The following is a 57,671-nucleotide window of genomic DNA, read 5'->3' as shown; positions in this document are numbered from 1 at the left end:
ATATTTTTGGTATGACATAGAAAGCGGTGGCCGATGCACCTCCTAAAAGAAGAATCAAAATAAAAATGATCCAAAAAAGTTTCTTGCCTTTTTTCATTTTCTTTTTTTCTTTTTTATCCTTTTTGTTTAATAAAGCTGTTGCACCATTATCTTTCGTCGTCTTGGCGGACTCCCCGTCATCTGTATTGTCACCCGCTAATCCGCTGCCAACGATCGGTATTATTTTTGTATTCTCACCATCATTATCATCATCTTCATCAACCGGCAAGATTAATCTTGGTTCATGCCGTCTTGATGGATCCAAGGCTGTATCTAAATCATTATAAAAAGCATTGATATTGTCATAGCGATACTCAGGATTCTTAGACATTGATTTAATGACAATGTTTTCAAGACTTTGAGGCAGATCCTGACGAAATTCTGATGGAAATGGAACTGGTTCATTTAGGTGCTTAAGAGCAACCGTTACAGGTGAGGAACCCGGAAAAGGCAATCTTCCTGTTAACAGTTCGAACATGACAATCCCCAAAGCATAGATATCCGATTTTATCGTAGCTTTACCGCCCTTAGCCTGTTCCGGCGACAAATAATGTGCAGAACCAAGTATCGCATTAGTATAGGTGATGGTAGCGGAAGTCACAGCCAGCGCAATGCCAAAATCAGTCACTTTAACATTGTCATGGTGGTCGATCAGGATATTATGAGGTTTAATATCCCTATGAACAATTCCCCGCTCGTGAGCATGTCCAATCGCCAAAGCAATTTGTTTTAGAATATAGACAGTATCCTCAAAAGGAACAGGTTCAGTGTCCTGGATAAACTTCTTGAGTGTCACACCGTCGACGTATTCCATCACAATAAAATAACAGTCATCTTCCTCACCGATATCATAAATGCTCACAATATTCGGATGCGAAAGGCTGGCCACGGATTCCGCTTCTCTTCTAAAGCGCCGGATAAAATCGTCGTCGTTAGAAAATTCACTCCGCAGGATCTTTACTGCAACTAGCCGATCTAATATCAAATCTTGTGCCTTATAAACAATCGCCATCCCTCCATCACCAAGACGGGAGAGAATCTGATATCTTCCGCTTATTCGTTTGCCAATCATGAGTCATCACCATCGGTATTTTCGATAATCGTCACCGTGATATTATCATCACCGCCGGCTGCATTCGCTTTTTCAATCATCAATGATGCCTGCTCGTCTAACGTCTGACCGCTGCTAAGGATGCTATTAAGCTCCTCATCAGATAATTTATTGGATAAACCGTCTGAACATAAAAGGATTTTTGCGCCTCTAGCCCATTTGATGGTTTTTGTATCAACCTCAATGTCTTGCTCAGTCCCCAAAGCTCTCATTATCACATGTTTTTGGGGATGCAGCTCGGCATCTTCTTTAGATAATTGGCCTGATTTTACAAACTCATTAACGAGCGTATGATCCTCCGTTACTTGCAGGAAATCGCCTTCTGCCGGCAAAAAGTAGATGCGGCTGTCACCAACGTGGCCGATAACAAATACATCCTTTTGACATATAGCAGCCACAATGGTAGTGCCCATACCGCGGCATTCTTCATTTTGGTTTGAGTGATTAAAAAGATGCTTATTTGCTGCCAAAATCACATCGTTCAGCCATTTGCCATCATCATTTTGTTCTTGCAATCCCTCAACGTCTTCCCATTTTTCCTGAATAAATTTTATGGCCATTTGACTGGCAACATCACCCGCGCGATGGCCGCCCATCCCATCAGCGACCACGGCAAGCAATCTTCGCGAGTGAGGGAACACGCCCCCGCTGTCTTCATTATGGAACCTAACCTTGCCTTTATCCGTTTTAAAAACAGATTTCATTTAGTCACCTCCATGACATTAAACAGACAGCTTTGTCAGCTATTTTCTTCTAATGCATGAAATAAAAAAGCCATCTGTTTCAAATTGGTACGGGAGTATTTGCAGCATCGCTTCAGCTTCCCAAAGACCTTCCGCCATCACACGGTCCGGAACATGGTTTTGTACAGCTGGGTCTAATTCAAATTCCGGATGGTTTTTCAAAAAGTCAAGAACAACCGTCTGATTTTCATTTCGTTCAATTGTACATGTGCTGTATATCAATTTTCCGCCTGACTTAAGAAGAGGAGCAGTCTGGCTCAGGATAGCCATTTGAACATTGGCGATATTGCGGACATCCTCCTCCGTCTTCTCCCATTTAATTTCGGGCTTACGGCGAATAACACCAAACCCTGTACAAGGGGCATCAACTAATATACGGTCAAACGTTGCTTCTCCAAAGACCGTTACAGCATGTCTTGCGTCGAGTGCACGGGTTTCCACAATGGCCGCGCCAATACGATTCACCTGCTGATCGATCAGACCTGTTTTATGTGTATGTAAATCTAACGCGTGAATTGTCCCTTCATTATTCATTAATTCGGCTAGATGTGTCGTTTTCCCTCCAGGCCCGGCGCAAGCATCCAAAACCTTCATACCAGGCTCCGGTGCAAGAGCAGGAGCGACAAGCATTGAGCTTTCATCTTGAATAGTAAAATAACCTTCCTGATAGGCTGTGGTGCGCGCGGCATTACCGCTTAAAATAACAGCAGCATCAGGCGATACGCTTCCGGGCTTAGCTTCAATGCCCTCTTTTCTAAGCCGATCAATCAAACTGTTAACATCTGTTTTTAATCGGTTCACCCTAATCGTAGCTTGCGGCGGTTGATTGTTTGCCTCACAGATTTGACCCGCTGCCTTCTCACCAAAGTGTTCGGTCCATCTCTTAATTAGCCATTGAGGATGGCTATATTGATAGGCTAATCTTTCATCTTTAGGCTGAATGGCCGATAAATCCGGGAGACCTTGTCTCAGCATCTGACGAAGGACGCCGTTTACAAAGCCTGCTACGCCCTTATGACCCCTTTTTGATGCGATTTTAACCGCTTCATTAACCATAGCATGATCAGGTATTCTCGTCAGAAAAGCCTTTTGATAGATCGATAAATAAAGCAGCTGTCTAACCCATGGTTCTATTTTACGGTTCGGCTTTATGTATGTTTGCAAATAATAGTTCAAAGTCATTTTTCGCTGAATGACACCATATACAAGCTGAGTCAAAAGCGCCTTATCCTTTTGGTTCAACTCCGAATGCTCTAGAGCTTCATTTAGAACGAGCTGACTGTATGCATGCTGCTTTTCTATTTTTAACAGTATATCAAGCGCCGTCTCCCTTGCGGTTCGCTTCATAATGGGTTACCCAACTTTTCTCCAGTTTCAATGCCGCCGCCCAGCAAAAACTGTGCAGCTGACATTCTCTTTTTGCCTGCCGGCTGGCATTCAGTGACTTTAACTGCAGTTCCATTCCCTGTTGCGATAACAAAGCCATCCTTTTCTATATAGATCACCGTGCCAGGATCAGCCAGTTTTTTTACTTTCACTTTTTCCGTCCGCCATAACTTCATCACTTTGCCCCCAAAAACTGTAAAGGCTCCGGGAAAAGGATTGAGCCCCCGTATTTGGTTATATATGTCTTCACCGGTTTTATCCCAATGAATTTCCTCATTTTTGCGCTGAATGGTCGGTGCATAAGTTGCTTCATCATCATTTTGAGGCGTCGCCGTTATTTGACCCTTTTCTATCGCCGGCAGTGTTTCAGATAGTAATTCTGCCCCCGCTAGGCTTAATTTGTCATGAAGACTGCCAACTGTATCGTCCTCTGAAATCGGGACTTTAACCTGAGTCAGCATATCCCCCGCATCCAGAGCCTTCACCATATACATGATGGTAATGCCGCTCACATCTTCCCCATCAATAATGGCTTGATGGATTGGAGCACCGCCGCGATATTTGGGAAGCAGTGAGGCATGGACATTAATACAGCCAAGTTTTGGCACTTTCAAGAGTGATTCGGGTAAAATCTGTCCGTAGGCTGCGGTAACAATTAGATCCGGATGATATGAAAGGATGTCCTCAACAACCTCAGGCAAACGGACCTTTTCCGGCTGCAAAACCGGCAAATCATACTTTAACGCTAACTCTTTTACAGGCGGCGCTGTGAGCTGTTTTTTTCTGCCCTTTGGACGATCCGGCTGAGTCACAACCGCCTGCACAGCATGCCCATCGTCAATGAGCCGCTGCAAAATTGCTACCGAAAAATCGGGTGTTCCCATAAAAACAACATTCATCTAATCATCCTCTATAGGGGGAGAGCCCCGTTTTTTACATTAAAATAAAAGGGTTAACATCTATTGAAATGTGCAGATTATCCTTTGTAAAAGCTTCTTGATAATGCGATTGGATTTTATTCAATACGTTAAGCAGGTTTGGTTCATTTTTATATTTTATCATGCACTGGTAACGATATCTATCCTTGATCCTGGGAATCGGCGGAGCGACAGGGCCAAGAATTTGTGCTGTTTGCGTCAGTGATTGTTTCAAAACATTGGTAATACTTTCAGTGACATCGACGACTTTTGGAAACTCAGTGTGTGATACTGTAACTAATGCCAAAAAATAATATGGTGGGTATCGGTGTGACTGCCTTTCTCTCATTTCCTGATTATAAAATCCGTTATAGTCATGGTTCCCGGCATGGACAATGGCGTAATGGTCAGGTGTATAGCTCTGGACAACAACTTCACCTTTCTTCTCATGGCGTCCGGCTCTGCCGCTGACTTGGGTAAGAAGCTGAAATGTTTTTTCCGATGCACGAAAATCCGGCAGGTGCAGCATTGTATCGGCAGCAAGTACTCCGACTAGCGTTACATTTGGAAAATCCAGACCCTTCGCAATCATTTGTGTGCCTAGTAAAATATCAGCCTTCCCATCACCGAATGCTTTTAAAAGCTTTTCATGACTTCCTTTCCTCCTGGTCGTGTCAACATCCATTCGCAGGACTCGAGCTTCGGGGATCATGCGGGTTAGGGCCTCTTCGACTTTTTGCGTCCCTGACCCGAAATAGCGGATATGCTCACTTTGACATGACGGGCAGCTATTCGGAAGTGATTCCTGATACCCGCAATAATGGCATTTAAGCTCAGCATGGCGCCTATGATAAGTAAGGGAAATGTCACAATGCGGGCATTGAATGACATGGCCGCAATCCCGGCACATAACAAAAGTGGAATAGCCTCTCCGATTTAAAAACAAGACACTTTGCTCACTCTTATCTAGCCTGTCAAGGAGTTTATCATGCAGGACCTTTGAAAACATTGAGCGGTTGCCGTTCCTTATTTCTTCACGCATATCAATCATCATAACTTCAGGCATGGATTGATTATTAATGCGTTTTGCAAGCGAAGCCAACCGGTAAACCCCCTTTTGGGCACGGGCAAATGATTCCAATGCCGGTGTAGCGCTCCCAAGCACAACAGGGCAATTGTGAAATGTCCCGCGGAAAATAGCGACATCCCTTGCATGGTATCTTGGATTCTCTTCTTGCTTATAACTTGTTTCATGTTCTTCATCAATGATAATAATGCCTAGATTTTTAAATGGCGCGAACACAGCAGATCTCGCACCGACAACGACCCTGACTTTCCCGGTATGGATCTTTCGCCATTCATCATATTTTTCACCCTTGTTAAGACCGCTGTGCATAACAGCGACTTCGGAGCCAAACCGGCCTTTAAAGCGGTGGACCATTTGCGGGGTAAGGGCGATTTCCGGAACGAGAACAATTGCCTCTTTCCCCATATTTATAACCTTTTCTATCGCTTGAAGATAAATTTCAGTTTTCCCGCTCCCGGTTACCCCGTGACACAAATAGACGTGATGATGCCCAGATGCAATATCTTCCTCAATAGGCTTAAGCACTTCTTCCTGTTCGTCTGTTAATGTCAGGGCTGAAGTGGGTTTGATATCAGACCTTGCATAGGCATCCCTGAATTGTTCAACTTCTTGCTCAATTAAATAGCCCTTGTCAACCAACCCCTTTACCGATGGCCTGCTGACACCTAATTCCTTTAACAGTTCTGACAGGACAGCGGGTTCATTCTGGCTTCTATTAAGAAAAAAACGAAGAACCTTTTTTTGTTTTTCAGCCCGCTTGTCCATGTCTTCTAACGCTTTGTGCAAGTTAATATAATCGGCAGGGGAGATCATCTTAACACGCTTTTCCTTCCGTTTGTCCTCAACCTTCTGTTCAACCGAAAGCCAACCCTTTTTTATCCCATTTTGAAGGTCCTTCAAATATGAAGGCTGGTTCTTGACAATTGACTCCCATTCAACGGGTTTTTGCTGTTTGGTCATAAAATCATAAACCCCTGGATAATTTTCTTGAAGGGCTTTGTCATCCGCGACCGAAATATATTTCTTATAATTCGCTTTCATCACAGCGGGCAGCATGGCCAAGTAAGCCGATACGGTAAAACAAAGGGCTGTTTCAGAAAGCCAAGAGCCGAGCTCCAGCAATTCATCTGTTAATACCGGTGTATGGTCAACCACGGATTCAATCGGCTTTATTTTTTTCAATTCTGAGTGCTGTTCTTTCCCCACAACAAAGCCGAGCAGCTTCCTGGGACCGAATGGTACAACGACACGCATCCCCGGTTCAACCACCGGCTCCAAGTCATCCGGAATAAGGTAATCAAATGGCCTATCCGTCTGACTGACAGGCACATCGACGATAACTTTAGCAATCATTGCTTAGCTCTCTTTTCAAACATAGAGGCAAGAGAGGAACAGAGCTGTCTTGCAACATCCTCCTTGGACATGAGTTCAAAGTCCTTTTCCGTGCCGTTCGGAAAAAAGAATGTCACATGGTTTGTATCTGAATCAAACCCTGAGTGATCCTCAAGGATATTATTAGCTACGATCAAATCCAGCCTTTTCTTTTCGAGCTTCTTTTTTGCATACTCGTCAATATTTTCAGATTCCGCTGCAAAACCAATGAGAATTTGGTCTTGCTTCTTCGATCCTAATTCAGCTAAAATATCGGGATTACGGACCATTTTAACAATCATTTCGCTATCAGCCTTTTTAATTTTATGATCATTAATAACCTTAGGGCGATAATCCGCAACAGCCGCTGATTTAATAACGGCATCGACATTATCAAATCGATTCATCACCTGTTCGTACATCTCGTTTGCTGAAATAACATTCACAAGTTCAACCCCTTCAGGTGGTTTAAGGCTTGTCGGTCCTGACACGAGAATAACCTCCGCACCTGCAGCGTGTGCTGCCCTCGCAACAGCATAGCCCATTTTACCTGATGAATAGTTGGTAAAATAACGGACCGGATCCACACCTTCCCTTGTTGGACCAGCGGTAACGAGAACACATTTTCCTTTAAGCGGTTGCATGTCATCATCCGTGAAAAACAATTTTAATGCAGCAAAGATATCTTCAGGCTCACTTAGCCTCCCCTTGCCTACCCAGCCGCAAGCAAGCGGACCGGACCCTGGTTCGATGATGCGATATCCCATGTCCCGTAAAGTCAGGAGGTTCTTTTGAACGGATGGATGATGATACATATTAACGTTCATTGCCGGGGCGACCCATACGGGTGCTTTGGATGCCAAAACAGTTGTCGTAACAATGTCATTGGCGAGCCCGTTTGCCATTTTTCCTATTGTGTTTGCTGTAGCAGGCGCAACAAGAATTAAATCGGCTTTATCAGCTAAGTCAATATGGGCAATTTGTTCAGGGTCCTTCTCGGTAAATAGATCATCATGGACCGGCCTTCTCGATAAGGCTTGAAATGTTGACGGTCCAACAAATTGTTTGGCAGACGAAGTCATGACAACATCGATCATGCAGCCTGCTTTTTTTAATAGACTTGTTAATGTTGCCGCCTTATAAGCTGCAATCCCTCCTGTTACGCAAAGAACAATTTTTTTTCCTTTTAGCATCGATACCTCTCCTTTAAAAAAACAACAACCTTAAGTCAGGTTGTTGTATGTTGGGATCCTATTTGGATTTTAGCAAACCTTCATTAATTTCCTCTAAGGCTTTGCCTACAAATTTATTTGATTTCGTTCTGGCCAAAAGCAATTCGCTTTTCTCTTGAAGCGCTCTTGCCCGCTTTGCTGAAAGTGTCACCAAAGTATATTTTGAATCAATACGTTCCAATAGTTTGTCAATAGATGGATATAGCATCATTATTTATCAACCTCCGAAAGCTTTTTATATTTTTCAATAATGCGTTCACGTTTGCAGTGCTCTGCGGTCACAATCGATTCGATCCTTTCGCATGCTGCATGCACTTCATCATTTTCAACAACGTAATCATAATGCTTCATCAAGTCAATTTCACTTTTGGCTACAGTCAGACGATTTTGGATCAATTCAGCTGTTTCCGTTCCTCTTCCTGTTATCCGTTTTTTCAACTCTTGTAGACTTGGCGGCGCCAGAAATATAAAAATGCCTTCTGGAAAACGTTCCTTTACTTGAAAAAATCCCTGCACTTCAATTTCTAAAATGACATCTTTGCCTTCATCAAGTGTCTGGCGAACGTAGTCAATAGGCGTCCCATAGTAATTCCCGACGTATTCTGCCCATTCCAGCAGTTTCTTTTCACGAATCATGTGTTGAAATTCATCTCTGGATTTAAAATAATAATGGATACCGTCTATTTCACCTTCTCTAGGTGCCCTGGTAGTAACAGAAATAGAATATTGCAAATTTGTGCCGCTTTGGCGGAGCGCCTTGCATACCGTCCCTTTTCCAACCCCGGAAGGTCCAGATAAAACAATTAATAATCCTTTTTCTTTAAAAGTCATATAAAATATCCTCCACTACTTAGCCTTCATCAGCGATGTCGTCATTTTGGATCAGTCTTTGTGATACCGTCTCAGGCTGGACAGAAGAAAGAATCACATGATCACTATCCATGACAATCACCGCCCTTGTCCGGCGGCCATAAGTCGCATCAACCAATTTGTTTTGATCCCGTGCCACTTTAATTAAGCGTTTAATCGGTTGGGATTCCGGACTGACAATAGAAATAATTCGGTGTGCTGATGCGATGTTCCCAAAGCCAATGTTTATTAATTTTATCATAAATCTCCTGACCCCCAATATTATAAATCAATTATTCCACATTTTGAACTTGCTCTCTAATTTTTTCCAGTTCACTCTTGATATCGACGACAAACCGGCTGATTAAAACATCATTTCCTTTAGAACCAATAGTATTCACTTCCCTATTCATCTCTTGGATCAGGAAATCGAATTTCCGGCCTTTTGGTTCATGTGCATCCAACAGCTCTGCAAACTGTTTTGTATGACTTGTCAGCCTGGTTAATTCCTCATCAATATTCGACTTGTCTGCAAACACAGCGGCTTCGGTCAACAATCTCTGCTCATCAATATCGGCGTGCCCTTGCAAAAATTCCAAGACATGCTTTTCTAATCTTTCCATGTAGTTTTTCTTTACAGAGGGGGCGTAGTCGCGAAGCTCCAAAACCATTTTTTGCAGCGTATCGTTGCGCTCAGACAAATCATTATATATATGTTCGCCTTCCCGCTTTCGCATGCCGGTTAAATCCTTAACGGCCCGATCGGCAGCCTTTATAATTAACGGTTCAAGATCACCTGCATCGAGAGGTGTTTCACTTGTTAAAAATAAATCCGGCAACTGCAACAGATCGGATATGCCAATCTCATTTTGAATAGGATACCGCTCAAATATCTGCTGGCATTCTCTTATGTATTGTTCTAGGATCGGCCAATTTGTTTCGACTTTAGGCGATGTCAATGATTCACCATCGACAGTAAGATAGAAATAAAGTTTCCCGCGCTTTATGGATGATTTGATGATTTGCTTTATTTTATCCTCTAGATAGAACAATTGTCTAGGGATATTGAGGGAAATGTCAAGATAACGATGATTGACTGATTTGACCTCCACACTAACACGATGTCTCTGATTTTCAGAAATCGCTCTTCCGTAGCCAGTCATACTATACAACATCCGATCACTTCCATGCTTTATAATTTTATATAATTTTTCGGAACCTAACAAGGTTATGAAGAAATGAACTTCCCATCAGGACATGCTATACTTATTATAAGTGCTCGGGCCGGTGAAAACCAGTATTTCGGGCATTCCCATAGTAGAGAAAGAGAGGGATCAACCATGGTATACGACGGCATTGTTACCCGAGCGGTCACAAAAAGTCTGCAAATCCTTCCCGGTGGCAGGCTATCGAAAATCTATCAGCCCCACCCGTCAGAATTACTTTTTCATGTTCGGGCCCATGGAAGTAATTATAAATTATTGCTTTCAACAAATGCCCAGTTTGCACGCTACCATTTAACGAAGGCGACATATGATAATCCAAAAGAGCCATCAATGTTTTGTATGCTCCTTAGAAAGCATTTGGAAGGGAGTATCATCGACAGTCTTGAGCAAGTTGGCTGCGAAAGAATCGTCCATCTTGATTTTCGAGCGAAAAATGAATTTGGTGATTTAACTTATAAGAGACTTATTATTGAATTGATGGGAAGACATAGCAATATTATTTTAACAGATAGAGAAAGCGGGCGCATCGTCGACAGCATCAAACATCTATCACCCTCAATGAACAGCTATCGGACAGTTATGCCCGGTTTGGATTATATCTCCCCCCCTCATCAGGATAAGCTGAATCCATTGGAGGCGACACCAGAAGATCTGCTGCGGGTGCTTGACTTTAACGCCGGACGCCTTGAAAACCAAATTGTCCAAGCTGTCAGCGGCTTTTCTCCTCAATTGGCAAAGGAAATGCTGCATCAAGCCGGTCTTCCACACCGTGATGCGGTTGCGGAAGCTTTTGCGAACATTCAAGAAAAACTCAATACTAATAAGTATCAGCCTGCTATTATTTATTCGCCAAATGGCAAGGATCAGTTTCATGTTATCGAGATGTCACACCTTAAGGGAAATCATGACATATATCAAGATGTGAACAAAATGCTTGAACATTATTACGCCACAAAAGCGGAGTCTGACCTTGTCAAGCAGAAAGCCAATGATTTGCACAAATTCATTTCTAATGAAAAGAAGAAGAATCATACAAAGCTCAAGAAATTAAATCGAACGCTAAAGGAAGCTGAAGAATCGGCGACTTTTCAGCTTTACGGCGAACTGTTGACCGCAAATATGCACCTTATGAAAAAAGGTGATGAAAAGATTGAAGCTGTCAACTATTATGATGAAAATCAGGAGAAGATAACGATTGCTCTTAATCCAAATAAAACACCTTCTGAAAATGCCCAATTCTATTATAAAAAATATAATAAAGCCAAAACAGCCAAAAAAGTTGTGGAACAACAAATAAATATGACTGAACAGGAAATCGATTACTTCGACAGGCTGATGCAGCAAATTGAATCAGCATCCCTTAAAGATGTGGAAGAAATTCGCGATGAGCTTGAGGAAGGCGGATACCTAAAAAAGAGAAAAAAGAAACAAAGCAAAAATCACAAACAGAAACCGCATCTTGAACATTATTATTCTTCAAACGGCACACTTATTCTTGTTGGAAAGAATAATAAACAGAATGATTATTTAACTACGAAAGAAGCCAAAACAGACGAAACCTGGCTGCATACAAAGGATATTCCCGGTTCGCATGTTGTGATCCGCACGAAGGATGTCACGGAGAATACCCTGCTTGAGGCTGCTAATCTCGCTGCATACTTCAGCAAGTCCAAAATGTCCAGCAGTGTCCCTGTTGACTATACACTGATTAAGCATGTGAAGAAACCGAACGGCGCGAAACCGGGCTATGTCATCTATGATCATCAAAAAACAATCTATGTTACACCAGATGAACAGCTGGTCTTGAAGCTAAAAGATAATGCCAATGACTCTTAAGAAAACCATCCACTCCTCAAAATTGAGGTATGGATGGTTTTTCTTCAGGCGTTTGTGTGAAGCAGCCAATCCTCTTTTTCTGGGGCCTGATACCACATTTTCAATTGTTTTAATTGTTGCTCTGATACTATTTCCTTATTAACCGCAAGATCAATCAAGTGTTCAAAATCGGTAAGAGTATGCCAGGGGACACCTGCATCATCAAAATTTTTGGCAGCAGCAGGTAGCTGATACGTGAAAATAGCGGCGGCGCCCAAAACCTCTGCCCCCTCTTCCTTCAACACTTCAGCCGCATTCAACACACTGCCGCCGGTAGAAATTAAATCTTCTATAACAACTACCTTTTGCCCCGGTTGAATCAAACCCTCAATCTGCTTTTTCTTCCCGTGTGATTTCGCTGATCCCCGAACATAGACCATCGGCAGGCCAAGCGCTTCACTGATCCATGCCGCATGGGGAATCCCTGCTGTCGCCGTTCCTGCTATCACTTCTGCTTCGGGATAGTATTCTTTTATTAAGTCTACAAACCCTTTTATGATATCCTTTCTAACCTCAGGGTAAGAAAGCGTTAAACGGTTATCACAATAGACCGGTGATTTCATGCCCGATGACCATGTAAAAGGGGATTCAGGGCTTAAGACGACCGCATCAATATTCAAAAGATGCTCCGCAATGTGTTTATTGTTGTTCATTTAGATAGTCCTCCATTCGGTTAATACCTTTTCATAAGCGAACCTTGGATCCTGTGCTTTGATGATGCTTCGGCCGACAACGATGTAATCGCATCCCAGTTCTTTGGCTTTACCAGGCGTAGCCACTCGTTTTTGGTCGTTAACTGAATCACTGGCCAGTCTGATCCCCGGTGTCACAGTCAAAAAATCCGGTGAGGTACCGTTCTTGACCAACTTGGCTTCCCAAGGAGAGCAAACAACACCGTCAAGCCCGGAAGCATAAGCGGTCTGCCCATAAGATCCAATCACATCATTAAGGGGCTTATCAATAAGAACTTCATTTTCAAGCATCGCTTGATCCGTACTGGTTAATTGTGTGACAGCTAGGCAAATAGGCCTCTTATTGTTGGAAGTGCCTTCTTCAAGTCCTTCCAATGCCGCCTTCATCATTTCTGAGCCGCCGGCTGCATGGACATTAACCATATCGACATTGAGCTTCGCGAGCCCCCTCATGGCCTTCTTAACAGTCGTTGGAATATCGTGCAGTTTCAGATCAAGAAAGACTTTGTGATCGTTAGACTTCAGCTCTTTAACAAGATCAAGACCTTCCTGATAGAACAGCTCCATGCCAACTTTGACATACAAAGGCTCACTAGGGTTAATTTTATCCAATAGAGTCCGCATCTCTTCCTTGGAAGCTACGTCTAACGCGATGATGATGTCTTTTGACATGCTCCCCAGCTCCTTCCTTTTAATTCATCGATATGACTGACATTCATTTTTTCAAGAAGAGCAGGGAGATCTTCGATGATTTTTGGACAGACAAGCGGGTCAACAAAATTAGCTGTGCCAACAGCGACTGCGCTTGCTCCAGCTAGGAAAAATTCTATCACATCTTCGGCATCCTGAATCCCTCCCATGCCGATGATCGGAATCGTGACATGCTGGCTGACTTCATATACCATTCGGATCGCAACCGGCTTGATAGCTGGCCCGCTCAAACCGCCCATCTTATTTGCGAGGACAGGTGCTTGCGTCTTAAGGTCAATACGCATGCCCATTAAAGTGTTAATCATAGAGAGGCCATCCGCACCTGCCTCCTCAACCGCTTTTGCCATTCCAACAATATCACTCACATTAGGTGAGAGCTTGACATAAACCGGAACGGTAGAAACAGCTTTAACCTTTTCTGTAAGCTCTGCTGCGATTTCAGGAACAGTGCCGAATGTGATGCCGCCTTCCTTGACATTAGGGCATGAAATATTCAATTCCAAAGCCCCGACGTTTGGGACTTTAGAAAGCTGTTCTGCCGTATAAACATAGTCATTGGTTTCCTTGCCGGCAATATTCGCTAGAATGGGTGTATCAAAGCTCTCTAACCATTTAAGTTCTTCGTTAATGATTTTTTCGACCCCGGGATTTTGCAAACCGATCGCATTCAGCATCCCCCCCGGTGTCTCGGCTACCCTAGGGGTTGGGTTCCCGAAGCGGGTTTCCTTGGTCGCGGCTTTAATCGCTATTGCTCCTAGACAATTCAGATCATAAAGCTCGCCGTATTCCTTTCCAAAAGCGAAGCAGCCTGAAGCCGGCATCACAGGGTTTTTCATATTCAGTCCCGGAAGCGCTATATTTAACATGACAGAATCACCTCTCCCGCTTTAAAGACTGGTCCATCACTGCACACCTTGCGATATCCTTTTTCATCATTTGGATCAACCGTTTGGCATGTACAGGCAAAGCAAGCGCCAATCGCACAGCCCATTCTCTGTTCCAAGGATAAATAAAGGGGCTTATTGGAATAATTAGCCTCCAATGCTTTTAGCATTGGCACAGGGCCGCAAGCATACATAATATCATAGGTGATGTCATGTTCTTCGATAACATTAGTCACAAACCCTTTTTGTCCTGCTGATCCGTCAACAGTTGCGAGCCTTGTGGGGCCAAGCTCGGAAAACTCTTTTTCATAAAAACTCACCTGCTTATTTGCAAAGCCAAGCACATGAATGACGTTCACGCCGTTTTTCTTCAATTGTCTAGATAAATAGTAAAGGGGAGGGACACCGACACCGCCCCCAACTAAAACAGCGGTGCCACCCGGTTTGCAGCTCTCTATAGGAAAACCGTTGCCCAAAGGGCCCAAAACATTCAGCTCTTCGCCTTGACGGCATTCGGCCAAACGTTTTGTCCCTTTCCCTTCTGCACGAAAAATCATTGTAAGCTCGCGACTTTCACGATTGACATCACAAATGCTAATTGGCCGTCTCAGCAGCGTATCGATTGAATGGGCGGCCTGGACATGGACAAACTGTCCGGGTTCCTTTACCCTAGAGGCTAAATCACCGCACACCTTCAGCTCGAAAATATCCTCAGCAACTTCTTTTATATCGGTGACTTCCATTCTATCAATCAGCATCTATACATTCACCACTTTGCGTTTTGTAAACTTAGGCATGCTAGTAGCCGTAAATGAAAGAGATTCCAGCACACCGAGAAGTGCTTCAGCTGTATCCAATGATGTTAAGCAGACGACACCATTCTCAACAGATTCCCTGCGAATTCTAAAACCATCCCTTGCAGGCTGCTTCCCTTTTGTTAATGTGTTGACAACGAATTGAGCATCCCCGCGGCGAATAACTTCAAGAAGACTAGGCTCTTCCTTCCCGATTTTGTTTACTATCGTGACCGGAATACCGTGTGACTGGACAAACCGTGCCGTCCCTTCTGTTGCAAGAATGTTGTATCCGATATCTGAAAACCTTCGGATCATTGGCAGCGACTCTTCTTTGTCTTTATCAGCAACAGTGAAAAGTACCGACCCATGCGTCGGGATCGTCATTCCGCTGGCAAGCAGGCCTTTATACAATGCTTTTTCCAATGTTACATCCCTGCCCATGACTTCACCCGTAGATTTCATTTCCGGTCCTAATGTAATGTCTACACTTCTCAACTTAGCGAAGGAGAATACCGGAACTTTGACAAAGACATCCTTCGGTTCCGGATGTGCCCCTGTCCCATAGCCTAGTGATGCAAGCGACTCTCCCAGGATCACTTTCGTTGCCAGGTTAGCCATCGGAGCACCGGTTATTTTACTTAGGAAAGGGACTGTCCGGCTTGACCTTGGGTTAACTTCTAATACATATACCTCGCCCTGGTGAATGACAAATTGGATGTTTAATAAACCTATGATTTTTAAGCCTTTAGCGAGTTTCACTGTGGTTTCCCTAATTTTCCCCTTAATATCCTCCGAAAGATTTTGCGGCGGATAGACAGCAATCGAGTCACCTGAGTGCACCCCGGCGCGTTCAATATGCTCCATAATGCCCGGTATATAGACATCTGTGCCATCTGAAACAGCATCGACCTCGATTTCAGTACCCGTTAAATAACGGTCAATCAAGACAGGATGCTGCGGATTGACCTTCACAGCGCTTGACATATAATGCTCGAGCTCTTCCTTATGGTAAACAATTTCCATCGCTCGCCCGCCTAGGACATATGAAGGCCGGACAAGGACCGGATAACCAATTTGTTCGGCAATATGAAGCGCCTTTTCTTCCGAAAATGCCGTTTTGCCCATTGGCTGAGCAATCTCAAGCTCATTTAACAGCTGTTCAAATTTATCACGGTTCTCCGCCTGATCCATTGACTCAAGTGACGTGCCAAGGATGTTAACGCCTCTTTCCTGTAGTTCGGATGCAAGGTTGATGGCTGTTTGCCCGCCGAATTGGACGATAACACCCATCGGTTTCTCTAGGTCGATTACATGCATAACATCCTCAACGGTGAGGGGCTCAACATAGAGTTTGTCAGAAATACTGAAATCCGTTGATACCGTCTCAGGGTTGTTATTAATTATAATCGCTTCGTAGCCTCGTTCCTTAATACCCCAGACTGTATGAACCGTTGCATAATCGAATTCAATGCCTTGTCCGATTCGAATCGGCCCTGAACCGAGCACCAGAACGCTTTCTTTATCCGTTACAGCTGATTCATTTTCCTCTTCATATGTGCTGTAATAGTATGGTGTTTCCGATTCAAATTCTGCAGCACAAGTGTCAACCATTTTGTAGACAGGCTTTAGTGACAAGCCTTTTCGCAAGTCATAGATCTCTCTTTCAGGTTTTCCCCATAGTTCGCCAATAATATGGTCACTAAAGCCTAACTGTTTGGCTTCAGCAAGTACCTCAGGCGCCATGATGTTTTGGGTAAGCTTACTCTCCATCTTGACAATGTTGTCTATTTTATAAAGGAAGAACCGGTCAATGGCCGTCCACTCCCAAATTTGTTCGATAGTATACCCTCGGCGCATCAATTCAGTTATGAACGCCATTCTGCGGTCATCCGCCTCTTTAATTCCTTGAATCAATTGCTGATCCGATTCGTCTTTGATACCGTCATGAGTGAGATGCATGACGCCGGTTTCGAGGGACCGGACCGCTTTTAGAAGCGATTCTTCAAAAGTACGGCCTAATGCCAGAACTTCACCTGTTGCTTTCATTTGGGTGCCAAGTTTCCTATTGGCTGCATCGAATTTATCAAACGGCCACCGCGGAATCTTTGTCACGACATAATCTAATGTTGGTTCGAAACTGGCATATGTGGTGCCTGTTACTGCGTTTTTAATTTCATCTAAATGATAACCGGCCGCAATTTTAGCCGCTACTTTTGCAATCGGGTACCCTGTTGCCTTAGAAGCAAGAGCTGATGAGCGGCTGACCCGTGGATTGACTTCAATAATATAATAATGATTGCTGTTAGGATCCAAAGCCAGCTGGACATTACAGCCCCCTTCAATTTTTAGTGCCCGTACAATGCGTAATGACACACTGCGCAGACGCTGCAGATCCCGGTCGCTGAGGGTCTGGCATGGGGCTGTAACAATGGAATCTCCCGTATGAATACCGACAGGATCGAAGTTTTCCATGTGACAAACCGCAATCGCGCCGTCATTTCCATCACGCATAACTTCAAACTCAATTTCTTTAAAGCCGGCAATGCTTTTTTCAACTAATACCTGATTGACGGGGCTTTGCTTTATGCCATTAGCAGCAATGTCATTAAGCTCTTGTTCATTATTTGCAATTCCGCCTCCAGTGCCGCCGAGTGTATAGGCAGGGCGAATAATGACTGGATAGCCAATCCTCGTTGCAAAACCTTTTGCATCTTCAAGAGTGGTAACAATTTCACTCTCTGGTACCGGCTCGCCCATTTCATACATCAGTTCTCTAAATTGGTCGCGGTCCTCCGCCTGTTCAATCGATGCAAGTTTAGTACCTAGAAGTTGAATCCCGTACTCATCAAGAATCCCCGAACGATGGAGCTCTGTTGCCATGTTCAAGCCTGTTTGCCCACCGAGTGTTGCCAGTATGCCGTCTGGGCGTTCCTTACGAATAATTTTGCTTACAAAGGATAATGTCAGTGGTTCAATGTATACCCTATCTGCCATATCCGCATCCGTCATAATCGTTGCCGGATTCGAGTTTATTAATATAACTTCAAATCCTTCTTCCTTCAGTGCTTGACAAGCTTGTGTTCCTGAATAATCAAATTCCGCCGCTTGACCAATGACAATCGGCCCTGATCCAATCACTAATATTTTCTTGATGTCCTCGCGTTTAGGCATATTGAACCCCCGCTTTCTTGAATGCTTTGATTTCATTTTTAAATTGATCAAATAAGCCCGCACTGTCTTCAGGTCCAGGTGAAGCTTCAGGATGGAATTGGACGCTGAACGCTGAATACGTTGTATGTTTGAGACCTTCTACAGTCACATCATTGATGGCAATATGAGTGATATCTAACCCTGATTCTTCTAAAGAATCCTTTTGGACCGTATAGCCATGATTTTGCGATGTCATCATAAATTTACCGGTTATTAAATCCTTGACCGGATGGTTTGCCCCGCGGTGACCGAAGCGCATTTTCTCCGTGTTGCCGCCGCAGGCGAGCGCTAGGAGCTGATGTCCCATGCAAATACCGAAAACCGGCACTTTCCCAAGAATCCCTCTTATCATGTCAAGTGCTTCTGGGACGTCTTTTGGGTCTCCAGGGCCATTGCTCAACATCACACCGTCCGGCTGCATTCTCAAGATCTCCTCTGCTGTTGAATGATATGGTGCAACTAGACAATCGAAGCCTTGTTTGATAAGATCCCGCAAAATGCCTTTCTTTGCGCCAAAATCAACCAACACAACACGGGGACCATTACCCGGACTAGCGTAAGAAACCTTTGTTGATACTTTTTGAATCTGGTTTGTTGGCATTTCAAGCTGCTTAAGCTCTTCTACCACCGCTTCAACGTCGGCATCCATGGCGCATAATCGGCCTCTAAGCGTGCCATATTCCCGTATCATCTTAGTTAACCTTCTTGTGTCAATGCCTTTAAGGCCTGGTATGTTTTTATCTGCCAGCAGCTGATGCAGTGACTGTTCACTTCGCCAATGGGAAGGCATCTCTGCTGCTTCCTTTACGATTAATCCGGCGATCGCTGGATTTATCGATTCAAAATCATCTCTGTTAATTCCATAGTTACCGATTAACGGGTAGGTCAGTGTTACAATTTGGTCACAGTAAGATGGGTCTGACAGTGTTTCCTGATAGCCGGTCATTCCTGTATTAAATACAACTTCCCCGTCGCTCAAATCGTTTCCTCCAAAGCCTGTACCAACAAATATAGCGCCATTTTCTAAAATAAGCTGTCTCTTCATTTCGCAACCCTCTCCTTATGCCATACTATTTCTCCTGATGCAATGGTTACCGACGGCCAGCCTTCACACTTCCAGCCATTAAATGGTGTATTCTTTCCTTTTGATAAAAACTCATCTGAGGCAATTTCCGCATTCCTATTTAAGTCCAAAACAACAACATCTGCTTGATGACCAACCTCTAACGTTCCATAATCCAGCCCAAAAGCTTGAGAAGGCTTTTCAGTCATGCGATTGATAAGATCCTCTAAGGTCAGTACGCCTTTCTTCACAAGATGTGTATATAAAAGCGGGAAAGCCGTCTCCAAACCAACAATGCCAAATGGTGCTTTTTCCATCGGCAAAGCCTTTTCTTCCGCAGCGTGAGGCGCATGGTCAGTTGCTATAAAATCAATCGTTCCATCTAAAAGACCCTCGATCAGCGCTTCTCTGTCCGTATTGCCCCTTAGCGGCGGGTTCATCTTATAATTTGTATCAAGACCCGGTATATCATCCTCCGTAAGCAAAAGGTGGTGCGGGGTAACTTCTGCCGTGACATGAATACCCGCCTTCTTCGCATCCCTTATAACCCGGACTGACTCCCTAGTACTGACATGGCAGACATGGTAGTGAGCACCGCTTGCTTCCGCCAGCAGGACGTCCCTTGCAATCTGGACCGCTTCACAAATATTGGGAATCCCGTTTAACCCATGCTTCTTCGCAAATTCGCCATCGTGAACTGAGCCGCTATAGATCAACGAATTTTCTTCACAATGGGCAACAATCGCTACGTCGGCCTCTGCAGCTTGCCGCATCGCTTCAACCATCATGCCGGCTGACTGAACGCCTACACCATCGTCTGTGAAGGCAAAAGCGCCTGCCTTATGAAGAGATGGAAGGTCTGTCAGTGTTTCACCCTTTAGTCCCTCGGTAATTGAACCATAAGGCAAAACCCTCACAACCGCATCTTTCTGAATTTTATCCATAAGCTCGTGAACTGTTTCCGAAGTATCTGGTACTGGAGATGTGTTTGGCATCGCTGCTACTGTTGTAAACCCGCCTTTGGCAGCCGCCATCGTACCTGTTTTAATTGTTTCCTTATGTTCTCCGCCGGGTTCTCTTAAATGGATATGAAGGTCAACAAACCCGGGTGCTACAAGCTGATTTGCAGCGTCGATCACTTTGTGTTCCATTGCCTCTATGTGATCCTTTATAGCTGTTACTTTATCATTTTCAATTAAGACATCCTTTTTTTCTATTTGCCCATTTGTATACACGTTACCGTTTTTCAATAATATCCCCATAATTTATCGCCCCTTTGTTTTTTTCAATCGCCCACTCCAATACAGCCATTCGTGCTGCGACACCATTATTTATTTGTTTAAATATTCTTGACCTGCTGCATTCCACGAGTTCATCCGCTATTTCTACATCTCTGTTAAATGGTGCAGGATGCATAATAATACTTTCAGGCTTCATTCTTTCGGCACGTTCAAGCGTCAATCCAAATTGCCGGTGATAGTCTTCCTTAGAAAGAGGCAATGTTTCATCATGTCTTTCATGTTGGATACGGAGCATCATGACAACATCAGCCTCGCTGATGGCGTCATCTATAGGACGAAATTCTCCTGGCAGATTATCATTGCGCCAAGCTTGTGGCCCGGATAACAACACTTTTGCTCCAAGCCTTGTTAGAATTTCCGCATTAGAACGGGCGACCCTGCTGTGCCTAAGATCGCCGATAATGGCAACTGTCAGTCCTTGGAACAGTATGAATTCCTGTTGGATAGTAACTAGATCAAGAAGTGCTTGTGTCGGATGATGATTGCAGCCATCGCCGGCATTGATTAAAGCCAGGGAAACCCGGTTCTTAAGATCCTCAAAGTAGGCATCTTGAGGGTGCCTGATAATCGCCGCCTGTGTTCCGACTTCTTCAAGCGTCCTGATCGTGTCATATAAACTTTCACCTTTTCTTGTACTGGATGTATCGGCACTAAAATTGAGCACATGGTAGCCAAGACGTTTTTCTGCGGCCTCGAAGCTGAATCTTGTTCTCGTGCTGGGTTCAAAGAACATGTTAGCCACGATAACGGGTTGTGTTTCCCGATAAAGCTTGTCTTTGGCTATTGCTTCCGCCCTGCCTATTATGGAAAAAAGGTCATCCAACGGTAAATCGGTTAATGTCAAAAAGTGCCTCATACAATCCCTCCTAATCAAATTTAAAAAACTCGCTTTAGATAACTTAATGTACAAAAAAACCTCTCCGCCAGACAGCTGACGAAGAGGTTCGTTAGGCATCTCTTGATAGCTTGAACATAGGGTCATGTTCTTTGCACACTGATACCTAAGGTCGCCCCTTATCAGCCTCACTGGACTGCCTTTAAAAGGGAACATATTTATTTTTTTAATAACCGAATGTTCGGCTGTTAAGCTTTATCTTTAATGCTGACGTCATCGATCCCGTCGATTTCATCCAGCTGTACGGATATGATTTCACCTTTTGATGTCGGTACATTTTTCCCAATAAAATCAGGTCTTATGGGAAGCTCACGATGGCCGCGGTCAATGAGAACAGCGAGTTGAACTCTCGCAGGTCTGCCGAGATCCATCACCGCATCCATTGCGGCTCTTGCCGTTCTTCCCGTATATAAAACATCATCAATAAGGATGACCGTCTTCTCTTCCATCGTAACCGGTATATCAGTACCCTTTAATTCCGGATCCAGCGATTTGGTTTTTTTTACCAAATCGTCACGGTATAATGTAATGTCAATCTCACCAATCTCAATCGCTTGGCCTTCAATTTGTTCAATCTTTTTCGCAAGCCTTTTGGCGATATAGATCCCTCGGGTTTTAATGCCTGCCAGGACCACGTTTTCAATTCCCTTATTTCTTTCAATGATCTCATGGGAAAGTCTTGTGAGAGCACGGCGAATAGCCTGTTCATCCATAATATTCTTTTCTGCCATCATCCCTCACCTCACTTAATTAAATTCAAAAAACCCTCTAACCACGAGGTAAGAGGGTTTTAACGAGGGCAGCGGAGACCATTTAAAAAAAACCGCTGTATCCAACGTCCGTTATCCTTCTTAGCCTCACGGGACTAACTTTAAAGGAACTCATTTTTTAATATTATTTCAAAGATCCATCGGATTGTCAACCGCGCTCCCGCAATTTATTTAACAGATCATTCATATCCTTTGGCAGCGGTGCAGAAAATGTGATAAAAAGGTCTGTGACAGGATGCCGAAAACCCAATTCTGATGCATGAAGCGCCTGACCATCGATATCCAATGTCTTCTTCGGACCATACTTGGGGTCACCTGCAACCGGATGGCCAATGTAATCCATATGGACGCGGATTTGATGAGTCCTTCCGGTTTCTAGTTGGCACCTTACAAATGTATATTTGGCAAATCGTTCTTCTACTGTAAAGTGGGTGACAGCATCTTTACTGTTTTGATGAGTTACTGCCATTTTTTTTCGATCCTTTTCATCTCTGCCGATCGGCGCTTCTATCGTTCCCTTGTCATGGGAAACGACACCGTGGACAATCGCCTGATAAATGCGATGCGTAGTTTTGGCTTTTAACTGTGAAGCAAGGGATTGATGGGCCTGATCCGTCTTGGCGACGACAAGCAAGCCGGAGGTATCTTTATCAATCCGGTGAACAATCCCCGGCCTCGCTACACCATTTATACCTGAAAGGTCCTTGCAATGATAAACGAGTGCATTGACTAAAGTCCCGCTGACATGACCTGGAGCGGGGTGGACAACCATGCCTCTTGGCTTATTAACAACAAGCAGCTGATCATCTTCAAAAATAATATCAAGTGGGATATTCTCCGGTTTAACATCAAGCGGTTCAGGTTCACTTACTTTGACAATAATGTGGTCATTTGTGTTTACCCTGTAATTTGGTTTTACCTTACGTCCATTTACAGTTACCATTGCGTCTTTTATCATGTCTTGTATCCGTGTTCTTGATAATTCAGAGATCTGATAATTCACCCATTTGTCCAACCGTTCACCGTGATGCTCTTCAGTAACTGTTTTTTCATTGATTTCCATGTTTTTTCTCCTTCTTTTCTTCAATGAACATGTAAATAAGGATAAGAATAACGCCGATAACCAAAGAGGAATCCGCAACGTTAAAGATCGGATAGCTGTATTTAAAAATATAGACATGGATAAAATCGACCACTTCACCCCTGAATAGCCTGTCGATAAAATTACCAAGGGTGCCGCCAATAACCAAACCTAATGCTGTTCCGAGAAAAGGTTTAAATCGTCCCATTTTTTGCATATAATAAATGACAATAACGAGGACAACCGCTGTGATGATAAAAAAGAAAAACCTTTGTCCTTCAAGAATGCTCCATGCAGCACCCCGATTTCGGGATGATGTAAAATAGAGGATATTTGGGATGAGCTCTGTACTTTGCCCAATAACCATATTTTTAACGATTAACCATTTTGTCAGCTGGTCAAAAATTAAAACAATCACTGCCAATAAATAATATAACAACCGATTCTCCCCCATCATTTGTTCTAATATGTATGTCGGCAAAAGATAACAAGCCGCAATCTTCTTTTGCATTTTATCATATTAAAGACAGGATCGCATCATGACTAAGTCAATCAGCGATCCTGCAAATTATAAATAGTCATCCTCGCCTTCATCATCCTGAGCAACATTTTCTTGATTCATCCATTTGTCGTATTGGATATTGCGCAGAAATTGGACATTTTCATCACCGCTATAACCTTCTATGCCTGTCGAGCCAATTGCTTCCACAAGCTGAACATAGCCCATGCCGTCATCATTATCCATTAAAGAGGAGCCTTCATATGTCATGGAGCTCTCATTAAATGATGCGACAATGTCATAAATATTTTGCTCATTATACTCAGTTTCTTGGCTGTTGGTTGCATAGTCTTCTTCCATTTGACTAATAACCTCTTCTTCAACAGGCCGGCTGTGTTTTATCTTATCTTGATTCGGTGATGTCTCCACTGCTGTCCTCGCCGTTGGCAAGGCTTTTAACCTGGCGTAGGGAATTTTCTTTCCGGTTTTTTCATCAATGCCGTACGTTCCGTTTTCTATTTTTCCCAAAGCCGCTTTAATATCATCCAATTCTTCATGCGAAAACTTCCGCAGCACCATATCTTTTTCCCGCTCATAAAGATCTGTGCCTGAATCGGCTGGATGATTATCATATTGAGATAATTCACCTGAGGACAAACCTTCAGCGAACGGCACTTCCATGCCAAATTCGTTATTAACGTTAAGTTCCTTTTCCAGTTCTTTTTTTCTTTCCAGGAGCTGTTTCTTAATCCTTCGATATGAACGCAAAAACCTCACCTTCCCCCTTTTAATCCGGAACAATCTTAGTTTGATCGAGTTACGCCTGCCTTAGACGCTTTAAGTTTTGTCAATCACAACCCTCTTTTCCAAAGGAGGAAAAAAAGGCCGGTAGCCCCGGCCTTTAAAATCATGCGTAATAGTTTTTAACTGTTTCAGCACAAGAATGACAAAGCTCTGGATGTTCAGAATCTTCCCCAACAGTTGGTGAAACGATCCAGCAGCGCTCACACTTTTCACCCTCAGCCTCTTTGACTATAACAGCTGTTTCATCATATCTTTCTGCATTCTGAGGAGCATTATTCATTGTTCCCTTGACTTCTACCTGTGAAACAATAAATAATTTATCCAAATCTTGCTGCTCTGAAAGCAAGGATTGATTCCTATCTGCAGGATATAATAAGATTGCTGCTTCCAGTGACTTACCGATCGTCTTAGCATTTCTTGCTTTTTCAAGCGCCTTCAGAACATCATCTCTGACATCAATTAATTTATCCCATTTTTCCTCAATATTATCCGCATTTGGAACTACTTCAGTTGTTGGCATATCGGCCAATTGAACGTATTCTTCCGCTGCCCCAGGCGTGTATTGCCATACTTCTTCTGCGGTATGCGGGATGATTGGCGACAACAGCTTGGTCAGCGCTGTAAGCGTTTTGTAAAGAACAGTTTGAATGGAGCGGCGGCGCAGACTGTTCGCAGGTTCTGTATACAAAGCGTCTTTCGCAACATCCATATAAAGGGAACTAAGGTCAATGGTACAATAGTTATGAATCGTATTATAGACAGTCAGGAATTGATAATCATTATATGCCTTCAATGATTTATCAATCAAATGGTTAAGTTTGACCATCATATATTGATCAAGTTCAGACATATCTTCAATTTTCACTTCATGCTCAGGTTTAAAATCGTTTAAATTGCCGAGCATAAAACGCAAAGTATTTCTGACTTTGCGGTAAACTTCCGCTACCTGTTTTAAAATATCATTAGAGACACGTGCGTCAGCCGTATAATCAACGGACGCGACCCATAACCGAATGATATCCGCCCCTAATTGCTTCATGACCTTAATGGGGTCAATCACATTCCCGATCGACTTACTCATCTTACGTCCCTCACCATCAAGGGCAAAGCCATGACTGATGACTTGTTTATAAGGTGCCTCTCCGCTTATAGCAACACTAGTTGAAAGCGATGAGTTAAACCAACCGCGATATTGGTCAGAGCCCTCAAGATAGATATCAGCGGGACGCCGCAAATAATCTCTCGCTTCAAGGACTGCCTGGTGTGACGACCCGGAATCAAACCAAACATCCATAATATCGACTTCTTTTTTGAATACGCCATTCGGGCTATGTTCGGATGTAAAACCCTCTGGCAGCAAGTCCTTCGCATCCCATTCAAACCATACGTTAGAGCCATGCTCTCTGAACAGATTCGAAACATGTGCGATCGTTTCATCGGTGATGATCGGTGCACCATCTTCACCATAAAAGGCTGGAATAGGAACACCCCAAATTCTTTGCCTGGAAATACACCAATCTTCACGATCCCGAACCATATTAAATAACCTGGTTTCTCCCCAACCGGGAAGCCATTTAACATTTCGGACAGCCTGAAGCAGTTCTTCCCGAAAGTCTTTAATTGATGCAAACCACTGCTCAGTGGCTCGGAAAATAACCGGCTTTTTCGTGCGCCAATCGTGCGGATATGAGTGAGTGATAAAATTAAGTTTTAATAATGCTTCGTCTTCTTTCAGCTTATCCGTCACCGGTTTATTTGCCTTATCGTAAAAAACCCCTTCAAATCCTGGTGCTTCACTCGTCATAACACCCTTTTCATCGACTGGACACAAAATAGGCAACCCATATTTCTTGCCAATGAAGTAATCATCTTCACCATGACCTGGTGCAGTATGAACACAGCCGGTACCAGCATCAAGCGTGACATGATCACCAAGAACGACGAGTGATTCCCGATCATAAAATGGATGGCTGCACACAACATTTTCAAGCTCACGTCCAATAACTGTTTTGAAAATTTCAGGATTCTCCCACTCAAACTCTTCAGCAAGTGATGCAACAAGTTCAGACGCCACAATGAACTTGCGATCGGCAACTTTAACAATACTGTATTGAAAACCAGGATTAACCGAAATACCGACATTAGCGGGAATTGTCCAAGGTGTTGTCGTCCAAATGACCATTTCCTCGTCGCCATTTAAAACACTTTTGCCATCTTTTACTTTAAAAGCAACAAAAATGGATGGTGAACGCTTATCCTGATATTCGATTTCTGCTTCGGCTAAAGCAGATTCTGATGACGGGGACCAATAAACAGTTTTCTTGTCTTTATAGATATAACCCTTTTTCGTCATGTCCCCGAAAACTTTAATTTGTTCGGCTTCATACTCTTTTTTCAACGTGATATATGGGTTTTCCCAATCTCCCCGGACACCAAGCCGCATAAATTGATGTTTTTGACGGTCAACCTGTTCAAGCGCATAATCAGCACAAAGCTTGCGGAACTCGGCAACACTGTATTTTTTGCGATTAACACCTTTTTTTGTCAAAGCTTGTTCGATTGGCAGTCCATGGGTATCCCATCCCGGCACATAAGGGACATGATAACCATTCATCGATTTGAAGCGATTAATCATATCTTTTAAAACCTTGTTTTCCGCGTGGCCAATGTGGATGTCACCATTGGCATACGGCGGTCCGTCATGAAGAATAAACAGCGGCTTGCCTTCCGTCTTTTTCAATCCCTTTTCATAAACTTGATTTTCAAGCCATTCCTCTTGCATCTTGGGTTCTTTGTTCGGCAAATTGCCGCGCATTGGAAAATCAGTTTTTGGCATGAGCAATGTATCTTTATAATCCATTAGCTTTTCCTCCAAACATTTTTTAAAGAAAACTATATACTTTCTGTTAACTAAAGAAAACAAAAAGCCCTTCCATCCCCTGAAGGGACGAAAAGGACCGCGGTACCACCCTTATAGACAAAAGAAAACAAAGCCTTTTGCCCACTCAAAACATTCTTAACGTGAATGAACGCCGCTTCTTAATCGCATCGATAGCTTTCAGAATGGAACTCGAAGGTGATTTCACGGTTGCTTCAAGATCAGGCTTTCACCATACCCTGACTCGCTAGACTGTCTGACAGCCGCTACTTTCCTTGTCATTGTCATTAATTTTTATCAACTTTTTCATGAAGTTAATAAGAAAGTATAAACTTTCTTACGCATATAAGTGCAACTAGTCTCTGTCTTCTCCTATTAAAGTCTTGTCAATCGGCAAGTTTTCTTTATGAAGTAAGTATATGAAATAAAGTGCGTCCTCGTCAAGCTTCACTGCCAGACTTTTGCAAAACCTCATCTTCGTTAAAGGGTTCGGCAAGCTTATCCCAATCATCATTTTTCAAAAGTTCCAATTGAGCTTCAATCAACATCCGGAATCTCGTCCGGTAAACATCAGATTGTTTCTTCAGCTCATTAATATCAAGCGTAATCTTTCGTGATTTGGCCAGCGCTTCATTTATAATTCTGTCCGCATTTTTTTCAGCCTCTTTGACGATCAATTTCGCTTCTTTTGCTGCATTTTGTCTGACTTCTTCAGCAGTTTCCTGTGCTACAAGAATGGATTTATTCAATGTCGTTTCAATATTTGAGAAATGGCCGATCTTTTCTTCAAGAGTGTTCACTTTATTTTCAAGATCCTTTTTTTCGCGAATTAAGGCTTCAAAGTCCTTAATTAACTGATCAAGGAAATCATTAACCTCGTCCTCATCATAACCGCGAAAACCTCTTGTAAATTCTTTATTGTGAATATCTAATGGTGTTAATGGCATACGTGCCACCTCCAAATGTTATGTTTCGATATAACCTGAGAAATTCCTTCCCAAAACCAATCAATTCATTTTAAATGGCTGTACTTAATCCGCTGTTTTCCCTTTTTTGTCGTGCCATAAATCCCGTTCACTTTACTTCTGCCATGACCTCTTAACGAGAGATGGTCGCCGGCCAATAGGTCATAAGCTGGTTTCTCAATTCGCTTCCAGTTAACCTTAACCGCACCATTTTCAATGTATGCCGCAGCTTTAGAACGCGGCAGCCGATAAATTTCGGATAAAACGGCATCAAGCCTTAGAGAGGAAACGGTTCCATCACTTTCCTCCCATTCCTCTGCAGTATGTACTAGTTCAGATAATGCTATCATATCACACGATACCTTAACGCGGCCAACACTTGTTAAATTCATTTGGACAAAGTCGGCTATTTCCTTTGCTGCCAAAAACTGTACTCGATCATGATGAAAAAGCAAATCCCCGAATTTATCTCTTACCAGACCAAGCCCAGTAAGTGCGCCAAGGAGTTCAGGATGTGACAGCTGAGCAAACTTTTTTGGGTAATGGATCTCAAACAATACTATATTAAAATCGTTTTCACCAAGGGAAAAATAGGGGGGAAGCAGTATAGCCCGCTTTCTCTCTGCCTGTTCGTAACCGCCATTAAAAATCAGCTGTACATCATCATGGTTCGGGAGCAAATGTCTGATAATATCCTGTTGTCTTGGATCAAGGAAGTCGCTGCATTTTGGTTGATAGCGGGTCAGCACACCCTCCTTCCAATCCAGCACGGTATCAATGAAAGGTCTTTCTTCAACACGGAAATGCTGATATACAGACATTTGCTCAGCTCAACAAATAGGCGAGTTCATAAACGCCGCGTCCCGCAAGTCTTAATACGAAAAAAGCAACAATCGGTGATATATCGATCATGCCTCCGATAGGCGGGATAATTTTTCTAAAAGGTTGTAAAAAAGGTTCACTGACACGGGCAAACAATTGCCCAATGCTCGAGTTTTGAATATTTGGCACCCAGGACATTAAAATATAAATAATTAGAACCCAGGAGTAAATATAAATGATTTCACTGACTATACCTGCAATAGTATACACTCTGTCACCTCACTAATATGATGTTCAAAAAGTCCGGGAAAAATTGCTGTCGGATCTCTTCGTTATCTTGCTTTTCTGCTGCTCACGTATCTTTGATCATACGTTCCGCTGCTCAAAGCTGCGCTGCCTCGATCTCCTCTGCTCTTTTTGTCCTCCTTTTTGAACTTAAACATTCAAAATATGATGTTCAAAAAGTCCGGGAAAAATTGCTGTCGGATCTCTTCGTTATCTTGCTTTTCTGCTGCTCACGTATCTTTGATCATACGTTCCTCTGCTCTTTTTGTCCTTTTTTATAAAACATTCATTCAAAATTTGTCTTCATCCAAAAGTTCCGAGATCATTCCCGAAATGTCGACATTTTCGGGAGCGAACATGAAAGTATCAGCACCAAGCTTTTGTATATCAGCATCAAGGGCAAAAACAACCCCGCTCATAAAATCCAAGATGCTTTTTGCTTGTTCTCTAGAGAGCCGTTGTAAATTAACAACAACAGTGCGTCTATTTTTTAAATGGTCGGCTATTGTTTCTACGTCGTCAAATGTTTTTGGTTCCGATAAAATCACTTTTGTTTGTTGATGAATGCTTTTCAAAGAGACAACGTTCTGCTTTTTTTCATTTTTGCCGGATGGCTCAGATGGCTCATCCTTCTTCTGTATTTCTGGTTTTTCTTCCATCTCTTCTGCTTCTTCATCAAGATCAAAAAAACGCTTGAAAGCCGTTTTAAGGCCCATTGTTTCATTCCCCTTTATCCGTCATTTCCTACCAGGGCCGATCCTATACGTACAAATGTTGCACCTTCCTGAACAGCAATCTGATAATCATTTGACATACCCATTGACAGCTCCGTACACGGCGCATGCTCAAAGCCATGTTCCATGATATGTTCTTGCCAATTCTTTAAACGGCGAAAAATGCGGCGGATCAATTCCTGGTCCTCTGTGTGAGGCGCCATTGTCATAAGACCGACAATAGATATATTCGAAAAGTCCTTTAAAGCTTTTATAAAAGCCATAAGTTCATCTTCACCGATCCCATGCTTAGAAGATTCACCGGAAATGTTTACTTGAACGAAACATTTTAAAGGAACGTCAGCACGCTTATTGATTTCTTTTGCCAATGTCAGCCTGTCCAATGAATGCAAGTAATCGATGTGAGAAATGACATCCTTTACTTTTCTCGTTTGGAGTGAGCCGATAAAATGCCATAAAACCCGAGAATCTGAAATGGCCGCTTGCTTTTGCAGCAACCCTTCTTTTCGGTTTTCACCCAAATGGGTCAGCCCTGCTTTTACAGCTTCCTCGGCCCTTGCTTCGGTCACATATTTCGTGACAGCTATGATATTAACATTTTTCGCAGAGCGTTCTCCCGCTTCGCACGCCTGTTTAATATTTTTTTGAACATTTTTTAATTGATTCACAACAGTCATGATTTAACATCACCCTTAACTATTCCAATAAAACCCATGATCCTCCCTGTTTTGCCATTTTCTTTGCGATGGGAAAAGAACATGTCCGTTCTGCATCCTGTGCAATAATTGGTAATATGTATGTTTTGACCGGGCACACCGGCATTCATTAAAATCCTCTTATTTAAACCTTGCAAATCCAACATGTATCGGCCGGTTCGATCAGAAGAATGATATACACCCTTTAAATCCACATCATTGTCTAATTGCTGCACTTGCTTCAATACACGCTTGTCAACCTCATAACAGCATGGTCCGATGGAAGGACCGATGATCACATTAATATCATCAGGCGAGATACCTAACTCTTCATGCCATATCCTAATCATTTTTGATGCAATCGACCCTACGGTGCCTTTCCAGCCAGCATGCAAGACCCCTACTGCGGGCTGTTTCTTTGTATAAAAAAAGATTGGCACGCAATCAGCAAAACAGGCGGTTAAGAGCAAATTTGATTGTGTTGTGTAAAGACCATCCGTTCCTTTAATGACTGAGTCATAATCCCGTGCGCCTTTTCCACGGTCATTCTCCGACACACGGGTAATCTTGGTATCATGAATTTGCTCACCCGCCACCCAATTCTCGAGCGGCATTTTCAAGTCTTCCCCTAATCGCTGCCTATTTTCCAAGACAGCCTCATGGTGATCCTTAACATGGTAACCCATATTAAGAGTGGCATATGGCACGCGGCTGACACCGCCGTCTCTAGTTGTTATCCCTAAGACCAAGGCGCTGTTATTTGATAAGTAGATGCTTTCGGTTGTAAGAAATCTTTCTGCCTTAATAGAAAACCGCTCAGAAGTCAACGGGAAGTGACACTCCTTTTGTCTATGAATTCCTTTACTTTATTTTACGATAAAACGAGCCAGAACGCCATTCTTTAAGAACAAAAAAAGCCCCCGCTTCGAGGCTGTCCTAAATTGTGGATATCATATTTTACGACTCTTTTGAGGACGGATACTCTCCTGGAGGGGCATCATAAAACCTGACTAATATCACATCGGAGCCAATCCGGACAATGTTTCGCCATGGAATAACAACATCATTTTCCCTGCCCAACAGCCCCATCATTTTGCCGGCGCCAGGTATAATTAGGTTATCGATTTTTCCCGAGGAAAGATTGACATCAAGATCACCTATGTGACCCAATCGTTTGCCATCCTCTACATTAACAACTTCTTTCGCCTGAAATTCTGATATTTTTGCCATGAACCTCACCCTCTAATCCATTTTATTATTAACTATATGGCAGATGAGGGACAAAAATGTTAAAGAAAACACTTACCAAATGGTAAGTGTTAGTTTTGAATATTTTTATTCATTTCTTTTATTGCTGCTTTTTCTAGCCGCGACACTTGGGCTTGGGAAATTCCAATTTCATCTGCGACCTCCATTTGTGTCTTCCCTTGGAAAAAGCGCATGGATAAGATCCGTTTCTCCCTTTCATCAAGTCTTGTCATTGCTTCCTTCAAAGCAATCTCTTCAATCCATTGCACATCTTTGTTTTTGTCGTCGCTGATCTGGTCCATGACAAAAATCGGATCACCGCCATCGTTATAAATGGGCTCAAAAAGTGACACTGGATCTTGTATAGCGTCGAGCGCGAAAACAATGTCTTCAATGGGCAAGTCCAATTCCTTTGCAATTTCCGCCGCCGTCGGTTCCTTAGAATGCTTAGATATCAGCTTCTCTTTGACTTGCAAAGACTTATAAGCGATATCACGCAAAGAACGCGAGACACGGATAGGATTGTTATCCCTTAAATAACGGCGGATTTCACCGATGATCATTGGGACAGCATAAGTTGAAAATTTTACATTCTGACTTAGATCAAAATTATCAATGGATTTCATTAATCCGATACATCCGACTTGGAACAAATCGTCGACGTACTCACCGCGGTTATTAAACCTTTGAATGACACTTAAAACGAGTCTTAAATTGCCGTTAACAAGTTTTTCTCTAGCTTCGTGCCGCCCGCTTTGCATTTCAACAAATAATTTTCTCATTTCCACATTCTTTAGTACAGGTAATGTTGCTGTGTCAACACCGCAGATTTCTACTTTGTTTCGTGCCATTGTGATTCCCCCTAATCGGAGCATTGTACAAGGTAAAGTATCTCCTTAAGAGGGAATTTTATGCACAAGATCATTTTTGTGGTTTTAAACCATTTTGTTGAATTCCTTCTGCAAGCGTTTAATAATTCTTTTCTCTAATCTAGAAATATAAGATTGTGAAATTCCGAGCTGATCAGCGACATCTTTTTGCGTCTTTTCTTTGCCACCGGCTAGACCAAAACGGAGTTCCATGATTTCTTTCTCTCTTTCATTTAACAATAATATCGCTTTTTTAAGCAGTGAACGGTCAACTTTTCTTTCCATATCCCTGGTGATGATATCATCATCAGTGCCTAAGACATCTGATAATAGGAGTTCATTGCCATCCCAATCGACATTTAATGGCTCATCAAAGGACACTTCGGTCTTTGTTTTATTATTTCTTCTTAAATACATAAGAATTTCATTTTCTATACAACGGGAAGCGTAAGTTGCCAGCTTAATTTTCTTTTCAGGATTAAATGTGTTGACCGCTTTTATCAATCCAATAGTGCCAATACTGATTAAATCCTCAATATTTATTTTCGTATTTTCAAACTTCCTCGCTATATAGACAACAAGACGTAAGTTACGTTCAATTAGTGTTGAACGCGCCTTTTCATCACCAGTTGGAAGAATTTTAAGCAATTCTGCTTCTTCCTCTTTGGATAATGGCGGCGGCAAGGCTTCACTTCCACCAATGTAATATATCTCTTCAGACTTCAGCCCTAGTTTAGCCAACAATTTATACCAAAAAGATAAAAAGATGAGCTTAATTCGGTTCAACATGTGATCCCCCCTGCCCTAGCTAAAAATATAAAGTCGTTTATGATGCCGTTTCAATGGTCTTGCCGTGAAGCATCATGTCCGGGTGCAGAATGCAATGAAAATCACCCTCACCAGATAACCGGTGTTCAGTTAACGCCACAGCCACCTTTGGGCTCAGAAGAACTGTCCCGCCATGGCTAATCACGACCTCATCGGGGCGAAAGGCTGTAACGAGCTCATTTGATCCATTGACCGCCCTATAAGGGATCATTGTCAATCGGGAAAGCCAATCCTTATTTAATGATTCATCGGTCATCATTGAGTAGAGGTCCCCCCCTTCATTAAACAAAGTTTCCGGCAAAAGACCATGACTAGCTTCCTTACTCAAAAACATTACCGGTGTACGGGAAAGCGGATCATATAATTTATTGCCGCTGTCAATCATTCCAGTCGTTTTGATGGTTACGCCCAGCACTTTAATTGTCACTTCAGCCTGTTCTGATGCCCGCCATTTTTTTATAATGAGATTGTCAATTCGCTTTTTTGAAAAGATCCACAGCACAGGAAAACCAAAAACAACAAAGAGCCAACTAACAGGATCACCATAGCTTAGTGTACTGAAAGCCTTTTGTGAGGCATATGATTCACTTGACAGAAAAAAATAGTGTACAGCAAACAACCCTCCTCCAATCATGAATGCGGAAAAATAAAAGGTTAAAAAGCTTTGAGCAAACAACGACAACCTTCGATAGCCAAAAGTGATAAAGATGATCACAGCCGAAAACACCAATTTGCCGATAGGATGATAAAAAATGGGTGCAAGCGGTGTGAAAAGAAAAAGAACGATGCTCGATGCGTATAAAGTGCCAAGCAGCATCCTCCAAGGACGAACCGGCCTTTTTAAGATAACCGATGTCAACTTCAAAAGCATGAAATCGATAAAAAGATTCAGAAGCCAGATCACATCCAGGTAAACAGTCATGACACGTCACCCGCCAAAAAAGTGTTTGATCCAAGTATACGAGCTGACCTTAGAGATGTCTGTCATTTAATGACGGTGCCCAAACTTTTCTTTTGGCGCATTCTCATTTTTTTTGTCATATTAGGACGATGGTATCTAGCATACAAATTACTCGGAAGATGTAAAGAAAACTTGCCGATTGGCGAGCCTTTGGTGAAGACAGAGGCTTAGTTGCGACGCACAGGACGTGCTAGTACTGGCGTTGTAACAGGATGTTACGTCTTTAGCCAGTGCACTTATGTGCGTCAGAAAGGCTACTGCTTGCTACACTTCTTTGTTGCCTTGCGACAAAACGAAGTGGAGGAGCACTTATACTTTCTGATTAACTAAAAAAGAGGTGACCATTCACCATGGTCACCTCTTTAAAATTCTATTTTATTTCAGCTGAGTTTCTCTATCTTCTTCGGTTACGGTTTCTCAGGAATGTTGGGATGTCAAGGGTATCTTCCGATTCATTCGATGGTTGATTTTGCGACATCCGGGATTGGTCCTGTTCTTCCCTGTGATTAAAGCTTGCTGGTTTACTTTGCTGCTGGAAAGAAGACCGTTGCGGGCGATTCATTGATTGATTCGATGCTTGTTGACTCTCATTTTCCTGGAAGCCTGTCGCAATAACTGTGACAACAATCTCATCATTCAGATCCTCGCTAATAACCGACCCAAAGATCATATTGACTTCCTGATCAGCCGCCGTTGCCACTATATCTGCAGCTTCGTTAACTTCATATAGACTTAAATTTGTGCCGCCTGTAATATTCATGATGACACCTTTAGCGCCGTCAATTGACTTTTCAAGCAGCGGGCTTGAAATAGCCTTCTTGGCAGCCTCTGATGCACGATTTTCCCCAGTAGCGATACCGATTGCCATTAGGGCTGAACCGCCTTCGGTCATGATAGTTTTAACATCGGCAAAGTCTAGATTAATGAGACCAGGCGTTGCGATTAAGTCAGAGATCCCTTGAACACCTTGACGCAGAACATTATCTGCTTCCCTAAATGCTTCAAGCATCGGCGTATTTTTATCAACGATTTCAAGAAGCCGGTCGTTTGGAATGACAATTAATGTATCTACCTTTTCTTTAAGTGTTGAAATTCCGCCTGCTGCTTGATTTGAGCGTTTACGGCCTTCAAAAGTAAAAGGCCGCGTCACGACACCGACCGTTAGTGCTCCGATGTCTTTGGCGATTTCCGCAATAACTGGAGCTGCTCCTGTTCCGGTACCGCCGCCCATTCCAGCTGTGACAAAAACCATATCAGCACCGCTTAGAACTTCTTCCACCTGATCACGGCTTTCCTCGGCTGCCTTCTTTCCGATTTCAGGGTTAGCTCCAGCACCAAGTCCGCGGGTAAGTTTTTCTCCTAATTGGAGTTTAACTTCTGCTTTTGAAAGTTTTAAAGCTTGAGCATCAGTATTGACGCAGATGAATTCAACGCCTTGTATGCCGCTTTCAATCATCCGATTTACTGCGTTGCTTCCGCCGCCGCCAACACCAATGACTTTAATATGAGCGAATTGTTCCATATCCATATCGTAATCAAACATGATTTGTTCCTCCTATTTCAAAATATCGCTGCCAGTTAATCAAAGAATAATCCGAACCAGTCTTTAACCTTCTTTGTCATTCCGACTCGCTCTCCAGATTCTTTGGTTTGCCCCTGGCTTTTATTTTTCGCTTGTTTTCTTTGTTTGGGCCCGGCGTCATAATTTTCGGAAGCGATTGCTGCCGTGACTTCTTTCCCCTGAACTTTCACATTATGATAAGCAAATTGGATTAAGCCGACACCCGATGTATATTGCGGTTCACGCACACCGATATAATCCGGGATGGCTATTCTGACATTATGATCTAATTCATGCTGGGTAAGATCAAGCAAGCCAGGCATTGACGTCACACCGCCTGTCAGCACAAAACCGCCGGGCATCTCGTGAAAGCCGATCCGCCCCAATTCGGCACGGACAAGATCCAGGAGTTCCCCTATACGCGGCTCAATTATATAAGCTAGATCTTGTTGATTAAAGGTCTGATCGGAAGAGCTGCCAATCTTAGATGCGTTAAATATCTCTTCCATGGAGGCCGTGTCAATAAAGGCATGGCCATGCTTAATTTTTATTTCTTCCGCTTCTTCAGTAGGTGTCCGTAGTCCAATAGAGATGTCTTTTGTAATATGGTTGCCACCGATCGGCAATACAAAAGTGGACATCAATGTCCCTTGATCAAATACTGCCACATTGGTCGAACCACCGCCGATATCCAATAAAGCAACACCAAGGTTCTTTTCGTCCTTAGACAGGGCAACAGAACCTAAAGCGAGCGGTTGAAGACAAATATCGGCAATTTGCAATCCCGATTTCTCCACACAGCGCAATAAGTTATGTAAGATGGTCTTTGAACCAGTTATGATCGTGCCTTCCATTTCTAACCTGACACCGACCATTCCCCTTGGGTCATTGATTTCATCCAATCCGTCTACAATGAACTGATGAGGTATCACATCAATGATTTCTCTTTCCGGCGGTATCGACATGACTTGCGCTGCATCCATCACCCTGGCGATGTCAATGTTGCCGATTTCACGGTTCTCACTTGAAACCGCTACAACGCCATGACATGGCTGCAATTGAATATGATTGCCTGTCACTCCCACAATCACACTTTTAATTTGTAACCCTACCATTCTTTCTGCCTGTTCAACGGCCGATTGAATCGAACGAACAGTTTCATCAATGTCAACGATAGAACCTTTTTTAATTCCCCTCGACACTGATTTTCCTATGCCTATGACATTCAGCGAGTCACCGGTCATTTCTCCGATGATGACCTTCACATTGGATGTACCGATGTCTAAGCTTACATAAATGTCGTTGCTGTTCATTCTATGGCACCTCCTTTGCCTGATCTGTATCTATTAGTAGAGGATGTTCGAATTTCCGATAGTTTGATAGAGCGACATGATTCATCGCTTATAACGGAATCGTTCCAAAAGTCCTCATTCGAACACACACGTGATCATAATTAATAAAACATTTTTTCGATCATATCAATGTATTCAACATTCTTAGACGTATCCCTTCTTTACAGGGATAAAATCTGTAAACTTTCTAAGCCTTCTTTTTCCATTTAGCAAGCATGACCCGTCTAATGATGGCAATATTATTAAACAGCCTTACCCCAAATGCAAAAACTGCGGCTAAATATAAGTCTACACCAAGATGGACACCTAGAAAAGCTAAAACTGCAGCCAATGCAATGTTAAAAAAGAATCCAGTCACAAAGACGAAATTATCATATGTATCTTGAAGCTGGGCCCGTACACCGCCAAGTAATGTATCGAATGCAGCCAGGAGAGCAATTGATAGATAATTGGCGTAGACTTCGGGGATTGAATAATGCGTAAAAAGTCCTATGAAAAGCCCAATAATTAACCCTAATATTGGCAGCCACATCCTAAGAGTCCTCCTTAACCGTGTGCAAATAATTTAATCCGATATTCGGAGTGTAGGCAGGGAGCTTGACCAATTTTTTTACTTCCGCCGTAATGACCAAACCTTCTCTTGCTAGGTCTTCACCTGATTGTGATACATCTACTCGTTTTGCAAAATCCTTTGGCCGGGGGGTCAGCACATGGATATTAAATGGCACATCACTGATCATGTGATCGTTGACGAAGAGCTTTTTTTGCACAACGCGAATAGGAGTCGTATTAATAATTCTTTCGCCAGAAACGGCGATTTCTGACGCACCATACTGATTTAGTTCATTAATCAGCCGCCTTAACAAGATGGCTGAAACACTGTAATATGACTCCTCAATCAAGCTTGTATCAACCATGGGCCTGATGTGAAGAATGACACCTTGACCCGTTTTTTCAGTGACCCCTGCTTTTTCTTTTAATTCTTTAAGGGCCTCTTTCATTGCCATGATTTTTTGATTCCCCTGCTCTGTTTTATACTTTTGTAATAGCTGGCTGGTCTCCTTAAACTCATTATTTAATTCGATATGACGTTTTTCTTCTTTGGCTAAATCTTCTTGAAGCTGCCAAATATCACGTGTATCCCTCTTTTGGGGGTTGCGGGTTGTTTCGAATTGGATAGCCAGCATGAATCCAATAATTAGCGTTACAAGGGTCATCGTTAATGCGTGCCGCTTTTTCATACTCTCCTCCGTCAAATTAAAGGATCCAAAACGATTGTTTTCTCCCTTTTTACCATAACATCGATGCCCCTCGCCTCCAACTGATCAACAGTATTGCCGTTCATTTTAAGGCCGCCGTCCAGCAGTTTTGGATCACCTATTGCGGAGACAATAAAGGGGGCGGTAAACCGCTTGCCGTCGACTTTTACCACAGGGCCGACACATTCGATATACGAATGTGTTGTGATTCTCTTTCCATTGATAGCAACAGCTTCAGCACCTGCAGCCAATAATTCATATATAACTTCCTGAATATCCTGCTGATGAACAATATAATTATTTGGATTATCGCCATTAGTTACATAATTCCCGTCCGATAATGTCACGGATATGCCCTCCCCCGCAACCTTCCTAGTCCCGACTATCATCCGGTATTTATTTAACTGCTCCACCAAATGAACGGCATTCTTCTTTTGGGCGGCCACCTTTTTCTCATGGGTTTGGACCTTGTCTCGCATTTTAACAAGTTTGTTTTCAAGATCCCTATTCGCTTCCTGTTCATGGATAAGCTTATTTCTTAATTGATGTTCCCTTTTCCATTGTTCATCAGATTTATGGGCACTGCTGTCCCGTTTTTCGTTAACATATTGAAAGGAATACGCTAAAATGAATCCAGTCACGAGGAGGACAACTGAAAACAAGACGCTATTTTTTTTCATCTCCAGCGCCCTCTTTCTTCTGTGCTTGATCGGGTTTAAAATATGCACCGACTTGCAAATGCACGATACCTTTAGTGCCTTTAGGCAATTTTTCCGCAATTCCCGGGTAAGCCAAAATTTTCTCCGAGAAGTTAGAGATGTTTGCCAGAATCTTTAAGCCATTGTTCATATAAAGCATGACCGTTTCATCTCCACCCTTTTTTGGTGCGGGGTGTATTTCGGATATGTTATGGATGATAGCTTGTGGGCTTTTCGAAAGCTGTTTCGCCATATTTTTTAAATGCTCGTCCTGCTTCCATCCAATAAGCAAGGGGGCGTTTATTGGCAGCTGACCTTTACCCAATCTTGGCAATAGCGATCCGTTTTCAAGAATGGGTATGTACGAACCATCTTTGTCCAAGTATGCGATTCTTTGAAACTCTTTAACCTTTATCGTAACGTTGCTGGGAAAAACTTTTTGGATGTCAACGGATTGAACTGTTGGCAGCTTTTCGATCCGGGCAGCTACCTTATCAGGCTCGATATCCCAATAATGACTATCAGTTGACAAACCGCTCTCCTTTAACACTTTTTGCTTTGGTGTATAATGATTTCCTTCAATTGTAATCTTGCTGATTGTGCTTAGCGGCGATTCGAAATAAATGACTGCTAGTATCAAAATAAAAAAAACTGTGATGTAAAAAATAAATCTGCGATTGGCTTTTTGCCTTCTTTGTTGTTTTAATTTTGGAATGCGATCTTCAATAGGAATGACTTTCTTTTCAGGCATGTGAAGAGTGCTCCTCATCATATAAATATTGAAAATCAAACAAAACGACATCTTTCATGCCGTTTTGTTTTACACTGATTATATCACACTTTTCCCTATGTTTATGCCCTCTTTTTAGGAAATGATTTCTACTTCTGTATGAAGATCAATATTATACTTCTCTTTTATAGATCTTTTAACGAATTGGATAAGATCCAGAACATCCTGGGCCCGCGCATGATCTGCATTAACTATAAAATTCCCGTGGAGCGGTGAGACTTGCGCCCCGCCTAGCCTATATCCCTTCAATCCAGCATCTTCTATGAGTTTGCCGGCATGGTTTGGCAAGGGGTTCCTGAATACACTGCCGCAGCATTTAGAATCATAGGGCTGTGTGCTATGGCGGTAATCTTTAAATGCTTGCAGATTTTCTGATATGACTTTAGCGTCCCCAGAAGTTAATTCAAACTCGGCTTCCACGCAAATCCCTTGTTGGGATTGAAGTACTGAGGTACGGTAGCTGTATGCTAATTCCTCCAAACTCAGCCATTTAAGCTCACCATTTGGGGATAAAATTCTTGCCCTGGAAAGAACTTGCGACATATCTGAGCCATGGGCTCCGGCATTCATATACACTGCCCCTCCGACTGACCCTGGGATCCCTCCGGCAAATTCAAATCCCGACAAGCCTTTTTTCCCTAGAATGGTGGCTAGCGGGACCATGGGATAACCCGCCCCAACCAGCAGCCTGTTGCCGTCAAGTTCCATATGATTAATCCCTCTGGCAAGCTTAATGACTACGCCTCTAATTCCTTCATCACTGATTAAAAGATTAGAGCCCTTGCCAATCGCGCGCCATTTCAAGTTGTATTGTTTGATGACATCCATAGTGTTTACAAGGCTATCTATACTGTCCGGCTCAACAAATAAATCTGCCGGCCCGCCAACCCTTAATGTTGTATGTTTTGCCAACGGTTCATTCAACCTAACTTTTCCAACCTTCAGCACGTCTAGTTTAGTATAAATTTCATCCATATTATTTCTTCTTATCCTCCCAACACTTGTGTTTCTAACTATCCCTTAATTATAACGAATCTTACCAGCCGGTCATAATAAAACAACAAGCCCTGCTCAATAGAGAAACAGGGCTGTTTCTATTCCAATGATCTTATGACCTAATATCTTGCGTAACGACTAATATTCAACAGTACACCGATTGAGACAAGCATTAATGTTAATGAGGAGCCTCCATAGCTCAGGAAAGGAAGCGTGATCCCCGTCACCGGCATCAGTCCTGTTACCACCGCTATATTAATCATTACCTGTACGGCGATCATGCCAATAATCCCGATGGCCAGAAGACTGCCGTATAAATCAGGGGCCCCCATCGCAATGCGAATGCCACGCCACAGTAATAGGCAAAACAATAATAACACAAATCCCGCACCGATAAATCCGAGTTCTTCAGATATGATGGCAAATATAAAATCAGTTTGCGGTTCTGGCAGGTATTGAAACTTTTGCCTGCTTTGCCCCAATCCGAAGCCGAGCAATCCCCCCGGACCGATCGCATATAACGATTGAATGATTTGAAAACCGCTGTGCAATGGGTCGCTCCACGGATCCAAAAAGGATGTGATTCGCTGTATCCGATATGGCGCTGATATAATCAATCCTGCCAATCCGGCTAATCCCAACAAACCCATGTAGACGAAATGTCTTATTCGAGCCCCAGCTGTAAAAAGCATTGTCATGCATGTTGCGACCAATACTGTTCCGGTTCCTAAGTCCGGTTGGAGCATGATTAACCCGAATGCAAGAAATACGAGACTTAGTGATGGGATCAGTCCTTTTCTTATTGACGTCACATTCTTTTGATGTTCTGAAAGATACTTTGCTAAAAAAGCAATTAATGCCATTTTCATGAATTCGGATGGCTGGATCGAAAATGCTCCGACACCCAGCCAACTGCGAGCACCACCGCGTGCCAAACCGACCCCTGGTATTAAAACGACAATGAGCAAAAGGAAACATGCCAAGGTTGCTATTTTTGCCCATGAACGCCATGTCCAGTAGTGGATGTTCATAACCAAAAACATAACTATGATTCCCACCGCCGCAAATAACATCTGCCGTTTGACAAAATAAAAGGCATCGTCAAACTTGTATGACGCCCCTACGGCACTGGCACTGTATACCATAAGTAATCCTACTAAAAGCAGGGTTAGGGTAACAGCAATAAGAAAAAAGTCTGGTGCTGCTTTAGTTTTAGGCATCTATCAAACACCTCAGTCACTGGTTGATATCCAGGCAATATGTTTGGATAGCCTGGTGAGACAACCTGTCTCTACTAAAGCATATGCACCCTTTTAATAAACATGTCTCCTCTTTGTTCAAAGGATTTGTATTGATCCCAGCTGGCACAAGCAGGGGAAAGTAAAATGACATCGCCTGTGTCCGATAAGCCGTATGCTTGTTGGACGGCCTCGTCAACGTTATCGGCAATTTTTATCGTTTTAACTCCGGCCTGTTCAGCCGCCGCTTTTATTTTTTCCCGCGTTTCTCCGAAAGCTACTACGCTTTTTACCCTGTCTAAGGCCGGAATCAAAGCATCGAAGCTGCCTCCGCGGTCAAGCCCTCCCGCCAGCAGGATTGTGGGCTGTCTGAAGGCCGCCAGCGCCTTTGTTGTTGCTAATATATTCGTTGCCTTAGAATCATTGTAAAAAAGCCTGCCGTCCTTTTCTTTAATAAATTCCAAACGATGCGGCACACCCGAAAAGGTCTTTAAAACCTTTTGTAAAAAGCCCGTGGAAACATTGTAGACTTTTGCAGCAGCAATCGCAGCCAGCGCATTCTCGGCATTGTGAGCCCCTGGCATAGCCATGTCATCAACATGAACTATTTTTTCTCCCTTGTAATAGATCGCGCCCATTTCAATATATGCTCCCTTTTTGGTGGATGCCGCTGCCGAAAAAGGAATCTTTGTCGCCTTTGAATCCCGAATAAGCTCAACAACATGGAAGTTATCTGCATTATAAATTAAAATATCATTTTCTTTTTGGTTCGCTGTAATTTTTGCTTTGGCCCGTCCATACTCTTGTAAAGTCCCATGGTAATCAAGATGCGCTTCAAACAAATTAAGAATGATGGCAACATGAGGGGAAAAATCCTTCGTTCCCAAGAGTTGAAAACTGGATAATTCTGTGACAATGATATTATTATTCGTTGCATCCTGGACAACTTCAGAAAGAACTGTCCCGATATTCCCTGCAACAATTGCCTCGTACTCGCTTCCTTTCATCATTTCCCCAAGCATCATCGTCGTCGTTGTTTTGCCATTCGATCCCGTTATCCCGATAAATTCAGCTTCAGAAATTTGTGATGCTAGCTCAACTTCTGTAATAACTGGTACTTTTTTATCCATAGCGCTTGCAATTAACGGATTTGTGTAAGGTATGCCTGGATTTTTAACAATGGTGTATAAGTTTTCATGTATCAAATAATCCGGGTGTCCGCCATCAACTATATGCACACCCATGCTTTTCAGCTCCGCCGCATGCGGATCCTGATCTAAGGATGCCATATCGTTGACTGTCACTTCAGCGCCAAGGCGATGCAACAATTTAGCCGCGGTGTAGCCGCTTTTAGCCAGCCCAAGAACCAGGACCTGTTTCCCTTTATAATCAAAAATGTTTTTCATTTTACAGCCACACCTTTAAATATATTCCAAGCACAGCGAAGACTAAGCTAAAGAACCAAAAAGTTGAGACAATCCGCCATTCAGACCAGCCCGATAATTCATAATGATGGTGGAGCGGAGTCATTTTAAATACCCGTTTGCCAGTTGTTTTAAAAGATGTGACTTGGATCATGACAGATAAGGTTTCAATAACATAGATCCCGCCAATGATAATCAAGAGAATCTCCGATTTTGTCAATATGGCAGTGCCTGCCAATGCACCTCCAAGAGCGAGGGACCCTGTATCTCCCATAAAAACTTTCGCCGGGTGAGCGTTGAAGAGAAGAAAGCCGAGCAAAGCTCCCGTTACTGCTGTTGCGAAGACAGCCACATCCATTTGCAGTGTATGATAAGCAACAATAGCAAATCCGCCGAATGCAATGGCCGCTGTACCTGTTAACAACCCATCCACCCCATCGGTTAAATTCGTACCGTTTGATGTGCCAAGCAACATGACGATCACGAGCAGTATGTACGCCCAATGCAAATCGAAGCCTATATCTGTTCCCGGAATCGTAATCGCTGTCGAAAAACCCGTTTGCCATAAGACGATAAAAAAGATTACAGCAATAATTAATTGTCCGACCAATTTCTGTTTTGAGTTTAATCCAAGATTGCGTTTCATAACAATCTTTATAAAGTCATCCAAAAATCCAATTAATCCGTAGCCAACGGTAACAAATAATAATAAATAAGTGTCCGTTGTAATTAAATGGTATTTTATTGCTGCAATTAATGTCCCGCATATAAGCGCAAACAAGATAATCACACCGCCCATTGTCGGTGTTCCCGCCTTTTTTTGGTGGCTTTCGGGGCCTTCATCCCTAATGTATTGGCCAAACTTTAACGTTCGCAAAATCGGTATGAAAAATGGCGCAAAAATCAAAGCAACTAAAAAGGCTGCAGCCATGCTGAATAATAATACGATTGTCACGATACCGCCTCCTTTCTATGCTTTCAGTTCCGCTACTAAAGTTTCAAGAGCCGCGATTCTGGATGCCTTAAATAATAACACCGTTCCAGGCGCAAGCAATTTTTCCAAATGAGGGATGGCCAGTGTCTTATCGGAAAAGGCTGCAATAGTGATGCCGTCTTCATTTGATGCCAATTCCTCAGCAATCCATTTCGCTTTTTCACCTATAGTTATAACATGGGTTACCGGCGGCGAAATATCTTCGGCAACTTGTTTGTGAAGTTTTTCTTCGTCAGCGCCAAGTTCATACATATTCCCAAGCACGATGACACGTTTCTGGAATCCAGGCAGAGATCTAACAGTTTGAATGGCAGCTTTCATGGATGTCGGACTGGCATTATAAGAATCATTAATGATTAGAGCGCCGTTCCGGCCATGAATTGTTTCTAGCCTCATCCCAGTTACAGATAAATGGTCAAATCCTTTTTGTATATCGCTGCAATGAATCCCGAGTTGTTTTGCCGCTGCAATAGCAAGGGCTGCATTTTTAACATTATGCCTTCCTAACAGAGGAATGTAAAATGATCCTTCGTTCTCATTTATCTGAAATTTATAGCCATTTATATCGGCGGTAACCTGTGTAATTTGGATATGATCCCTCCCATTGTACCCGCATAACATGATGGTGTGCTGCTCAGATCGAAACCCTGTCAAGAGTGGTTCATCACCGTCAATAATCAATGTTCCGCCAGGCTTCAATCCATCAACAATCTCTAGCTTCGCCTTGGCAATGCCTTCGCGGCTGCCTAAAAACTCGATATGCGATTCACCGATATTTGTGATGATAGCGATATCGGGAGAAGCTATTTTACTTAATAAGGAGATTTCGCCAAAATGGTTCATCCCCATTTCTAAAATTAAAACCTCACAAGTCTCGGGCATTGTTAGGATGGTTAATGGCAAACCAATATGGTTATTATAATTCCCCTGTGTTTTATATGTTTCAAATGCCGTAGCTGTGACATGTTCGACAATGTCTTTTGTTGTCGTTTTGCCGTTGCTGCCGGTTACAGCAATAACTTTGGGCGACTGTTCTTTAAGATACTCCGCTGCCAATTGCTGTAATCCCTTTAAACTGTCATCCGTATAAAATATCGGAAAGTCGTTTGGGAGATTCTCGGGAAGGGCTTTTCCTTCTGTCCAGATCGCCGCGACGGCTCCCGATTGAATCGCTTGCTCCAAGAACTGATGGCCATCAAACCGTTCACCTTCAATCGGTACGAATAGACCGTTAACGACCTGCTCACGGCTATTGGTGAACACTGCTAAATCATCTATGTCATCCGCATGACCTTCTACTTTTGTTGCACATTTCTTTATAAGTTCGACACTAATACTCATGACCCAAGGCGCTCCTTTATAGCGTTCTTTGCTACTTTTCGATCATCGAAGTCAATTTTGTCCGTACCCATGATTTGATAGGTTTCATGCCCTTTGCCGGCGATTAATATAATATCATGATCTTCCGCTTCACGCACTGCAAAATTGATCGCTTCACTGCGGTCTACTATTTTTTCATATGATGCTCCCCTAACCCCTGCTTCCATATCCATTAATATCCGCTCGGGGTCTTCCGTCCGTGGATTATCCGAGGTTAGCACTGTGAGGTCACTATATTTCACGGCTGTTTTAGCCATGACCGGCCGTTTCGTCCTATCCCTGTCACCTCCGCAACCAACTACGGTAATCACTCTGCCCTTAGCAAATTCCTTTATCGTCAAAAGCGCGTTTTCAAGGCTATCGGCAGTATGGGAATAATCAACGATGACTGTAAAAGGTTGACCGCCTTGAACCGTTTCAAACCGTCCGTCTATGCCATCGATGTGCTGAACCGTATGAATCATAGAATCAATTGAAATGCCTTTAATAAAACAAGTCAACATTGAGGCAAGCACATTGTATACGCTGAATTTCCCAATTAGTTTCATCATCACGGGAAATCGTCCATCCCTTGTGACCAGATCAAATTGGGTTCCGTTACTGGTTATTTCAATATTTTCAGCGCGAAAATCCGCCTGATTCTCAATCCCGTATGTAAAAACGGAAGCGCTAGTCATATGCTTATATTCTTCAGAAGCAGCATCATCCTGATTTAATACAGCAGCTTTCACATGATTAGTATCATATGTATTGCCCAACTGTGAAAAAAGAAGCCCTTTTGCATAAAGGTAATCCTTCATTGTCGGGTGATAATCCAAATGGTCTTGCGTTAAATTTGTAAAAACAGCAATGTTGAAATCACAGCCCCGTACTCTCCCTTGATGAAGGGCGTGGGAAGAGACTTCCATGACAGCTGATGCCACATCATCATTTGCCATCTCTCTGAATGCTTTTTGCAAAACAAATGACTCCGGTGTTGTATTGTTGACAGGCACAAGCTTGTCATTATATCGGATACCCATCGTTCCTACCAGACCGGTGGATACCCCGGCATCATCCTGAATAGCTTTAATGATATGTGTAATTGATGTTTTGCCATTCGTTCCTGTCACACCAATTAGATGCAAATTATGGCTTGGCTGACCATAATAATAATCGGATATAATCGCAAGCGCTCTGCGGCTGTCGGCGACATAAATAACCGGGACATTGACCTCTAATGGCTTCTCAGCAACAATCGCAGCCGCACCGCGCTTAGCGGCTTCCGCAGCAAACTTGTGGCCGTCCAGTTGCAAACCGCTTATACAGAAAAACAATGTATTGGGTTCAACGTTTCTTGAATCAATTTCTAGTCTGAGAATATCAGGGTTATGGTCATTAGACTTTTTATAATTCAACAGTGGATTTATACATTCGTTAAGCTTCATCATGTCACGTCCTTTTCGTGAAAAGAAGCCAAGGCATCAAGCACTTGGCTAAGGGTACAATGATTATTTTAATCGTCCGGTTGCTTTTTGTCACCTAAATATATTCTAATTGTCGAGCCGCTTTTCAATTTTACGCCGGGCTTTGGGGATTGCATCACAACGACATCCCCTTGACCCGCTGTGTCAATCTTTAGGTTGTATAAGCTGTGCCTGATTTCTTTTTTGTCCTTGCCAACAAGGTTAGGCACCTCAATTATAGGTTCATCTGTATAGCTTTTTTCTTTCTCCATGCCGCCTTTTTGTTTTTTGACGCCTAGCGCTCTCAAGCTGTCACCGATAATATTCTTCGCAATCGGGGCAGCGGTCTGCCCGCCAAATTGTATGGCACCCTTCGGATTATCGATGGCGACATATACGACGATTTTGGGATCATTGGCAGGGGCAAATCCCATGAATGATAAAATGTAATTATTTTTCAGATAATGCCCATCCTTAACTTTTTGGGCAGTGCCTGTCTTCCCGCCGACACGGTAGCCATCAATATAAGCGTTTTTACCACTGCCATTGGCAACGACACTTTCAAGAGCGTATCGGACTTTTTTCGAAGTTTCCTCTGAAATCACCCTTCTTTTCATGGTAGGACTTGTTCGGCTGACCGTTTCACCTGTTTCAGGATCTTTCCACGCCTTGGCAATATAAGGCTCATAGAGGTAACCGCCGTTAACAGCTGCCGACACTGCTGTGACCTGCTGAATCGGTGTAACTGATACCCCTTGACCGAAGGATGTTGTAGCAAGTTCAAGCGGACCCATCTTTTCTGGTCTAAATAAAATACCTTTTGCTTCACCCTGAAGGTCAATGCCTGTCTTTTGGCCAAATCCGAAATCGCGAATATACTTTTGGAGCTTATCTTTACCGAGCCTTTGCCCCAATGCTACAAAGCCCGGGTTGCAGGAGTTTTCTACGACTTCGAGGAAAGTCTCTGAACCATGCCCCCCTCTTTTCCAGCAGTGAAGCTTATGTCCGGCGACCGTAATATAGCCGGGATCATAAAAATGATCGTGTTTTAAGTTAACTTTGTTTTCTTCAAGGGCCGCTGCCAATGTAATAACTTTAAATGTTGAGCCCGGCTCATATGTCCGCCAGATTGGAAGGTTATGATTATAAACTTCTGGCAGTACATTCTTATAGTTTTCAGGATTAAAGTCCGGGCGCGATGACATGCCTAAGATCTCCCCAGTATTTGGATTCATAGCGATGGCGATCGCACTGTCCGGATGATATTTTTGTTCAGCATTATTTAACTCGCGTTCTATGATCGATTGGACTTGATGATCGATCGTAAGCTCCAAATCCAAGCCATCTTTTGGCGGAACATACTTGTCCTTCAAGCTGGACATCCGGTTACCTTGAGCGTCAGAGAAAAAAGAAACGTGGCCCTTTTCTCCTTTAAGACGATCATCGTAATATTTTTCCAATCCTATCAGACCCTGGTTGTCAATGCCAGCAAAACCCAATACATGCGACAGATAGCTTCCATGCGGATAGTGCCGCTTAAAGTCCTCAGCAATAAAGACGCCAGGCATACGCAGCGATTTCACTTCAGCAGCCTTCTCATTGCTGATTTTCCGGCCTTCAGGAGTAATCCTTACAATTGATTCTTTCTTTGTTATGTCTTTGTACGCATCTTCCTTGGACATACCTAACACAGATGATAATTTCTCCGCGGTTTTGACGGGATCCTTGACTTGTTTTGGGACAACAAGGACAGACGGCCGGCTCACATTGGTTGCAAGCTCCTTCCCATTACGGTCCAGGATATCGCCCCGCTCCGCTTCATAAGGAATTTGCCTGCTCCAGGAATCTAAAGCTTTGCCGGACAGCCAACCATTTTTAAAGAATTGAACATACCCGAGCCGCACAATAAATACAGCAAAAACAACAATGCCGATGAGTAGGATAACAATTAAACGCTTGCGCACGGTGACATTTGATACACGCACATCTGGCCCCTCCTATTCTATGCTTGTATTACTGTATGCATAAAATAGGAGGGATAGAACAAGCCCTAATGGAACGTTATGTCAGTCCATTTGGCTGCTTTTCTTTTTATCTTGTGCGTCACCTTGCTTCTCTTTATTTTTGTTATCTTCTGCTTGCAGGTTGAGGACCAGGTAGTCCCCTTTCTTTACAACCGTTCCTTTTGCAGGCTTCTGATCTATGACAAAACCGTTGCCGATAATATTGGGTTTCAGTGACAAGAGATTGGCGACTTTTAGGGAATCGGATAATGACCAGCCCGTGAGATCAGGAAGTTCTAATTTGCCTTCGCCGACCAAAATCACCTTACTGCCTTTTAGAACCTTTGTCCCGTCGAACGGCGCCTGTTTCGTGACCTTGCCTTTCTTGCCGACAGTAACCACATCGACTCCTTTAGCCTTTAGATCTTTTGCAGCCTCGTCAAACGGCTCACCTTTGTATTGTTTTAAGGTGACTGTTTGCTCAGAGGTTGTTTGTTTTTTATCAGCCTTTTTTTCAGGCTTGATATTGAGATATTGCAGCGCATTGCTCATGACTGGATTAAACACCTTAGCCACAGGCTCTGATCCTGTTTCAGTATCCTTTAGATGAGGCCTGTCCACCGCGACATACACGATCAGCTTTGGATCCTTTTCGGGGGCCATCCCCATGAAAGAAAAGATATAATTGTTTCTTCCTGTCAAGTAGTTACCGTTGACCGCGATCTGTGCTGTTCCGGTTTTTCCGATGACATCATAGCCTTTAAGATCATATGGCTTGCCTGTCCCGTGTTTCCCGTGAACAACCGTTCTAAGCAGTTTCCTCGTCTTTTCGGCTGTCTCTTTGGAAATTGGCGTCCCTGCAACCTTTGGCTTGTGATTCAAGACCACTTTGCCCGTTGTCGGGTTTTTGACCTTTTCTATGACATACGGCCGCATCATTTTCCCATCATTCGCGATCGCTGTTGCGGCTTGGACAAGCTGCAGGCTTGTAAATGCGGAAGCCTGGCCGAAAGCCGTCGAGACTTGATCTGCTTTCCACTTGAAACTCATTCTGCTGTTGCTCTCTTTTGGCAGATCGATACCTGTTTTTTGCGTGAATCCAAACTTTTTGAGATAGTCATAAAATCGATCGGTGCCAAGCTGCTTATCAGCAATGATTGAAAAACCAACATTTGAAGATCTCTGAAGACCCTCGTTAAAGCTGATTCTTCCCCATGACTGGTTCCAATCATGAACAGTGATGCCGCCGACGTCATATGAACCCGATTGAAAGGTGGCATTCCCATTATAAACACCTGCATCAATCGCACTTGCCAAAGTAAACATTTTCATGACGGAGCCGGGTTCATAAGGAGATGACACGGCGAAATTTGTGTAGTTTTCAATGTCTCGCTTATTTGGATTGAAGCTTGGCCTGTTTGACATCGCCAAAATTTGGCCCGTTTTTGGATCGGCAACAACACCGATCATTCGCTTAGGTTTGTATTCCTTGGCTACGCTTGACATGGCTTCCCCAAGCACGGTTTGAATTTTATTATCGATGGTAAGATAGACATTATCCCCTTGTTTGGGCTTTTTGAGGTGCTTTTTGGCATCAGGCATTTTTACGCCTTCTTGACTTGTTTTAAAAGTGACTTTACCGTCCTGTTCTGTGAGGTAGTCATTCAATGAGCGTTCGACACCTAATTTACCAACTGCCTTCTTTTTTTCCTGATCATATTGTGTAAATCCCAAAACATATGACGCAAACTTTTGGTTTGGATAGTAGCGTTTAGTTTCCTGCTTAAATTTGATTCCAGGAAGCTTAAGCTTATCAATCTTTTTCTTTTTGTCATAGCTTAGCTTCTTGCCGCTTGTACCAAATTCAACCTGCCAGGTATTCTTATTTTGTAAATTTTTATTTAGTAAATCCAGGATTTTGGATTCTTTCATATCAAGAATAGGCGCAAGAAGCTTGGCTGTTTTTTCCTTGTTTTTAACATAATTGCCTTTGCCCGCTTTAGGACTAATGACCGCGTAAATTGTATAGGCAGGTATATCATGGGCCAGAACATGGTCGTTTCTGCCGTAAATGCTGCCCCTGTGGGCATCGACCACCTTTACCGTTTTCCATTGGTTTTCTCCAATATTAACGAGCTGGTGTCCATCTATTTCCTTGCCGTTTGCGATATAAACAAATCTGCCAATGAGCAAACAAAAGAGCAGCAAGAAGATCGTTGCGATAACCGCTGCCCATTTGTTGATTGTCTTATTTTTCTTTGGAAACATTATAATCACTCACTATTATGGAAGTACTTTCACATTTTTGACATCAAGCTTTAGCCCAAGCTTATCTTTTGCATATTGAATAATTCTCTCAGGTGCAGCAAGCTCCGTTACTTCAACCTTAAGCTGATGATTCACCTTCGACTGTGTATCCAATTTGTTTTCCAAGCCGCTAATATCACTTGAGGCACTAAATAGTTTGGCTTGATTTGAAACGATCAAGATGGCAAGGACCATAACGACTAATGCACCGATGGACCAAAGCAACTTTTCTCCCTTCGTAACCGTTCTTTTTGGTAAAACGGGTGTTTCCTGTTGATAGTGTCTTCGAGTTACGACTTGTTCTCCTTCTGTTAAATGGCGCGCCGTTTGATTCAACCCTAGTCCTCCTTTTTTTATGTATTAGAATAGTTTCACCCCGCGTTAGTGATGACTTTCTAACATCTATTTTTTTCTTACTTTCTCCGCGATTCTTAGTTTTGCAGAACGTGCCCTGCGATTTTCATTGCACTCATCTTCATTAGGCAGAATGGGTTTGCGTTTAATTAACTTAAGCACTGGTGCCGCCTCATCAGGAATGACCGGAAACCCCGGCGGTAATTGCGGCGGTTCACTATGTTCTCTAAAAATTGTTTTACAGATTCGATCTTCTAGGGAATGAAAAGTGATAACCGATAATCGCCCTTCTAGGTTTATAAGCTTAATCGCCTGTTGAAGTGAATCCTCGAATGCATTCAGCTCATCATTCACGGCAATCCTTAATGCCTGGAAGATCCTTTTCGCAGGATGACCGCCTTTTCTCCTAGCTGGTGCCGGAATAGCTTCTTTGATAATATCAACCAATTCTTCTGTGGTCTGGATCAGGTGATCCTTTCGCCTCGTTTCTATTTTTCTGGCGATTTGCTTTGAAAACTTCTCCTCGCCATACCGGAAGAAGATCCGTACGAGGTCTTCATAAGGCCAGCCGTTAACAACATCTGCAGCATTCAGCTCCTGATCCCGATTCATACGCATATCAAGGGGGCCGTTATGTTGGTAACTAAATCCTCTATCGGCTTGGTCAAATTGCGGGGATGAGACACCAAGATCATAGAGGATGCCGTCAACCGATGGTACCCCTAAATCCGTCAGCCTTTCTTCGATTTGGCGGAAATTAGCTTTAATAAAGGTAACTTTACCCTGATAGGGCTGCAGCCTTGTATTCGCAGCCTGTAAAGCCGCCTCATCTTGATCAAATGCATAGAGGTGACCCTGGTCAAGCTGTTTTACAATTTCCTCACTGTGTCCTCCGCCGCCAAGTGTGCAGTCAACATAAAGTCCATCGGGTTTAATTTTCAACCCTTCAACAGCTTCTTTTTTTAAGACAGTAACATGTTCAAACATGGTGAAATCCTTTCGGGTATTGTGTTTTTTGGGCTACATGTCAAAATCCAAAAGACTTTCCGAGATATCATCAAATGATGCTTCGGACTCTTCATAATAAGTCTCCCAGACTGACTTGCTCCATATTTCAATACGATTGGAGACCCCAATGACAACACAATCTTTTTCTAGTTTGGCATAATCCCTAAGGGGCTGAGTGATGGAGACCCGTCCTTGCTTATCCAACTGGCACTCACATGCGCCCGAGAAAAAGAAACGGGTAAAGGCTCTCGCATCCTTCTTTGTAAATGGAAGGGATTTAAGCTTTTGTTCGATTTGACTCCATTCATCTAAAGGGTAAACAAAAATACACTGATCTAACCCCCGCGTTAAGACAAAGCTTTCGCCAAGCTCTTCTCTAAATTTGGACGGTATGATCAGCCTGCCCTTAATGTCTATGTTGTGTTGATGTTCACCCATAAACATGGACATTGCCCCCTCTTACTACCCCTACTCTACCACATCGCCCCACTTTTCACCACTTTAATTTAATTATTCGTGGAAACAAATAAAAATCCTGCCATAGGACAGGATTTTTTAATAAAATTCAGTTGGTAAATTCTTCTCAAACGTTGTCATAACAAGCCGATTTGGCCTTGCTTTTTTGACAAAATCTACAGCTCTATGACATGCTGATACCCATTAAATTGATACTGTTGATCCAATAGGTGGGGGATAAGCCCAAAACCATGTCGGTTAATGAAGTAAAAAATACTCCAAAACCTTTCCTGAGGGACACCGGATGGACATAAATTATTTTCAACTCTTTGAAAACGTTTCAGTTCGGACTCATACTGCAGTTCAATCATCTGCATCATTTTCTTCTCCATCACATCAATATCCCGCTCAATAATAGCGATGTTTTTATCGCTAATTTTGTCCAAGCCACGGCTTATATCAACAGCTAGCTCTTTCATGGGCCCGTAGGCATCCTTTACGGACTTCCTAAACGTATTAACGGTATCCCCAACACGCCAATCATGCTGAGCACTAAGCCATTCCTCTTTCAATTGGTTGATGTCGGCTTGAAGGACTTTTTGAATAGAAAGTTCTTTATTATCCAGCCACTTCTTTGCCCCCCGGCTAATAAGAGTCATATGCAGCCGCGGTACAACCGGAGGCATATCGATGGATACTTGGTGAAAAGCTTTTTTCAGGGCAGACCAATAAGCAATTTCACCGGGACCTGCAATAAATGCCAATGTGGGCAGCAGCAAATCTTGCATAATGGGGCGCGTCACCACATTATTGCTCAAGACCTCTGGTGTTTCTTCCGCAATACCTTGCAATTGCGAAAGGTCAAAGCGGACGGTCCCGCTCTTTCCTTTAATGAGATTGCCATCTTCCTCAAGCAACTCTCTGTTCCCCTTATCATCATAAAAGAGATTGACATTGCCCTCAGCCTGATCTAAGTCAACCTTGTAGCCGCTCCCTTCTAAATGGTTGAGCTGGCTGATGACGGCTTGATTGATTTCTTTATGATGTGCCAAAAGTTCTTGGAAGTACCCCGCTTCAAGCTTTCTGACAGCCGGGTCGGCCGAATCAAGCAGAACCAGCCCGTATGGGGCAAACAGCTTATGGATCAAACAGGCAAAAAAGTCAACAACTGTGCGCGAGTAATTGACTGCTTCTTCCAAATCAGTCAAAATTTGAGCAGTGTGATCCGTTTCCCCAAAGGCTTGGAAAACAGCGTTTATCCATTGCATCAGATCCGCTTTATCAATTGTGAGCTTGGATACGGATGTTTTGTTACCAAACTTTTTTTGATAAACAAGCTTCTTTTGGCCTCCATCTGCTGGAATATGGACATGATTGACTTCATCAAAGTCATGGTCTTCGCCCGCGATCCAGAAAATCGGAATAACCGGAATCCCTAACTGTCCTTCTTGCTCTCTTGCAAGCTTTATAATCGATATGCATTTATGTATTGAATAGGCAGGTCCGGTTAATAACCCCGCTTGTTGTCCGCCGACAACGGCCGCACTCTTAACATTGTTCAATTTTTCTATATTAGCAAAAACATTTTCGTGGTCTGTGTATTTTTTATTAAAAGCACCTAGAACACGGACAAGATCTTCACGGCCGTATGAACGCTGATGAATGGATTGAAGGCGCTCTTGATAAGCTGACTGTTCATTAAATGGATAATCAAAAAAAGATTGGATACGTTCACCCTGTGTAAGGTAGTCTTCGACAAGCTTAGCGTTGTGCTTGACTTCAATAACTTTAAGATCCATGCTACTCTTCCTCTCTCAAACTGCACTCATTGCCATTTGAGTATAGCAAATTTTAACCTCTTTCCCAAAAGGTGTGCTCAGGCACTTTTTAGACACTGCATTATATCCTATGCAGTCCTTCAATCATCAATCCATATATGTATAAAAACGAGTCAAGAACCATAAATACTAGAAAATTCAGCCTCCAAATTCCTCTGAATAACCGTTTTACTTTAAAATCATCTTTCTTTCTCCAAGAAATAATAGTAAATATAAAAGCGACGAACAGAATAATGAGTAAGATGGGACCAAAAAGAGTACGATGCCATATATGGAGGGCGAGAGCAGCTGCGGAAAGCACAGCAAAAAGCGTTGTAATATCAATGGCCAATCCAAAGGCAGCCCGCCTTTTTGCCATTGTTATTCTAAAAATAGCCATAAAAAAGAACAGCGTTAAAATTGGCATTGTTGAGAATAAAGCGATTAACAAAGCTAGAAGATGAATCACGTTTTACCCCCTATTTAAACCGGTTTTCGGCCGCTAATATGCTGTGGTAAAGGAACAGTGTTAAGGGTGCCCGTCTTTTCAAACGAGCAGCTTCCCGCAAAACATAGCCTGATATGGCTTCAATTTCAGTACAGCGGCCGGCGTCAAGGTCCTGTAGCATAGAAGAACGGTTTTCCTCAGTATTCTTACATATCTCAAGCAGTTCCCTCCAGCCTTTCTCCTTCTCCCGTGCCGCAAGCATCAGAATATTGGCTGTTTCTTCAAATAATTGTCCCATAATCAAACGATAGTGAGGGTCCCTAACAAGCTCACCATTTTGCACATTATAAATCCCTGTAAGGGGATTAATCACTGCATTTATTATTAATTTCCTGGTTAGCATGTTCCGCCAATCGTACTCCGGTAAAAAGGGAAAGGTATTCACCTCAAAAAAAGGCGCGAGAAGAGAGAGGTCCCCTTTATAGGAAGCGATCCTTGTCCTACCCGGACCATTATGACTCACCCTGGCATCAGACTTTTTCCTCGCACCATGTTCAACCACACCAAGGTATAGGTTATGATGGTGCAACCCAGACAAATCTTCAATGTGGCCCATGCCATTTTGGATAAAAATTATCGCCTGTTCCTTGGCTGTCTTATTATTCAGTTCTTTAAGCATGTTTTTTAATGCCGGCTGCTTCACAGCAATAATAAGGCAATCATCATCCCAGGTGTCATCGGTATTTTTCACATATGGGAAGCTGTTGAACATAGAATCTTTGGTATCAACTATGATTCCTTCTTGTTTGATAAGCTTCTTCTGGTCCAAACGCCTTGTATAGAGTGTTGTTTCAAAGGATTTATTTAGATAAGCGGAAAACAACAGTCCTAGAGCGCCGCCCCCGATGATACCGACCTTCATGGCAATCCCCCTCAATTTTATAATCTTGAAATAATTATATCATCAACAAACGGTGAATAAAGAAAACTCGGCTTCACTCATTCATTATAGGACTCAGATTCCGCTATTACTATAAAAAGTGTCACTTTTTTGAGGTTATAGGACTCAGATTCCCTTATTTGCTCAATTGCCACTCAAATTGCCTCTTGAATGTCCGAATAACGGAATCACAGTTAATCACAGTCCGATACGCTCATGAAATATAGCATTTTGTCACAAATAGCGGAACGACAGTCCGATAAAAATCCTAACAATATAATCAAAACCACCCGTGAGAACGGGTGGTTTGTTCTGCGGCTGAAAGCCTCTGTTACTGGCCAGCCCTTCAAAGGGCACGGAATAGTTCGCCAAC

The 57,671-nt window shown here is 42.9% G+C and carries 54 protein-coding genes and 1 other annotated feature (1 of these 55 running past the window's edge); of the genes, 1 reads left to right on the top strand and 53 read right to left on the bottom strand.

Going from position 1 to position 57,671, the window contains the following annotated elements; all coding sequences use genetic code 11:
• The 10 genes in view from pknB to EV207_RS09970 are tightly spaced (at most 58 nt apart) and all read right to left on the bottom strand, a layout consistent with a single transcriptional unit that may run on beyond the window.
• Positions 1–1,111, bottom strand: partial view of a Stk1 family PASTA domain-containing Ser/Thr kinase gene (gene pknB / locus EV207_RS10015; RefSeq protein WP_132746025.1) — the 5' portion only. Its footprint begins 935 nt before the window's first position; only the first 1,111 of its 2,046 coding nucleotides appear in the window; it begins with the start codon at positions 1,109–1,111; the stop codon falls past the left edge of the window.
• Positions 1,108–1,854 (bottom strand): Stp1/IreP family PP2C-type Ser/Thr phosphatase, encoded by a 747-nt coding sequence (locus EV207_RS10010; RefSeq protein WP_132746024.1) that lies wholly within the window; start codon positions 1,852–1,854, stop codon positions 1,108–1,110. Before EV207_RS10010 ends, pknB begins: the two co-directional genes overlap by 4 nt.
• Positions 1,855–1,893: 39 nt before the next feature.
• Entirely contained in the window at positions 1,894–3,240 is a 1,347-nt protein-coding gene (gene rsmB, locus EV207_RS10005) for a 16S rRNA (cytosine(967)-C(5))-methyltransferase RsmB (RefSeq protein ID WP_165886899.1), read from the bottom strand.
• Positions 3,237–4,178 (bottom strand): methionyl-tRNA formyltransferase, encoded by a 942-nt coding sequence (gene fmt / locus EV207_RS10000; RefSeq protein WP_132746022.1) that lies wholly within the window; start codon positions 4,176–4,178, stop codon positions 3,237–3,239. Before fmt ends, rsmB begins: the two co-directional genes overlap by 4 nt.
• A gap of 34 nt (positions 4,179–4,212) precedes the next feature.
• Complete coding sequence (gene priA, locus EV207_RS09995) at positions 4,213–6,636, bottom strand: primosomal protein N' (protein ID WP_132746021.1); 2,424 nt, start codon at positions 6,634–6,636, stop codon at positions 4,213–4,215.
• Positions 6,633–7,847 carry a bifunctional phosphopantothenoylcysteine decarboxylase/phosphopantothenate--cysteine ligase CoaBC gene (gene coaBC / locus EV207_RS09990; protein WP_132746020.1) on the bottom strand — a complete coding sequence of 405 codons (1,215 nt, stop codon included), beginning with the start codon at positions 7,845–7,847 and terminating at the stop codon, positions 6,633–6,635. Before coaBC ends, priA begins: the two co-directional genes overlap by 4 nt.
• Positions 7,848–7,905: 58 nt before the next feature.
• Positions 7,906–8,094: a DNA-directed RNA polymerase subunit omega gene (gene rpoZ / locus EV207_RS09985; protein ID WP_132746080.1), complete on the bottom strand. Its 189-nt coding sequence runs from the start codon at positions 8,092–8,094 to the stop codon at positions 7,906–7,908.
• Between the two features lie 2 nt (positions 8,095–8,096).
• The gene (gene gmk / locus EV207_RS09980; protein ID WP_132746019.1) at positions 8,097–8,717 is read right to left on the bottom strand and encodes a guanylate kinase; all 621 of its coding nucleotides are present in this window, start codon (positions 8,715–8,717) and stop codon (positions 8,097–8,099) included.
• A gap of 19 nt (positions 8,718–8,736) precedes the next feature.
• Entirely contained in the window at positions 8,737–8,997 is a 261-nt protein-coding gene (gene remA / locus EV207_RS09975; RefSeq protein WP_132746018.1) for an extracellular matrix/biofilm regulator RemA, read from the bottom strand.
• 31 nt (positions 8,998–9,028) lie between these two features.
• A complete protein-coding gene (locus tag EV207_RS09970; protein ID WP_165886898.1) occupies positions 9,029–9,898 on the bottom strand; it encodes a YicC/YloC family endoribonuclease in 870 nt (289 codons plus the stop codon).
• Between the two features lie 177 nt (positions 9,899–10,075).
• Here EV207_RS09970 and EV207_RS09965 point away from each other — a divergent pair, with 177 nt between their 5' ends.
• Complete coding sequence (locus tag EV207_RS09965; protein ID WP_132746016.1) at positions 10,076–11,797, top strand: Rqc2 family fibronectin-binding protein; 1,722 nt, start codon at positions 10,076–10,078, stop codon at positions 11,795–11,797.
• A 44-nt stretch (positions 11,798–11,841) separates the two neighbouring features.
• Here the strand turns inward: EV207_RS09965 and pyrE are convergent, their stop codons facing one another.
• The 43 genes from pyrE to EV207_RS09750 form a co-directional block, all read right to left on the bottom strand.
• Positions 11,842–12,489: an orotate phosphoribosyltransferase gene (gene pyrE, locus EV207_RS09960; protein WP_132746015.1), complete on the bottom strand. Its 648-nt coding sequence runs from the start codon at positions 12,487–12,489 to the stop codon at positions 11,842–11,844.
• A complete protein-coding gene (pyrF, locus tag EV207_RS09955; protein ID WP_132746014.1) occupies positions 12,490–13,200 on the bottom strand; it encodes an orotidine-5'-phosphate decarboxylase in 711 nt (236 codons plus the stop codon).
• Positions 13,173–14,105, bottom strand: a complete 933-nt coding sequence (locus EV207_RS09950; protein WP_132746013.1) for a dihydroorotate dehydrogenase — start codon at positions 14,103–14,105, stop codon at positions 13,173–13,175. The genes pyrF and EV207_RS09950 overlap by 28 nt, the downstream gene beginning before the upstream one ends.
• A complete protein-coding gene (locus tag EV207_RS09945) occupies positions 14,099–14,881 on the bottom strand; it encodes a dihydroorotate dehydrogenase electron transfer subunit (RefSeq protein WP_132746012.1) in 783 nt (260 codons plus the stop codon). Before EV207_RS09945 ends, EV207_RS09950 begins: the two co-directional genes overlap by 7 nt.
• On the bottom strand, positions 14,882–18,091 hold the full coding sequence (gene carB / locus EV207_RS09940; RefSeq protein WP_132746011.1) for a carbamoyl-phosphate synthase large subunit: 3,210 nt from the start codon (positions 18,089–18,091) through the stop codon (positions 14,882–14,884).
• On the bottom strand, positions 18,084–19,175 hold the full coding sequence (locus EV207_RS09935) for a carbamoyl phosphate synthase small subunit (RefSeq protein WP_132746010.1): 1,092 nt from the start codon (positions 19,173–19,175) through the stop codon (positions 18,084–18,086). Before EV207_RS09935 ends, carB begins: the two co-directional genes overlap by 8 nt.
• Positions 19,172–20,455, bottom strand: a complete 1,284-nt coding sequence (locus tag EV207_RS09930; RefSeq protein WP_132746009.1) for a dihydroorotase — start codon at positions 20,453–20,455, stop codon at positions 19,172–19,174. The genes EV207_RS09935 and EV207_RS09930 overlap by 4 nt, the downstream gene beginning before the upstream one ends.
• Positions 20,430–21,350, bottom strand: a complete 921-nt coding sequence (locus EV207_RS09925; protein WP_132746008.1) for an aspartate carbamoyltransferase catalytic subunit — start codon at positions 21,348–21,350, stop codon at positions 20,430–20,432. Before EV207_RS09925 ends, EV207_RS09930 begins: the two co-directional genes overlap by 26 nt.
• A gap of 227 nt (positions 21,351–21,577) precedes the next feature.
• Positions 21,578–22,120 (bottom strand): bifunctional pyr operon transcriptional regulator/uracil phosphoribosyltransferase PyrR, encoded by a 543-nt coding sequence (pyrR, locus tag EV207_RS09920; protein WP_132746079.1) that lies wholly within the window; start codon positions 22,118–22,120, stop codon positions 21,578–21,580.
• A gap of 187 nt (positions 22,121–22,307) precedes the next feature.
• Complete coding sequence (locus EV207_RS09915; RefSeq protein ID WP_132746007.1) at positions 22,308–23,222, bottom strand: RluA family pseudouridine synthase; 915 nt, start codon at positions 23,220–23,222, stop codon at positions 22,308–22,310.
• Positions 23,209–23,694: a signal peptidase II gene (gene lspA, locus EV207_RS09910; protein ID WP_132746078.1), complete on the bottom strand. Its 486-nt coding sequence runs from the start codon at positions 23,692–23,694 to the stop codon at positions 23,209–23,211. Before lspA ends, EV207_RS09915 begins: the two co-directional genes overlap by 14 nt.
• 114 nt (positions 23,695–23,808) lie before the next feature.
• Positions 23,809–24,507, bottom strand: a complete 699-nt coding sequence (locus EV207_RS09905) for a TraR/DksA C4-type zinc finger protein (protein ID WP_132746006.1) — start codon at positions 24,505–24,507, stop codon at positions 23,809–23,811.
• A 139-nt stretch (positions 24,508–24,646) separates the two neighbouring features.
• Positions 24,647–27,403 (bottom strand): isoleucine--tRNA ligase, encoded by a 2,757-nt coding sequence (gene ileS, locus EV207_RS09900; RefSeq protein ID WP_132746005.1) that lies wholly within the window; start codon positions 27,401–27,403, stop codon positions 24,647–24,649.
• A gap of 80 nt (positions 27,404–27,483) precedes the next feature.
• Positions 27,484–27,712: a binding site (T-box leader), on the bottom strand.
• A gap of 149 nt (positions 27,713–27,861) precedes the next feature.
• Entirely contained in the window at positions 27,862–28,368 is a 507-nt protein-coding gene (locus EV207_RS09895; RefSeq protein ID WP_132746004.1) for a DivIVA domain-containing protein, read from the bottom strand.
• Between the two features lie 65 nt (positions 28,369–28,433).
• Positions 28,434–29,207 carry a YlmH family RNA-binding protein gene (locus EV207_RS09890; RefSeq protein WP_132746003.1) on the bottom strand — a complete coding sequence of 258 codons (774 nt, stop codon included), beginning with the start codon at positions 29,205–29,207 and terminating at the stop codon, positions 28,434–28,436.
• 4 nt (positions 29,208–29,211) lie between these two features.
• Positions 29,212–29,478: a YggT family protein gene (locus EV207_RS09885; RefSeq protein ID WP_207902944.1), complete on the bottom strand. Its 267-nt coding sequence runs from the start codon at positions 29,476–29,478 to the stop codon at positions 29,212–29,214.
• Positions 29,479–29,783: 305 nt separating this feature from the next.
• The gene (locus tag EV207_RS09880; RefSeq protein ID WP_132746002.1) at positions 29,784–30,209 is read right to left on the bottom strand and encodes a cell division protein SepF; all 426 of its coding nucleotides are present in this window, start codon (positions 30,207–30,209) and stop codon (positions 29,784–29,786) included.
• Positions 30,210–30,223: 14 nt separating this feature from the next.
• Complete coding sequence (locus EV207_RS09875) at positions 30,224–30,904, bottom strand: YggS family pyridoxal phosphate-dependent enzyme (protein ID WP_132746001.1); 681 nt, start codon at positions 30,902–30,904, stop codon at positions 30,224–30,226.
• Entirely contained in the window at positions 30,901–31,749 is an 849-nt protein-coding gene (pgeF, locus tag EV207_RS09870; RefSeq protein ID WP_165886897.1) for a peptidoglycan editing factor PgeF, read from the bottom strand. The genes EV207_RS09875 and pgeF overlap by 4 nt, the downstream gene beginning before the upstream one ends.
• 130 nt (positions 31,750–31,879) lie before the next feature.
• A complete protein-coding gene (locus EV207_RS09865; protein ID WP_132745999.1) occupies positions 31,880–32,152 on the bottom strand; it encodes a YlmC/YmxH family sporulation protein in 273 nt (90 codons plus the stop codon).
• Between the two features lie 89 nt (positions 32,153–32,241).
• Positions 32,242–33,021, bottom strand: a complete 780-nt coding sequence (gene sigG, locus EV207_RS09860) for an RNA polymerase sporulation sigma factor SigG (RefSeq protein WP_132745998.1) — start codon at positions 33,019–33,021, stop codon at positions 32,242–32,244.
• A gap of 84 nt (positions 33,022–33,105) precedes the next feature.
• Positions 33,106–33,828: an RNA polymerase sporulation sigma factor SigE gene (gene sigE / locus EV207_RS09855; protein ID WP_132745997.1), complete on the bottom strand. Its 723-nt coding sequence runs from the start codon at positions 33,826–33,828 to the stop codon at positions 33,106–33,108.
• Between the two features lie 37 nt (positions 33,829–33,865).
• Entirely contained in the window at positions 33,866–34,789 is a 924-nt protein-coding gene (spoIIGA, locus tag EV207_RS09850; RefSeq protein ID WP_132745996.1) for a sigma-E processing peptidase SpoIIGA, read from the bottom strand.
• A 433-nt stretch (positions 34,790–35,222) separates the two neighbouring features.
• The gene (gene ftsZ, locus EV207_RS09845; protein WP_132745995.1) at positions 35,223–36,371 is read right to left on the bottom strand and encodes a cell division protein FtsZ; all 1,149 of its coding nucleotides are present in this window, start codon (positions 36,369–36,371) and stop codon (positions 35,223–35,225) included.
• A gap of 35 nt (positions 36,372–36,406) precedes the next feature.
• Positions 36,407–37,702 (bottom strand): cell division protein FtsA, encoded by a 1,296-nt coding sequence (ftsA, locus tag EV207_RS09840; protein ID WP_132745994.1) that lies wholly within the window; start codon positions 37,700–37,702, stop codon positions 36,407–36,409.
• A gap of 226 nt (positions 37,703–37,928) precedes the next feature.
• Positions 37,929–38,273, bottom strand: coding sequence for a small basic family protein (locus EV207_RS09835; RefSeq protein WP_132745993.1), 345 nt, complete (start codon positions 38,271–38,273; stop codon positions 37,929–37,931).
• A gap of 1 nt (position 38,274) precedes the next feature.
• Positions 38,275–38,982, bottom strand: coding sequence for a DUF881 domain-containing protein (locus EV207_RS09830; protein WP_132745992.1), 708 nt, complete (start codon positions 38,980–38,982; stop codon positions 38,275–38,277).
• An 11-nt stretch (positions 38,983–38,993) separates the two neighbouring features.
• A complete protein-coding gene (locus EV207_RS09825) occupies positions 38,994–39,680 on the bottom strand; it encodes a DUF881 domain-containing protein (protein WP_132745991.1) in 687 nt (228 codons plus the stop codon).
• Entirely contained in the window at positions 39,667–40,449 is a 783-nt protein-coding gene (locus EV207_RS09820) for a cell division protein FtsQ/DivIB (protein WP_165886896.1), read from the bottom strand. The genes EV207_RS09825 and EV207_RS09820 overlap by 14 nt, the downstream gene beginning before the upstream one ends.
• A 114-nt stretch (positions 40,450–40,563) precedes the next feature.
• Positions 40,564–41,463: a UDP-N-acetylmuramate dehydrogenase gene (gene murB, locus EV207_RS09815; RefSeq protein ID WP_132745989.1), complete on the bottom strand. Its 900-nt coding sequence runs from the start codon at positions 41,461–41,463 to the stop codon at positions 40,564–40,566.
• A 140-nt stretch (positions 41,464–41,603) separates the two neighbouring features.
• The gene (gene spoVE / locus EV207_RS09810) at positions 41,604–42,704 is read right to left on the bottom strand and encodes a stage V sporulation protein E (RefSeq protein WP_132745988.1); all 1,101 of its coding nucleotides are present in this window, start codon (positions 42,702–42,704) and stop codon (positions 41,604–41,606) included.
• A 74-nt stretch (positions 42,705–42,778) separates the two neighbouring features.
• Complete coding sequence (gene murD / locus EV207_RS09805; RefSeq protein WP_132745987.1) at positions 42,779–44,128, bottom strand: UDP-N-acetylmuramoyl-L-alanine--D-glutamate ligase; 1,350 nt, start codon at positions 44,126–44,128, stop codon at positions 42,779–42,781.
• A gap of 1 nt (position 44,129) precedes the next feature.
• On the bottom strand, positions 44,130–45,077 hold the full coding sequence (gene mraY, locus EV207_RS09800; RefSeq protein ID WP_132746076.1) for a phospho-N-acetylmuramoyl-pentapeptide-transferase: 948 nt from the start codon (positions 45,075–45,077) through the stop codon (positions 44,130–44,132).
• A gap of 39 nt (positions 45,078–45,116) precedes the next feature.
• Entirely contained in the window at positions 45,117–46,481 is a 1,365-nt protein-coding gene (locus EV207_RS09795; RefSeq protein ID WP_132745986.1) for a UDP-N-acetylmuramoyl-tripeptide--D-alanyl-D-alanine ligase, read from the bottom strand.
• Positions 46,478–47,947, bottom strand: a complete 1,470-nt coding sequence (locus EV207_RS09790; RefSeq protein ID WP_132746075.1) for a UDP-N-acetylmuramoyl-L-alanyl-D-glutamate--2,6-diaminopimelate ligase — start codon at positions 47,945–47,947, stop codon at positions 46,478–46,480. The genes EV207_RS09795 and EV207_RS09790 overlap by 4 nt, the downstream gene beginning before the upstream one ends.
• 68 nt (positions 47,948–48,015) lie before the next feature.
• Positions 48,016–49,950: a stage V sporulation protein D gene (locus EV207_RS09785; protein ID WP_132745985.1), complete on the bottom strand. Its 1,935-nt coding sequence runs from the start codon at positions 49,948–49,950 to the stop codon at positions 48,016–48,018.
• An 81-nt stretch (positions 49,951–50,031) separates the two neighbouring features.
• On the bottom strand, positions 50,032–52,236 hold the full coding sequence (locus EV207_RS09780; protein ID WP_132745984.1) for a peptidoglycan D,D-transpeptidase FtsI family protein: 2,205 nt from the start codon (positions 52,234–52,236) through the stop codon (positions 50,032–50,034).
• Positions 52,237–52,251: 15 nt separating this feature from the next.
• Positions 52,252–52,611: a cell division protein FtsL gene (gene ftsL, locus EV207_RS09775; protein WP_132745983.1), complete on the bottom strand. Its 360-nt coding sequence runs from the start codon at positions 52,609–52,611 to the stop codon at positions 52,252–52,254.
• Between the two features lie 66 nt (positions 52,612–52,677).
• The gene (gene rsmH / locus EV207_RS09770) at positions 52,678–53,616 is read right to left on the bottom strand and encodes a 16S rRNA (cytosine(1402)-N(4))-methyltransferase RsmH (protein ID WP_132745982.1); all 939 of its coding nucleotides are present in this window, start codon (positions 53,614–53,616) and stop codon (positions 52,678–52,680) included.
• Between the two features lie 33 nt (positions 53,617–53,649).
• A complete protein-coding gene (mraZ, locus tag EV207_RS09765) occupies positions 53,650–54,081 on the bottom strand; it encodes a division/cell wall cluster transcriptional repressor MraZ (protein ID WP_132745981.1) in 432 nt (143 codons plus the stop codon).
• A 188-nt stretch (positions 54,082–54,269) separates the two neighbouring features.
• A complete protein-coding gene (gene bshC / locus EV207_RS09760; RefSeq protein WP_132745980.1) occupies positions 54,270–55,892 on the bottom strand; it encodes a bacillithiol biosynthesis cysteine-adding enzyme BshC in 1,623 nt (540 codons plus the stop codon).
• A gap of 100 nt (positions 55,893–55,992) precedes the next feature.
• Complete coding sequence (locus EV207_RS09755) at positions 55,993–56,379, bottom strand: DUF3397 domain-containing protein (protein ID WP_132745979.1); 387 nt, start codon at positions 56,377–56,379, stop codon at positions 55,993–55,995.
• A gap of 10 nt (positions 56,380–56,389) precedes the next feature.
• Positions 56,390–57,280, bottom strand: coding sequence for a 2-dehydropantoate 2-reductase (locus tag EV207_RS09750; protein WP_132745978.1), 891 nt, complete (start codon positions 57,278–57,280; stop codon positions 56,390–56,392).
• Between the last annotated feature and the right edge of the window lie 391 nt (positions 57,281–57,671).

Origin of the sequence: Scopulibacillus darangshiensis (genome assembly GCF_004341035.1) — a bacterium.
GTDB lineage: Bacteria > Bacillota > Bacilli > Bacillales > Sporolactobacillaceae > Scopulibacillus > Scopulibacillus darangshiensis.
This window is presented reverse-complemented; position numbering and strand designations above follow the sequence as displayed.

What these genes read in the sequence shown, in the direction of transcription:
- EV207_RS10010 (WP_132746024.1), bottom strand. Translation starts at nt 1,854, where the DNA reads ATGAAATCTGTTTTTAAAACGGATAAAGGCAAGGTTAGGTTCCATAAT.
- rsmB (WP_165886899.1), bottom strand. Translation starts at nt 3,240, where the DNA reads ATGAAGCGAACCGCAAGGGAGACGGCGCTTGATATACTGTTAAAAATA.
- fmt (WP_132746022.1), bottom strand. Translation starts at nt 4,178, where the DNA reads ATGAATGTTGTTTTTATGGGAACACCCGATTTTTCGGTAGCAATTTTG.
- priA (WP_132746021.1), bottom strand. Translation starts at nt 6,636, where the DNA reads ATGATTGCTAAAGTTATCGTCGATGTGCCTGTCAGTCAGACGGATAGG.
- coaBC (WP_132746020.1), bottom strand. Translation starts at nt 7,847, where the DNA reads ATGCTAAAAGGAAAAAAAATTGTTCTTTGCGTAACAGGAGGGATTGCA.
- rpoZ (WP_132746080.1), bottom strand. Translation starts at nt 8,094, where the DNA reads ATGCTATATCCATCTATTGACAAACTATTGGAACGTATTGATTCAAAA.
- gmk (WP_132746019.1), bottom strand. Translation starts at nt 8,717, where the DNA reads ATGACTTTTAAAGAAAAAGGATTATTAATTGTTTTATCTGGACCTTCC.
- remA (WP_132746018.1), bottom strand. Translation starts at nt 8,997, where the DNA reads ATGATAAAATTAATAAACATTGGCTTTGGGAACATCGCATCAGCACAC.
- EV207_RS09970 (WP_165886898.1), bottom strand. Translation starts at nt 9,898, where the DNA reads ATGACTGGCTACGGAAGAGCGATTTCTGAAAATCAGAGACATCGTGTT.
- EV207_RS09965 (WP_132746016.1), top strand. Translation starts at nt 10,076, where the DNA reads ATGGTATACGACGGCATTGTTACCCGAGCGGTCACAAAAAGTCTGCAA.
- pyrE (WP_132746015.1), bottom strand. Translation starts at nt 12,489, where the DNA reads ATGAACAACAATAAACACATTGCGGAGCATCTTTTGAATATTGATGCG.
- pyrF (WP_132746014.1), bottom strand. Translation starts at nt 13,200, where the DNA reads ATGTCAAAAGACATCATCATCGCGTTAGACGTAGCTTCCAAGGAAGAG.
- EV207_RS09950 (WP_132746013.1), bottom strand. Translation starts at nt 14,105, where the DNA reads ATGTTAAATATAGCGCTTCCGGGACTGAATATGAAAAACCCTGTGATG.
- EV207_RS09945 (WP_132746012.1), bottom strand. Translation starts at nt 14,881, where the DNA reads ATGCTGATTGATAGAATGGAAGTCACCGATATAAAAGAAGTTGCTGAG.
- carB (WP_132746011.1), bottom strand. Translation starts at nt 18,091, where the DNA reads ATGCCTAAACGCGAGGACATCAAGAAAATATTAGTGATTGGATCAGGG.
- EV207_RS09935 (WP_132746010.1), bottom strand. Translation starts at nt 19,175, where the DNA reads ATGAAGAGACAGCTTATTTTAGAAAATGGCGCTATATTTGTTGGTACA.
- EV207_RS09930 (WP_132746009.1), bottom strand. Translation starts at nt 20,455, where the DNA reads ATGGGGATATTATTGAAAAACGGTAACGTGTATACAAATGGGCAAATA.
- EV207_RS09925 (WP_132746008.1), bottom strand. Translation starts at nt 21,350, where the DNA reads ATGAGGCACTTTTTGACATTAACCGATTTACCGTTGGATGACCTTTTT.
- pyrR (WP_132746079.1), bottom strand. Translation starts at nt 22,120, where the DNA reads ATGGCAGAAAAGAATATTATGGATGAACAGGCTATTCGCCGTGCTCTC.
- EV207_RS09915 (WP_132746007.1), bottom strand. Translation starts at nt 23,222, where the DNA reads ATGGAAATCAATGAAAAAACAGTTACTGAAGAGCATCACGGTGAACGG.
- lspA (WP_132746078.1), bottom strand. Translation starts at nt 23,694, where the DNA reads ATGGGGGAGAATCGGTTGTTATATTATTTATTGGCAGTGATTGTTTTA.
- ileS (WP_132746005.1), bottom strand. Translation starts at nt 27,403, where the DNA reads ATGGATTATAAAGATACATTGCTCATGCCAAAAACTGATTTTCCAATG.
- EV207_RS09895 (WP_132746004.1), bottom strand. Translation starts at nt 28,368, where the DNA reads ATGCCATTAACACCATTAGATATTCACAATAAAGAATTTACAAGAGGT.
- EV207_RS09890 (WP_132746003.1), bottom strand. Translation starts at nt 29,207, where the DNA reads ATGTCTGTATATCAGCATTTCCGTGTTGAAGAAAGACCTTTCATTGAT.
- EV207_RS09880 (WP_132746002.1), bottom strand. Translation starts at nt 30,209, where the DNA reads ATGGGCCTTAAAACGGCTTTCAAGCGTTTTTTTGATCTTGATGAAGAA.
- EV207_RS09875 (WP_132746001.1), bottom strand. Translation starts at nt 30,904, where the DNA reads ATGACTGTTGTGAATCAATTAAAAAATGTTCAAAAAAATATTAAACAG.
- EV207_RS09865 (WP_132745999.1), bottom strand. Translation starts at nt 32,152, where the DNA reads ATGGCAAAAATATCAGAATTTCAGGCGAAAGAAGTTGTTAATGTAGAG.
- sigG (WP_132745998.1), bottom strand. Translation starts at nt 33,021, where the DNA reads ATGGCACGAAACAAAGTAGAAATCTGCGGTGTTGACACAGCAACATTA.
- sigE (WP_132745997.1), bottom strand. Translation starts at nt 33,828, where the DNA reads ATGTTGAACCGAATTAAGCTCATCTTTTTATCTTTTTGGTATAAATTG.
- spoIIGA (WP_132745996.1), bottom strand. Translation starts at nt 34,789, where the DNA reads ATGACTGTTTACCTGGATGTGATCTGGCTTCTGAATCTTTTTATCGAT.
- ftsZ (WP_132745995.1), bottom strand. Translation starts at nt 36,371, where the DNA reads ATGTTTGATTACGATATGGATATGGAACAATTCGCTCATATTAAAGTC.
- ftsA (WP_132745994.1), bottom strand. Translation starts at nt 37,702, where the DNA reads ATGAACAGCAACGACATTTATGTAAGCTTAGACATCGGTACATCCAAT.
- EV207_RS09835 (WP_132745993.1), bottom strand. Translation starts at nt 38,273, where the DNA reads ATGTGGCTGCCAATATTAGGGTTAATTATTGGGCTTTTCATAGGACTT.
- EV207_RS09830 (WP_132745992.1), bottom strand. Translation starts at nt 38,982, where the DNA reads ATGAAAAAGCGGCACGCATTAACGATGACCCTTGTAACGCTAATTATT.
- EV207_RS09825 (WP_132745991.1), bottom strand. Translation starts at nt 39,680, where the DNA reads ATGAAAAAAAATAGCGTCTTGTTTTCAGTTGTCCTCCTCGTGACTGGA.
- EV207_RS09820 (WP_165886896.1), bottom strand. Translation starts at nt 40,449, where the DNA reads ATGCCTGAAAAGAAAGTCATTCCTATTGAAGATCGCATTCCAAAATTA.
- murB (WP_132745989.1), bottom strand. Translation starts at nt 41,463, where the DNA reads ATGGATGAAATTTATACTAAACTAGACGTGCTGAAGGTTGGAAAAGTT.
- spoVE (WP_132745988.1), bottom strand. Translation starts at nt 42,704, where the DNA reads ATGCCTAAAACTAAAGCAGCACCAGACTTTTTTCTTATTGCTGTTACC.
- murD (WP_132745987.1), bottom strand. Translation starts at nt 44,128, where the DNA reads ATGAAAAACATTTTTGATTATAAAGGGAAACAGGTCCTGGTTCTTGGG.
- mraY (WP_132746076.1), bottom strand. Translation starts at nt 45,077, where the DNA reads ATGGCTGCAGCCTTTTTAGTTGCTTTGATTTTTGCGCCATTTTTCATA.
- EV207_RS09795 (WP_132745986.1), bottom strand. Translation starts at nt 46,481, where the DNA reads ATGAGTATTAGTGTCGAACTTATAAAGAAATGTGCAACAAAAGTAGAA.
- EV207_RS09790 (WP_132746075.1), bottom strand. Translation starts at nt 47,947, where the DNA reads ATGAAGCTTAACGAATGTATAAATCCACTGTTGAATTATAAAAAGTCT.
- EV207_RS09780 (WP_132745984.1), bottom strand. Translation starts at nt 52,236, where the DNA reads ATGTTTCCAAAGAAAAATAAGACAATCAACAAATGGGCAGCGGTTATC.
- rsmH (WP_132745982.1), bottom strand. Translation starts at nt 53,616, where the DNA reads ATGTTTGAACATGTTACTGTCTTAAAAAAAGAAGCTGTTGAAGGGTTG.
- mraZ (WP_132745981.1), bottom strand. Translation starts at nt 54,081, where the DNA reads ATGTTTATGGGTGAACATCAACACAACATAGACATTAAGGGCAGGCTG.
- bshC (WP_132745980.1), bottom strand. Translation starts at nt 55,892, where the DNA reads ATGGATCTTAAAGTTATTGAAGTCAAGCACAACGCTAAGCTTGTCGAA.
- EV207_RS09750 (WP_132745978.1), bottom strand. Translation starts at nt 57,280, where the DNA reads ATGAAGGTCGGTATCATCGGGGGCGGCGCTCTAGGACTGTTGTTTTCC.